General features: G+C 60.3%; 50 protein-coding genes and 1 pseudogene (1 of these 51 running past the window's edge). 14 read left to right on the top strand and 37 right to left on the bottom strand.

Translation table 11 applies throughout. The features are described from left to right. The 9 genes from HYZ49_10500 to HYZ49_10460 all read right to left on the bottom strand — a co-directional run. Positions 1-149: the 5' end (the start) of a DUF167 domain-containing protein gene (locus tag HYZ49_10500; protein MBI3242710.1), read on the bottom strand. It extends 184 nt beyond the left edge of the window; the window shows 149 of its 333 coding nt (coding positions 1-149); it begins with the start codon at positions 147-149; its stop codon lies off the left edge, out of view. A 29-nt stretch (positions 150-178) separates the two neighbouring features. Beyond that, positions 179-448 (bottom strand): YggT family protein, encoded by a 270-nt coding sequence (locus HYZ49_10495; GenBank protein MBI3242709.1) that lies wholly within the window; start codon positions 446-448, stop codon positions 179-181. Positions 449-456: 8 nt separating this feature from the next. Continuing rightward, the gene (locus HYZ49_10490) at positions 457-1176 is read right to left on the bottom strand and encodes a YggS family pyridoxal phosphate-dependent enzyme (protein ID MBI3242708.1); all 720 of its coding nucleotides are present in this window, start codon (positions 1174-1176) and stop codon (positions 457-459) included. Positions 1177-1256: 80 nt separating this feature from the next. Further along, positions 1257-2033 carry a peptidoglycan editing factor PgeF gene (gene pgeF / locus HYZ49_10485; protein MBI3242707.1) on the bottom strand — a complete coding sequence of 259 codons (777 nt, stop codon included), beginning with the start codon at positions 2031-2033 and terminating at the stop codon, positions 1257-1259. 163 nt (positions 2034-2196) lie between these two features. Next, on the bottom strand, positions 2197-2907 hold the full coding sequence (locus HYZ49_10480; protein ID MBI3242706.1) for a DUF2085 domain-containing protein: 711 nt from the start codon (positions 2905-2907) through the stop codon (positions 2197-2199). Positions 2908-2980: 73 nt separating this feature from the next. Further along, complete coding sequence (locus HYZ49_10475; protein MBI3242705.1) at positions 2981-3559, bottom strand: TlpA family protein disulfide reductase; 579 nt, start codon at positions 3557-3559, stop codon at positions 2981-2983. A 1-nt stretch (position 3560) separates the two neighbouring features. Continuing rightward, positions 3561-4340 carry a hypothetical protein gene (locus HYZ49_10470; GenBank protein ID MBI3242704.1) on the bottom strand — a complete coding sequence of 260 codons (780 nt, stop codon included), beginning with the start codon at positions 4338-4340 and terminating at the stop codon, positions 3561-3563. Between the two features lie 3 nt (positions 4341-4343). Then, on the bottom strand, positions 4344-5411 hold the full coding sequence (locus tag HYZ49_10465; protein ID MBI3242703.1) for a L,D-transpeptidase family protein: 1068 nt from the start codon (positions 5409-5411) through the stop codon (positions 4344-4346). A 286-nt stretch (positions 5412-5697) separates the two neighbouring features. Then, a complete protein-coding gene (locus tag HYZ49_10460; GenBank protein MBI3242702.1) occupies positions 5698-6144 on the bottom strand; it encodes an NUDIX domain-containing protein in 447 nt (148 codons plus the stop codon). 49 nt (positions 6145-6193) lie between these two features. Between HYZ49_10460 and HYZ49_10455 the strand changes: the two genes are divergently transcribed. The 3 genes from HYZ49_10455 to HYZ49_10445 are packed head-to-tail and all read left to right on the top strand — an operon-like array spanning position 6194 to position 9442. Further along, entirely contained in the window at positions 6194-6433 is a 240-nt protein-coding gene (locus HYZ49_10455) for a hypothetical protein (GenBank protein ID MBI3242701.1), read from the top strand. Further along, positions 6430-8955: a CBS domain-containing protein gene (locus HYZ49_10450; GenBank protein ID MBI3242700.1), complete on the top strand. Its 2526-nt coding sequence runs from the start codon at positions 6430-6432 to the stop codon at positions 8953-8955. Before HYZ49_10455 ends, HYZ49_10450 begins: the two co-directional genes overlap by 4 nt. Beyond that, positions 8939-9442, top strand: a complete 504-nt coding sequence (locus HYZ49_10445) for a DUF402 domain-containing protein (GenBank protein ID MBI3242699.1) — start codon at positions 8939-8941, stop codon at positions 9440-9442. The genes HYZ49_10450 and HYZ49_10445 overlap by 17 nt, the downstream gene beginning before the upstream one ends. 72 nt (positions 9443-9514) lie before the next feature. On the opposite strand, the gene HYZ49_10440 is transcribed toward HYZ49_10445, so the two are convergent. After that, a complete protein-coding gene (locus HYZ49_10440; GenBank protein ID MBI3242698.1) occupies positions 9515-10840 on the bottom strand; it encodes a hypothetical protein in 1326 nt (441 codons plus the stop codon). Between the two features lie 100 nt (positions 10841-10940). Between HYZ49_10440 and HYZ49_10435 the strand changes: the two genes are divergently transcribed. From HYZ49_10435 to HYZ49_10400, 8 genes and pseudogenes are all read left to right on the top strand, one after another. Beyond that, the gene (locus HYZ49_10435) at positions 10941-12920 is read left to right on the top strand and encodes an AMP-binding protein (GenBank protein MBI3242697.1); all 1980 of its coding nucleotides are present in this window, start codon (positions 10941-10943) and stop codon (positions 12918-12920) included. 9 nt (positions 12921-12929) lie between these two features. Next, complete coding sequence (locus HYZ49_10430; protein MBI3242696.1) at positions 12930-13694, top strand: DUF4058 family protein; 765 nt, start codon at positions 12930-12932, stop codon at positions 13692-13694. Positions 13695-13726: 32 nt separating this feature from the next. Continuing rightward, complete coding sequence (locus tag HYZ49_10425; GenBank protein MBI3242695.1) at positions 13727-14635, top strand: phosphotransferase; 909 nt, start codon at positions 13727-13729, stop codon at positions 14633-14635. A 35-nt stretch (positions 14636-14670) separates the two neighbouring features. Beyond that, positions 14671-14964 carry a hypothetical protein gene (locus HYZ49_10420; GenBank protein MBI3242694.1) on the top strand — a complete coding sequence of 98 codons (294 nt, stop codon included), beginning with the start codon at positions 14671-14673 and terminating at the stop codon, positions 14962-14964. An 89-nt stretch (positions 14965-15053) separates the two neighbouring features. Further along, positions 15054-16727 (top strand): annotated as a pseudogene (gene ettA / locus HYZ49_10415) (energy-dependent translational throttle protein EttA). Positions 16728-16768: 41 nt separating this feature from the next. Next, positions 16769-17527 (top strand): glycosyltransferase family 2 protein, encoded by a 759-nt coding sequence (locus HYZ49_10410; GenBank protein ID MBI3242693.1) that lies wholly within the window; start codon positions 16769-16771, stop codon positions 17525-17527. A gap of 10 nt (positions 17528-17537) precedes the next feature. Further along, entirely contained in the window at positions 17538-19793 is a 2256-nt protein-coding gene (locus HYZ49_10405; protein ID MBI3242692.1) for a glycosyltransferase family 39 protein, read from the top strand. 147 nt (positions 19794-19940) lie between these two features. Beyond that, entirely contained in the window at positions 19941-24770 is a 4830-nt protein-coding gene (locus HYZ49_10400; protein ID MBI3242691.1) for a protein kinase, read from the top strand. A 52-nt stretch (positions 24771-24822) separates the two neighbouring features. Here HYZ49_10400 and HYZ49_10395 read toward each other — a convergent pair whose 3' ends face one another. Further along, positions 24823-26346 carry a hypothetical protein gene (locus HYZ49_10395; protein ID MBI3242690.1) on the bottom strand — a complete coding sequence of 508 codons (1524 nt, stop codon included), beginning with the start codon at positions 26344-26346 and terminating at the stop codon, positions 24823-24825. Positions 26347-26387: 41 nt separating this feature from the next. Here HYZ49_10395 and HYZ49_10390 point away from each other — a divergent pair, with 41 nt between their 5' ends. Together HYZ49_10390 and HYZ49_10385 are read left to right on the top strand one after the other, a co-directional pair. After that, positions 26388-27533 (top strand): PQQ-dependent sugar dehydrogenase, encoded by a 1146-nt coding sequence (locus HYZ49_10390; GenBank protein MBI3242689.1) that lies wholly within the window; start codon positions 26388-26390, stop codon positions 27531-27533. A gap of 26 nt (positions 27534-27559) precedes the next feature. Next, positions 27560-28144, top strand: coding sequence for a leucyl/phenylalanyl-tRNA--protein transferase (locus HYZ49_10385; GenBank protein ID MBI3242688.1), 585 nt, complete (start codon positions 27560-27562; stop codon positions 28142-28144). A 54-nt stretch (positions 28145-28198) separates the two neighbouring features. Here HYZ49_10385 and HYZ49_10380 read toward each other — a convergent pair whose 3' ends face one another. From HYZ49_10380 to HYZ49_10260, 25 genes are all read right to left on the bottom strand, one after another. Next, positions 28199-31870 carry a ribonucleoside reductase class II gene (locus tag HYZ49_10380; GenBank protein ID MBI3242687.1) on the bottom strand — a complete coding sequence of 1224 codons (3672 nt, stop codon included), beginning with the start codon at positions 31868-31870 and terminating at the stop codon, positions 28199-28201. Positions 31871-31952: 82 nt separating this feature from the next. Beyond that, complete coding sequence (gene nrdR, locus HYZ49_10375) at positions 31953-32399, bottom strand: transcriptional repressor NrdR (GenBank protein ID MBI3242686.1); 447 nt, start codon at positions 32397-32399, stop codon at positions 31953-31955. Positions 32400-32683: 284 nt separating this feature from the next. After that, the gene (gene ftsZ, locus HYZ49_10370) at positions 32684-33832 is read right to left on the bottom strand and encodes a cell division protein FtsZ (protein MBI3242685.1); all 1149 of its coding nucleotides are present in this window, start codon (positions 33830-33832) and stop codon (positions 32684-32686) included. Between the two features lie 102 nt (positions 33833-33934). Further along, positions 33935-35176, bottom strand: coding sequence for a cell division protein FtsA (ftsA, locus tag HYZ49_10365; protein ID MBI3242684.1), 1242 nt, complete (start codon positions 35174-35176; stop codon positions 33935-33937). 59 nt (positions 35177-35235) lie between these two features. Beyond that, entirely contained in the window at positions 35236-36210 is a 975-nt protein-coding gene (locus tag HYZ49_10360) for an FtsQ-type POTRA domain-containing protein (protein MBI3242683.1), read from the bottom strand. A 2-nt stretch (positions 36211-36212) separates the two neighbouring features. Then, the gene (locus HYZ49_10355; protein ID MBI3242682.1) at positions 36213-37331 is read right to left on the bottom strand and encodes a D-alanine--D-alanine ligase; all 1119 of its coding nucleotides are present in this window, start codon (positions 37329-37331) and stop codon (positions 36213-36215) included. A 3-nt stretch (positions 37332-37334) separates the two neighbouring features. Further along, positions 37335-38270 (bottom strand): UDP-N-acetylmuramate dehydrogenase, encoded by a 936-nt coding sequence (gene murB, locus HYZ49_10350; GenBank protein MBI3242681.1) that lies wholly within the window; start codon positions 38268-38270, stop codon positions 37335-37337. Positions 38271-38290: 20 nt separating this feature from the next. After that, positions 38291-39616 carry a UDP-N-acetylmuramate--L-alanine ligase gene (gene murC, locus HYZ49_10345; protein ID MBI3242680.1) on the bottom strand — a complete coding sequence of 442 codons (1326 nt, stop codon included), beginning with the start codon at positions 39614-39616 and terminating at the stop codon, positions 38291-38293. A 35-nt stretch (positions 39617-39651) separates the two neighbouring features. Further along, entirely contained in the window at positions 39652-40173 is a 522-nt protein-coding gene (locus HYZ49_10340; protein ID MBI3242679.1) for a CvpA family protein, read from the bottom strand. Then, on the bottom strand, positions 40170-40598 hold the full coding sequence (locus HYZ49_10335) for a hypothetical protein (GenBank protein ID MBI3242678.1): 429 nt from the start codon (positions 40596-40598) through the stop codon (positions 40170-40172). The genes HYZ49_10340 and HYZ49_10335 overlap by 4 nt, the downstream gene beginning before the upstream one ends. After that, positions 40580-40969, bottom strand: a complete 390-nt coding sequence (locus HYZ49_10330) for a glycosyltransferase (GenBank protein MBI3242677.1) — start codon at positions 40967-40969, stop codon at positions 40580-40582. The genes HYZ49_10335 and HYZ49_10330 overlap by 19 nt, the downstream gene beginning before the upstream one ends. Further along, positions 40941-41990, bottom strand: a complete 1050-nt coding sequence (locus tag HYZ49_10325; protein MBI3242676.1) for an FtsW/RodA/SpoVE family cell cycle protein — start codon at positions 41988-41990, stop codon at positions 40941-40943. The genes HYZ49_10330 and HYZ49_10325 overlap by 29 nt, the downstream gene beginning before the upstream one ends. An 80-nt stretch (positions 41991-42070) precedes the next feature. Further along, entirely contained in the window at positions 42071-43468 is a 1398-nt protein-coding gene (murD, locus tag HYZ49_10320) for a UDP-N-acetylmuramoyl-L-alanine--D-glutamate ligase (protein MBI3242675.1), read from the bottom strand. 72 nt (positions 43469-43540) lie between these two features. Then, a complete protein-coding gene (locus HYZ49_10315) occupies positions 43541-44536 on the bottom strand; it encodes a phospho-N-acetylmuramoyl-pentapeptide-transferase (GenBank protein MBI3242674.1) in 996 nt (331 codons plus the stop codon). Then, a complete protein-coding gene (locus HYZ49_10310) occupies positions 44533-45969 on the bottom strand; it encodes a UDP-N-acetylmuramoyl-tripeptide--D-alanyl-D-alanine ligase (GenBank protein MBI3242673.1) in 1437 nt (478 codons plus the stop codon). The genes HYZ49_10315 and HYZ49_10310 overlap by 4 nt, the downstream gene beginning before the upstream one ends. Positions 45970-45973: 4 nt before the next feature. After that, the gene (locus HYZ49_10305) at positions 45974-47704 is read right to left on the bottom strand and encodes a penicillin-binding protein 2 (protein MBI3242672.1); all 1731 of its coding nucleotides are present in this window, start codon (positions 47702-47704) and stop codon (positions 45974-45976) included. A gap of 4 nt (positions 47705-47708) precedes the next feature. Then, positions 47709-48170 (bottom strand): hypothetical protein, encoded by a 462-nt coding sequence (locus tag HYZ49_10300; protein ID MBI3242671.1) that lies wholly within the window; start codon positions 48168-48170, stop codon positions 47709-47711. A 66-nt stretch (positions 48171-48236) separates the two neighbouring features. Beyond that, positions 48237-49148: a 16S rRNA (cytosine(1402)-N(4))-methyltransferase RsmH gene (gene rsmH / locus HYZ49_10295; GenBank protein MBI3242670.1), complete on the bottom strand. Its 912-nt coding sequence runs from the start codon at positions 49146-49148 to the stop codon at positions 48237-48239. Between the two features lies 1 nt (position 49149). Beyond that, positions 49150-49569 (bottom strand): division/cell wall cluster transcriptional repressor MraZ, encoded by a 420-nt coding sequence (mraZ, locus tag HYZ49_10290; GenBank protein ID MBI3242669.1) that lies wholly within the window; start codon positions 49567-49569, stop codon positions 49150-49152. A gap of 258 nt (positions 49570-49827) precedes the next feature. Next, positions 49828-50553: an SDR family oxidoreductase gene (locus HYZ49_10285; protein MBI3242668.1), complete on the bottom strand. Its 726-nt coding sequence runs from the start codon at positions 50551-50553 to the stop codon at positions 49828-49830. Beyond that, the gene (locus HYZ49_10280) at positions 50550-51017 is read right to left on the bottom strand and encodes a L,D-transpeptidase family protein (protein ID MBI3242667.1); all 468 of its coding nucleotides are present in this window, start codon (positions 51015-51017) and stop codon (positions 50550-50552) included. The genes HYZ49_10285 and HYZ49_10280 overlap by 4 nt, the downstream gene beginning before the upstream one ends. Before the next feature lies 1 nt (position 51018). After that, positions 51019-52134, bottom strand: a complete 1116-nt coding sequence (locus HYZ49_10275; protein ID MBI3242666.1) for a L,D-transpeptidase family protein — start codon at positions 52132-52134, stop codon at positions 51019-51021. Between the two features lie 52 nt (positions 52135-52186). After that, complete coding sequence (locus tag HYZ49_10270) at positions 52187-54232, bottom strand: M23 family metallopeptidase (protein ID MBI3242665.1); 2046 nt, start codon at positions 54230-54232, stop codon at positions 52187-52189. A 96-nt stretch (positions 54233-54328) separates the two neighbouring features. Further along, a complete protein-coding gene (locus HYZ49_10265; protein ID MBI3242664.1) occupies positions 54329-55090 on the bottom strand; it encodes an N-acetylmuramoyl-L-alanine amidase in 762 nt (253 codons plus the stop codon). 74 nt (positions 55091-55164) lie between these two features. Then, positions 55165-56085 carry a hypothetical protein gene (locus HYZ49_10260; protein ID MBI3242663.1) on the bottom strand — a complete coding sequence of 307 codons (921 nt, stop codon included), beginning with the start codon at positions 56083-56085 and terminating at the stop codon, positions 55165-55167. 120 nt (positions 56086-56205) lie between these two features. On the opposite strand from HYZ49_10260, the gene HYZ49_10255 reads away from it, so the two are divergent. Next, positions 56206-56538 (top strand): oxidative damage protection protein, encoded by a 333-nt coding sequence (locus HYZ49_10255; protein MBI3242662.1) that lies wholly within the window; start codon positions 56206-56208, stop codon positions 56536-56538. A 54-nt stretch (positions 56539-56592) separates the two neighbouring features. Here HYZ49_10255 and HYZ49_10250 read toward each other — a convergent pair. Beyond that, a partial coding sequence (locus tag HYZ49_10250; protein ID MBI3242661.1) for an ATP-grasp domain-containing protein occupies positions 56593-57671 on the bottom strand: 1079 nt, incomplete at its 5' end.

Raw genomic sequence — 57671 nt, 5'->3', positions numbered from 1 at the left:
TTGTCCACCGGCGGGGCCGTGACCCGCACCTTGAGCGTGCCATCCGCCATCACGCCCACAATCTCGTTCTTGCGCGCCCGAGGCGTCACCTTCACCGACAGGGCCGACCCGCCCGTGCCTTTGCCAAACTGAAATTTATGTGCCGACATATTGCCCTCCCTACCCTGGCATTTTACTATCAAAAGATGGAGCGTACTATAGTAGACAAGATTGGGACAATGACCCAATTGATCAACAACATGGCGATCATCGGGCTGAAGTCGAGCATCATCCCGGACGGCATAATATTACGAATGGGAGCCAGGATTGGCTCTGTCACTTGAATGACGAAGTTGACAACCGGGTTGTAACGATCCACCTGAACCCAGGAAAACACGATCCGGGCCAAAATGAGCAATGAGAACAATGCTGCCAGCAGGTTGATAAGACTGATCAGGGTTTGAGCCATAAATTCTCCTAAGTTTCAAATATTGCCCGCCCGATTCGCGCCATCGTCGTCCCTTCTTTGATGGCCGGTTCAAAATCGTCGGTCATGCCCATCGAAAGTTCGCGCCAATCGGCAGTCGGGAAACGACCGGCCAGGCGGTCACGCAACTCTCGCAACTTCTTAAACACCGGACGGGCCTGTTCCGGTTCGGGCAGAACGGGGGCCATCGTCATCAGCCCGCGCACTTGCAAGCCTGGCTGGGCCAGGATGGCGGCGACGGCGACGCACAAAACGTCCCACTGCTCCGAATCGGTTCCCACGCGGTCGGCGGCCAAACCGTATTTAGCCTCTTCGCCGGAGACGTTACACTCCAGCAGGATCGGCAGAGTCCGGTTAACCTCGCCTGCCGCCCGGCTCAGGCGCTCGGCCAGCGCGACGCCATCCACCGAATGCGCCCAATTGAAATCAGCCGTCACTGCCCGCGCCTTGCGGCTTTGAATGTGGCCGATCATGTGCCAGGTGATGCTCAAGCTGGCCTCGCGAGCCGCCATAATTTTATCACCAGCTTCTTCGATCCGGTTCTCGCCAAAGTCGCGCTGGCCGAGTTCATAAAGCTCGCGGATGGCCGAGAAGGGGCGGCCTTTGGAGACGGCCACCAGCCGCACGCTCGCCGGCTCGCGCCCGGCGCGGCGGGCGGCGGCGGCGAGGCGGTCACAAATTCTGGCGTAGTTCTCGGCAAGCGTAGTCATAGAAGGGAACCACAGATTTCACGGACGCGAAGCGCACAGATTTTGATTCCCATCCGTGAAATCGGTGTAATCAGTGGTTTTTACCTCAAAGCAATCACTGCCCCAAAGCGCCCGGTTTTGCCGGCCTCGGCGCGGTGCGAGAAAAACAGATCGTTGCGGCAGGCAGTGCAAAGCCCGGCCACTTCAATTTGCTCCACCCCGGCCTCGCGCAGAACGCGGGCGTTGGCGGCCCAAAGGTTGAAATGAGTTTTATTGTTATTGGTGATCAGTAATTCGTCGGCGTTGTCGAAACCCTGACGAACGGCCTCGATGACTTCGGGGCCGACTTCGTAATGTTCGGGGCCGATGGAGGGGCCGATGCCGGCGATGAGGTCAGCGGGGCGCGAGCCGTAAGCCTCGGCCATCGCCTTTACCGGAGAAGCCGCCGCTTTGTTTACCGTGCCGCGCCAGCCGGAGTGAACCATGCCCAGCGCCTGACGTTTGGGATCGTAAAGCAGAATGGGGACGCAGTCGGCAAAACGTTGAAAGAGGGCGACACCGGGGCGGTCGGTGATGAGGCCGTCGGCTTTGATCGGGGGGCCGTCGCCGCGTGGGTGATCAATCCGGATCGTCTCCGTGCCATGAATCTGCCACACATCGGCCATGCTTTCTGCTGAAAGCGCCAGTGTTTCAAAGGCTCGCAAGCGGTTGGCCCGCGCATTCTCCGCCGAGTCGCCGGTGCTGATGCTCATGTTGAGCGAGGCCCAGGGTTGCGGGCTGAGGCCGCCGGTGCGGGCAAAGATGGCGTGGGCAAGCGAGCCGTTGGGGAAAGAGTTGAAGGTGAAGTAGCTAAGGCCGCCTGAGGTATGTTCAAGCATGATCAGGATTGAACCGCGAAGGCGCGAAGGACGCAAAGATTTTGTTTTCTTCGTGCTCTTAGCTGTTTGAAAATTGCTCTTAGCCCGCGTCCTCGCGGGCGTTCCCAACCGCGAGGACGCGGTTGGGGAGCATTTATTAAACAGTCGCTTAGCGTCTTAGCGGTTAAGTCTTCAACTCTCCCGCCTGCGTCAGCTTGGCCGTCAGTTCGGCTTTGATCTCGGCGAATGAGTCTTCGACGTAAGGGTAAGCCAGCCAGACGTTCATGGCCCCGAACAGGAAGCCGGTGAGGGTGCGCAGGTAGGGCGTGCTCTCGCGCAACGGCAGGAAGTTGAACGGCGGCTGGGAGAACAACTGGCTGAAGCCGTCGAGGGCGATAGGGGCGATGCCAACCAGGCCGTAGACGAAGATGTTGAGCGGCTTGATTTTGACTCCCGAAGCGCGAACGATAGCGAAGATGAGGCCAGCAACTAAGATCGCGCCATAGATCGCCACGTCGCGTTCGCAGTAAGCCACCTTATAACCCATGATCTCGTTGCCGACAAAGGCTTTGGCGGCAAAACGATCCAGAAGGTTGTAAGGATCAATGCCGGTGAGGGCTTTGAAAGCCGGGGCTTCATAGAAGAAGTTTTTGCCGAAGAGGAACCAGGAGCGGAAGGCGAATTGGTGGCAGAGCGGCGAGTAGGCGGTGTAGATGAGGTTGGCCGGGCCGGTGAGGCCGGTCTTCATCAGCACCGGGGCGACGAACGGCAAGCCGACGTAGACCAGGACGAGCGTGTTGAATACGGCCAGCCAGTGCTTGCTAAGGCCATAGATTTGCTTGTCGAGCCAGATGACGAAGTCGCGTTCGCGACCAGTGACGGGTTTGGAGGTCATGGAGGTTGGAGGTTAGAGATTAGGGAATTGGAGATTAGAGAATTGGAAGTTGGGGTTTTGGGATTTGGGATTTTTACTTTAGAATTTTGGCGAGGTTGTCGGCGAGTTGGGATTCGGTCATCGAGCCGATTTGGAAAGCGGCGATGGTTCCGTCGCGGCCAACGAAGAAGCTGGACGGGTAGGCGCGGATGCGATAGAGATCGTTGACGACCAGGCCGGGGTCGAGCAGAAACTCAAAAGATAAATCGAGAGCGTTGGCGAAATCCACCACGTCAGCTTTCGATTCGTCGGCGTCTACGGCCAGCACGGTGAGGCCGTCACTTTTATTGGCGTCGTAGGCGGCCTGAATGGCGGGCATTTCGACGCGGCACGGGCCGCACCAGGTGGCCCAGAAGTTGATGAGGACGGGTTTGCCTTTGAGGTCGCTCAGGGTGACGGTTCCGCCGTTGATGTTGGTGAGGGTGAAGTCGGGCGCGGGCGAGCCGACGATGGGGGCCGGGGCCGGAGTCCCGCCGCCCCCGCCGTTGGCGGCCAAACCGTTGTTGGCCAGCGTCGGCATGCCAATAAACACAATCGCGCCGATCGCCAGCCCGATCAGCAATCCGCCGCCAAGAATCAATAGTGTCGCGCGCGCTGAGTTCCCGCTTTCCATGTCAAATCGAGTTCTTTGATACGCCGCCGAAGGCGTGGCCGCTCAAATAGCCGATGTAGGCCGGGACAAGCGGCAGGACGCACGGCGACAGGAACGAAAGCAGTCCGGCCAGAATCGCCACCGGGTAGCTGGGCACTGCCGACTGGCCGAAAGTCACGTCGAGGAACAAGCCGTTGCGTTGTGCCCAGATGGCGATCCAACTCAGGTTGTTAGTGAACATGATCAGGCCGATGAGGATGAGGAAGAGGCCGCTGATGATTTCGATGGTGCGCATGTGTTTGCGGAAGCGGCGGACAAATTGGGCGGCTCGATCCATGCCCAGGCCAATGGCCAGGAAAGGCAGGCCGAGGCCGAGGGCGTAACCGCTGGACAAGATCATGGCCTGGCCCACCGATTGCTGGCTGAGGCCCAGAGTGAGAATAGCGCCGAGGGTGGTGCCTACGCAGGGCGTCCAACCGGCGGCGAAGAAAATGCCCATGAGGGCCGAGGCCAGGAAGCCGTTGCGTTGATTCTGGAATTGCGGGCGGGTGTCGGCGTAATAGAGCCAGGGAAGTTTGATGACGCCGAGGGTGGCGAAGCCGAACAGGATAATGACAAAGCCGCCGATTTGGGCGATGACCGACTTAAATTGGCCGAACAGTTCGCCCAGCAAGGTGACAGCGCCGCCCCAGCCCACGACGAACACCAGCGAAAAGCCAAACACAAACAGCACGGCGTGCACAAACACCGTCAGCCGCTGGTTCAGAGTCGGCTTCTCGGTAGAGACAGCTACAGGATTCATAATCTATCCACCTTCGTTGTTGGTAAGCGGCGGCGGCGTGCCCTGAATCTCAACCCGCGTGCCGCCCGGCCACTCTACGGTGACGTTGCCCGGAATATAAGTCACCTCGGGCGTTGTCCAGCGAAAGAGCCACTTGGAGGCCGCCGGTGGGCAGTTGAGGCAACCGTGTGAACGGGGCCGCCCGTAATCGTTGTGCCAGTAAGTTGAATGAATGGCCGCGCCACTGCTGGCAAAGTACGACACCCAGCCGATGCCCGGCAGGTCGAAGCCGTTGGTGGCCGTGCCGCCCGTCATGTGGCGCGAGATGCGCTTGCTCCAAATGGGATGAACGCCGCCGGGAGTCAGCGCCGCGCGCTTGCTTCCATCCGGCTCAAAAAACGTTGCGCCGGAAGCGATCTTGGTGCGAAACACCTCGGTCTTGCCTTCGAAAGCCGAGAGCCAGTGCGTGCCGACATCGGCCACGATGCGCTTGTTGCTCGCGTTCGGCGAGATGGGCGCAATTTCATCGGCGGTAATGAGGCGGGTGTGCCGGCCCTGCGCCCAGAAACTCTTGCCCTGGTCGTCTTCCACGTGATACCACACAATGCCGTCCGGCCCGGTTTCGATCTTGTCAATCTTGAGCACAGTGCTGTAGTAGAGACGGTAGACGATGGGCGAGTTGGAATCCGCCGCCGCCCGCGACTCGGTGTAAGGAACAGTGATCTCGCCGTAGAAGCCGTCTTCTGGAAGAACGGTGATGGGTGTATGAGTCTCGTTCTTCACCGGCTGGACGCCCGACGAGTAGATGTAACCTTCGGGAATTTCAAACCAGACGTTATTGTGTGGGAACCAGCCTTCGCCGACTACCGCCCGGTAAATCTCCACGATGTCATCGCGGTATTTATAAGTCACCTGCTCGCCCTGAGGATTGGGCCGGGTGATCACCCGGGCCGAGGCGATCGTCACCCGACCCAACCGGGTGAGCGGCGCGGCCAGGCGCAAGTCATTAGGCGACAACGTGCCGAAGGCCATCGCGCCGAGGGTGATGGATGAGAGTTTGATGAATTCGCGTCGAGAAAGTTTTATTGCCATAGATATAGGGCCGGCAATTGGAAACCGCGCCTACAAAAGCCAAGTCCACCTGCGTGGACTAGTCGGCGCAAGCCGACTTCGCCTTATGTTGCCGCGATTTTAATCGCCGAACTCCAATTTCAAAATACCACGCAACTATAACACAACACGCGCCGTTCCTCTTAATAGACGGCGCGTGCGAGGGCAATCTTACCTGAGAAGTTGGGAGGGAACAAAGGGGTGAGTTAGAGTTTAGAGTGTGGCCCGTCTCTCCAATCTCTAATCTCCAATTCTCTACGCGAAGCGTCTAATCTCTCCTCTCCCTCCACCACCCCACCGCCTGCCGCACGAAACTCCGCGCTGGTTCAAAGCTCATCATCGCCTCGGCCTCCGCCGCCGGAACCCACAGCCGCTCGAACGTCTGGCGGTCGTGCTCGGCGTCGTCGTAATCCATTTCACCAGCATGATCGTGGTTGCGGAGCCGCATGACAAAATAGTGCTCGTTGCGGACGTACCATGCCCCATCCTTGCCCCGGAACTGCGCCTGAAGCACGCCCAGATCGGCCAGCACTTCCAGGTTTGAATAGCCCGTTTCCTCAACGGTCTCCCGCACCGCCGCCTGCTCCGCCGTCTCGCCATCTTCGACGTGGCCTTTCGGCAAAACAACCTCGTTCAGGCCATGCTTCCGCAGGAGAAGCACCTTGTCGCCGTCAAACAAAATCCCGCCCGCCGCTTCGTAGTGAATAATGTCCATTTTCCAACCTCTAACCTCCAACGTTCAACTTCCAAAGTATAATCTTCATATGCTTTTCTTCGGCACCAAGCAAGTCCAGCGGCCCCTGCCTAACCAGCAGAAAGTCTGCCCGGTCTGCCTCAGCGTCACCGAGCATACCGTGACCGAAAGCGGCACTTACTTCACGCTCTATTTTGTTTGGCCTCATCGCCCTGCTCACCATCATCCTGCTCACCGTCATCTTCTCCATCATGTCACGCTGACGGCCCAAGTCTGGCCCTGTTGGCTTGTTTCATTGTTCATTGAATGACGACCCTCATTCTCACCCACGAGCAGGCCGACTTTGACGCAGTGGCCTCGTTGTGGGCCGCGCATCGTCTCCATCCGTCTGCCATCCCCGTCCTCCCGCGCCGCGTCAACCGCAACGTCCGCGCCTTCCTCAACTTATACGGCGACCACTTCGGCTTTGCCGAAACCGAAGACCTGCCGCGCCAGCGAGTCGAGCGCGTCATTGTCGTGGACGCTCAATCGGCCTCGTCAGTGAAAGGGATGTCGGCCAAAACCGAGATCACGGTGATTGATCACCACGCCGGTCAACCCGACTCCGGCACCGGGGCCAACACCACCCTCCTGGCCGAGCAATTGGCCGAGTCGCTCACGCCGCTCTCGCCCGTCGAGGCCACCCTGCTCCTGCTCGGCATCTACGAAGACACCGGCTCGCTCACCTATCTCACCACCACCCCGCGCGACGCCCGCGCCGCCGCTCACCTGCTTGAGGCCGGGGCGCAACTCGAAGCCGCGCGCGAGTTTTTGCATCACCCGCTCACCGGCGGACAAAGGGCGCTCTACGATCAACTACTGGCCGCCGCTGAGACTCACCTTGTTAACGGCCAGGCAGTGACGATCAGCGCCATTGATGGCGGCGAAACCGACGAAGAACTTTCAACGCTGGCCCACAAACTGCGCGACACACTTGACCCCGCCGCCCTCTTCGTGCTGGTGAACCTGCGCGGCCACGAGCCGAGAGTTCAACTGATTGCCCGCTCCACGACGGCCAACGTGGATGTGGGGGCAATGGCAACCCACTTTGGCGGCGGCGGCCACGGTCGGGCCGCCGCCGCCCTCATCCGCGATCGTTCCCTCGACGACGTTCGCACCGCCTTGATCGCCGCCCTGCCCGATCACATTCGACCGGTCGCCACCGTCGCCCAGATCATGTCGCACGGCGTGCAAACCCTTTCGCCCGACACCACCGTGCGCGCCGCCGCCGAGCGATTCAAAAAACACAGCTACGAAGGGTATCCGGTGGTGGACGCGGGGCGCGTGGTGGGCTTGCTTACCCGCCGGGCAGTGGATCGCGCCATCCATCATCATCTCGACACCCAGCCCGTCAGCGCCATCATGGATTCGGGTGAAGTGACGGTGAAGCCAGGCGACTCGCTGGAACATTTGCAAAAGCTGATGACGACGCATGGCTGGGGGCAAGTGCCGGTGGTAGACGCTGACGCGGGAAATGTGATCGGCGTGGTGACTCGCACCGACCTGCTCAAGCGCCTGGCGACTCCGGTGAAGCCGCCTCGCCGGAATTTGGCCGATCAACTTGCCCGTGCCCTTCCGGCGGAACGGCTGGCGCTCTTGCATCTCGTGTCCGACGAAGCGACGGCCCTCAACGTCTCGCCCTTTATTGTCGGCGGCTTTGTGCGCGATCTCTTGCTCGGCCAGCCAGGTTTGGATTTCGACATCGTGGTGGAAGGTGAGGCCATTGCCCTGGCGAAACGGCTGGCGGCCAAACATGGCGGGCGAGTCACCGCGCACTCACAGTTCGGCACGGCCAAATGGAAACTGCCGCCCGCGCTCAGTCCGGCGATCCCGTCCGGCCACCTCGATCTGGTCTCGGCTCGCACCGAATTTTACGCCCATCCATCAGCCTTGCCAGAGGTTGAACGCGGGAGCATCAAGCTTGACCTGCACCGCCGCGATTTCACTCTCAACACGCTGGCGATTCGGCTCGCCCGTGAAGCCTTCGGCGACCTGCTCGACTTCTGGGGCGGCGAGCGCGACTTGCGCGACGGCCTGATCCGGGTCCTGCACTCGCTCAGCTTCGTGGACGACGCTACCCGGATTCTGCGGGCGGTGCGCTTTGAGCAACGCTTCGGCTTTCGCATCGAAGCCCGCACCGCCGAGTTGTTGGCCCACGCCTTGCATTTGCTCCACAAGGTCAGCGGCGACCGCATCCGCCACGAACTCGATTTGATTCTGCAAGAGGCCGAGCCGGAGCGCCACATTGCCCGCCTGGCCGGGCTTGGCATCCTCTCGCACATTCACCCCGAACTGCCCGCCGACTCCGACTTGCCACGCCGGATGAAAGCTGTGCGCGAGTGCGCCCTGCCCTTGAAGTGGTCGGCGTGGCTCCTGCCCCTCACTCCTTCTGTCTTGAACGATGTCGTCTCACATTTGCGGCTCTCTGCTCACAACGCCGAGATCGTTCAACAGGCCGCGCATGCTTATCTTGGCATCGGCGGCCTCCCCGGCGGAGTCCGCATGAGCGAACTGAACGCCTGGCTAGGGCAAATCGATCGCGAATCACTCCGGCTTGCCACATCACTTTGCGATCAAGAGTCGTTGCGTCGCCGGCTTGAAGACTACTTGCGCCGCCGCGAGTCGCTGAAGCTGGCGACCACCGGCGAGACGTTGCAGGCGCTTGGCCTGCCACCCGGTCCGCGCTACCGCGAGATTCTGGGCCGCCTGCAAAATGCGTATTTGGATGACGAGATTACGAACGCCGAAGAGGAGCGGGCACTGTTGGGGAAGATTCTTGAACGTCAAAATTAACTACGCCCGGATTGGCAAAGAGACTGCCATTTACACTGAAGGCCTCCTCGAAGACGACGGGAAGCGGCTGAGGACGTTCAATATTGTGCCGCCCGAATATCAGACACCGATGTCAGAAGGCTGGTGGCGGGAGGGTCTAATTTCGCAAGGGCAACTGATTTACTCGGTCGCCAAGTATCACTTCTACAACGAGCACTTCGACGTGCTTGAGCTTCGCGACGAAGCCGGAGACTTGCTGGGCTACTACTCGGACATTGCCACGCCTTTGCAAAAGATTGGCGACGAATACTTCCTCACCGACTTGATGCTCGACCTGTGGGTGTTCCCGGACTCGACGACGTTCAAAGAACTGGACTGGGACGAGTTTGAGGCCGCCGTTCAGAACGGCCTGCTCTCCGACGACCAGCAAGAAAAAGCCCTCAGCACGATGAACAGGCTGAGGGCCGAAATTGCTCAGGGCATCTTTCCGGCGGCTTACATTCGCTGAAAAGCAGGGACCGCACCCTTCGACTTCGGCCAGCGAAAAGCACGTTGGCCTCCGCTCAGGGTGCGGTTTCTCTTACCACCCGGCTCTCACCACCCCTCCCGGCACGTCAGCCTTCGTCAGCGCGCCGCTTTCGGTATCCATTCTCCAGGCGCTGCCGCTGGCGTCGTTCAACCAAACTGTGTCGGTCACCGGCCAGAGGATGGTTTGCAAGAGGCGGTCATCATCCTGAATCAAGACAGTCTGGGACATCGTCGCAACATCCACCTTCACCACCGAATACGCTTCTGAGTCGGGGTTGCCGACGGCCATCGTGTACATCAGCAAGCCGCCGTCAGGCGACCAGATGATGCCGCCGGCTTGATGATGGTCAACGTCAATCGGCACGCGCTGTTCAGCCCCGCTTGCCACGTCATGCAAAACCAACTCCAATTGTTCAACGCCGGGGATGTAGGCGACGGTTGAACCGTCGGGCGAGAGCGACATGGCGCACAGGCAATCCATGTTCGGCAGAATCTCCTTGACCAACCCGGTCTTCAAATCGGCCTGTTGCAAGTCCGACCCGCCAAAAAACAAGATGTAGCCGCCGATGCCATAAAGCGGATTGGTGAAATACAAATACCGCCCCTCGGGCGACCAGCCGATGGGTTGCGGCAAAATCGCTTCGTCCGGCAACCTTTTATCCAGAATGAATTGCTCGTCCGAGCCGTCCGCGTTCGCCGCCTTCAACTGAATGTGCGTGTCGCCCTCCGGGTGCGGCTCAAAGACGGAAGTGCCCCATGCTATTCGCTCGCCATTCGGCGACGGCAGGAACTGGCCTTCAAATAACTCGCCACCAGAGTTGACAAACGGCAACTCGGTGAGCGTGTTATCAAACGCCACTCGCTTCACCACCTGAGTCTCATCGTCAATATAAAACAAGTAGCCATCGGCCACCCACTGTGAAAAGCTTTCCCTCAATCCCGGCGCAGAAAAGATGGCCTCGGCCTCGCCGGTTGCCGGATCAACTGCCGTCAATTGCGGCGGGTCAATAGAAAAGTTCGCCAGCACCACGATTGAGCCGTCAATACCCTGCGCGCCGCCGCCGCCACCCACTCCCTCGGCGGGCGTGGGCGACGAGGCGGCTGTGGTTGAAACGGCGTTTGTCGCCGCAACGACCGTCGCCGCAGATGGTTGGCCTGATGAAGATTGTGTCGCCGTCCCCTGGCCAGCCGGCGCGCGAGTCGTGGCAGTCGCCGCCTCTGTTGTGGCCGTCGGCGGCGCGTTCGTCGCCGCCGACCCGGAGGACGACGTGGGAATCTCCACCACCAGAGTCGGCGGAACCTGAGCGCCCCCGCCGCAGGCCGCCAGCGTCACCGCCACCAGCAGGCTCAACACCCTCATTGTCGTTTGTCGTTTCATCGTGCTAACCCTCATTGGGATTTGGAATTTGGGATTTTGGAAATTGGGGGTTTTCATTTCTTCATTGTCTCATTGTTCATTGTTCATTACAATATATCGCATGACCGACACAGGCACCTTCACCTTCGGCGGCGACATCGTCTGGCGACCGTCGCCCGAAATCATCGCTCGCTCCAACCTGCAAAAATTTATGAGTCAGCACAACATCACCTCCTTTGACGAATTGCTGGCGCGCTCGACCACCGACGTGGCCTGGTTCACCGATGCCGTGCTCAAGTTTCTGGACATCAGTTTCCAGCGCCCCTATTCGTCCGTCATCGATCTGTCCAAAGGCATTCAGTGGCCGCAGTGGTGTGTGGGCGGCATGACCAACATCGCCTTCAACTGCGTAGACAAACATTTCGAAACCGGGACGCGAGAACGAGTCGCCATCATCTACGAAAGCGAAGAAGGAGATGTCCGCTTGCTCACTTACGGCGACCTCTTCTTTGAAGTCAACCGTTGCGCCAACATGCTCCGGGCGCACGGCTTGAAGAAGGGCGATGCCGTCGGCCTCTTCATGCCCATGACGCCGGAAATCGTCGTCGCCCTGCTCGCCATCGTCAAGATCGGCGGCATTGTTCTGCCGCTCTTCTCCGGCTACGGCGTCTCGGCCATCGTCTCGCGCCTCAACGACGCGGGCGCGAAGGCGCTCTTCACCGCCGACGGATTCTTCCGGCGCGGCCAGCTTGTCCCCCTCAAACCCACCGCCGACGAGGCGGCCAAACAGATTCCGACTCTGCAAAAAATGTTCGTCTTCAAGCGCGTCGGCAACGAAGTGAACATGCAGGCCGGGCGCGATCACTGGTGGCACGACGAAATGCCAAAGCAAATGGAGCTGGCCCCCAGCGAGCCGACCTCTGCCGAAGACCCGCTGATGATCATCTACACCAGCGGCACGACCGGCAAACCCAAAGGCGCGGTTCATACGCACTGCGGCTTCCCGGTCAAAGCGGCGCAAGACATGGCCTTCGGCACTGATATTCAACCCGGCGACATTTTGTATTGGATGACCGACATGGGTTGGATGATGGGCCCCTGGCAAGTGTTCGGCGTGACTCTGTTGGGCGCGACGATGTTTCTTTACGACGGGTCACCCGACTACGCCCCGGCGAAGCTAGGAGGCGGCCCCGACCGACTCTGGTCAATGGTCGCCCGCCACAAGGTCACGACCCTCGGCGTGTCCCCAACCTTCATTCGCGCCATTCTCAAGTTTGGCGACGAGCCGGTGAAGAAGCACGACCTTTCTTCGCTTCGCGCCTTCGCCTCAACGGGCGAGCCGTGGAATCCTGATCCCTGGCTGTGGCTGTTCAACACCGTGGGCGGCGGCAAACTGCCCATCATCAACTATTCCGGCGGCACCGAAATTTCGGGCGGCATCGTCATGGGCAATCCGCTCCTGCCCCTCAAGCCCTGCGCCTTCTCTGCGCCCTGCCCCGGCATCGCCGCCGACGTGTTCGACGAGAACGGCCAGCCGGTTCGCAATGCCGTCGGCGAACTCGTCATCAAAGCGCCCTGGATTGGCATGACGCACGGCTTCTGGAAAGACCCGCAACGTTACGAAGACATCTATTGGTCGCGTTGGCCGAATGTTTGGGTTCACGGCGACTGGGCCGCCATTGACGACGACGGCCTGTGGTACATCCTGGGCCGGTCGGACGACACGATCAAAGTGGCGGGCAAGCGTCTCGGTCCGGCTGAAGTCGAGTCGATTCTCGTCGCCCACCCCGCCGTGGCCGAGGCCGCCGCCATCGCCGTCCCCGACGAAGTGAAGGGCAACGAAGTGGTGTGCTTCTGCGTACTCAAGCCAAGCCACCAACCATCGGATGAGTTGCGTGAAGCCCTCAAAGAAAAAGTGGCCGCCGAACTCGGCAAGCCCCTCAAGCCGCGCGAGATCAAATTCGTGCGCGACCTGCCGAAAACCCGCAACGCCAAAGTCATGCGCCGCATCATCCGCTCGGCGTATTTGGGCCAAGACCCGGGCGACACAAGCTCGTTGGAGAATCCGGTGGCGGTGGAAGAAATCCGCAAAGCGGCATAAAATAGAGATATGCGCTCACCATTTCCTGGCATGGATCCGTGGCTCGAACACCCGGCGCTGTGGCCCGACTTGCATAACAGCTTAATCGCGGCTATTCGAGACGAATTATCGCCTCTTCTTGCGCCCAACTACTACATCCGCCTTGAACGGCGCGCCTACGTGTTCACACCCAATGACTTGGAATTTATTGGCCGCCCCGATTTAAGTGTAATGCCGTTGCATGTTCCAACGCCGCGCGCTAACTTGCCGCTGGCTGAAATGGACGTAATCGAAGTTGAAGCTCTCATCCAGGATGAGGTCGGCGAAAGCTATCTTGAAGTCCACGACACCAAAACACGCAACGTCGTCACCGTCGTCGAGGTTCTATCGCCCGCTAATAAACTGCACGCCGAAGGCCGGCGCGACTACGAAAAGAAACGCAAACATATTTTGCATAGCCTCACCCACCTGGTCGAGATTGACTTGCTCCGCGCCGGCGACCCGATGCCGGTTAGCAAACAAGTGCGAAGCGATTACCGGATTCTAGTGATGCGCGGCGACACGCGGCCTCAGGGCAAGCTTTATGCGTTCAGCGTTCGCAAGCCCATTCCGCCCTTTCTCCTCCCCCTCTTACCCGGTGACGACGAACCGACCGTTGACCTCAACACCATCTTGCACGCCCTCTACGACCGCGCTCGATTCGATTTAGGCCTGGACTACGACCAGCCGCCCGTGCCGCAGTTGAGCAACGAAGACTCCGCCTGGGCGCGTGAACTGATCAAGAAGGCTCAGTAGCGCAACTTGTCAGTTTGCGCTACATGCTTTGAATGCCCTTCCTCCCCGACAATTTCATCCGCACCATCACCGATCTCTTCAACGAGCGCGGCGTTGCATGGCTAGAGAACTTGCCGGGCCTCATCGCCGACTGCGAACGCCGCTGGTCGCTCCAAGTTCTGCCCCCGTTTGATCTTTCCTACAACTACGTCGCCCCGGCTATCTGCGCCGACGGAACCGAAGTCGTCCTCAAACTCGGCGTGCCTGACGGCGCGCTCACCGACGAGATGACGGCGCTTCGTTTGTGGGATGGTCGCGGTATTGTGCAATTGCTCGACTGCGATCCTGATCAGGGTATCATGCTCCTCGAACGCCTCCAGCCCGGCACACCGCTCGTCACCGTCGAAGACGATGAAGAAGCCACCCGCATCTTCGCCCAGGTTGCCCGCCAACTTCGGATACCCGCCCCCGCCGTTCACAACTTCGACACCCCGCAGACCTGGGCCGAGGGCCTGAGGCGGCTTCGTAAACGATTCGACGGCGACACCGGCCCTCTGCCCGCAAAAATCGTCGAGACCGCCGAGTCGCTTTTTGCCGAATTGCTCGGTTCACAAGCCGATCCGGTCTTGCTTCACGGCGACTTGCATCACTGGAATATCCTCTCTGCCACACGCTTACCCTGGCTCGCCCTCGATCCCAAAGGCATCGTCGGCGAGCCGTGCTATGAAGTGGGCGCGTGGCTCCGCAACCCGGTCGGCCACCTCTTCAACCAACCCAACCCGAGTCGCCTCTTCGCCCGCCGGGTCGCCATCCTCGCCGAGGAACTCGGCTTCGACCGCCAGCGCATCCTCGGCTGGGGCGTGGCTCAGGCTGTGCTCTCGGCGTGGTGGAGTATTGAGGATCATGGACATGGCTGGGAAGAAGCAATGGTATGCGCCGAGTTGTTGACCGAATTGCTATAGGGCAAATTTCCAATTTGCCCCACGAGCCTTTGACCGTGACCGAGATCGAAATCCCCGTTCCTCTTTCTGCGAAACCAACCCTAGCTCCTCGCACCGTCGAGCGTGCCTGTACGACTCTTGATCTCACGCTCACGCTGAAAGGCACTCTCGCCAAATATCCAGGCTGTATCCATTGGCACTATAAGAAAGGCAAAGAACGCGCCACGCTTGAGATCACATGGTGGCCTCGTGAGCGGCGATTGTGGCTTAAGGTCGCACGCAACCGGCGAAGTGATTGGATCGAAGATGCCATTCCGCGCCTCAAACGCTATCTTGAGTCAAAGTTGTGAGATAATTGCCCCAACCCCAGCCGTCAGCGCAACTACTGACGGCTGATTGCTGAACACCAATAACCAATAACTGATTACCAATAACCATCATGGCAGACGGACAAGTCATCTTTTCGATGGTGCGCGTCGGGCGCATCCACCCACCCAACAAGCAAGTCCTGCGCGACATCTCGCTCGGTTTCTACTACGGCGCAAAGATCGGCGTGCTCGGCCTCAACGGCGCCGGCAAAAGCACTTTGCTTCGCATCATGGCCGGAGTCGATCAGGACTACGTCGGCGAAATCGTCAGAAGCCCCGGTTACACCGTCGGCCTGCTTGAGCAGGAACCGCAACTTGATTCAAACAAAACGGTGAAGCAAGTTGTCGAAGAGGCCGTCCAACCCATCAAAGACATGCTGGCGAAGTTCGACGAAGTCAACGCCAGGTTCGCCGAACCCGACGCCGACTTCGACGCGCTGATCGCGCAACAGGCGCGACTGCAAGATGAGTTGGACAAGCACGACGCCTGGAACCTGGACGCCCGGCTGGAACTGGCGATGGACGCGCTTCGTTGTCCGCCCGGCGACACGCCCGTCACCGTTCTCTCCGGTGGCGAGCGCCGCCGCGCCGCCCTCTGCCGTCTCCTGCTCACCGAACCGGACATTTTGCTCCTCGACGAGCCGACGAATCATCTCGACGCCGAGTCGGTGGCCTGGCTGGAAAAGCATTTGCAACAATACAAAGGCACGGTCATCGCCGTCACCCACGACCGTTACTTTCTCGACAACGCGGCCGGTTGGATCCTGGAACTGGATCGCGGCTACGGCATTCCGTGGAAGGGCAACTACTCGTCGTGGCTGGAGCAAAAGCAGACGCGGCTGACGCAGGAAGAGCAGGCCGAGAGCAAACGCCAGAAGACGCTGGAGCGCGAGCTGGAATGGATTCGCATGTCGCCCAAAGCGCGGCAGGCCAAAGGCAAAGCGCGCGTCACCGCCTACGAAAAACTCCTCAGCCAGGAACAAGAGGAGCGCCGCGAGAATCTGGAAATTTATATCCCGCCCGGCCCGCGATTGGGCGACGTGGTGATCGAGTGCAAGGGCGTGAGCAAATAGTTTGGCGACCGCCTCTTGATTGATAACGCCACCTTCACCGTGCCGCCGGGAAGCATCGTCGGCGTCATCGGCCCCAACGGCGCCGGCAAAACGACTCTGCTCAAAATGATCACCGGCCACGAGTCGCCCGACACCGGCACGTTCAAACTTGGCGAGACGGTCAAACTGGCCTACGTGGAACAAAGCCGGGAGACGCTCGACGGCGAGAAGAACGTATGGGAGGAAATTTCGGGCGGGGAGGAGAGTCTGGTGTTAGGCACACGGCGGATGAACTCGCGGGCTTACGTCGCCAGCTTCAACTTCCTCGGAACCGATCAACAAAAGAAAGTGAAGTCACTCTCCGGCGGCGAGCGCAATCGCGTTTTGCTGGCCAAGACGCTGAAGGAAGGCGCGAACGTCATCATGCTCGACGAGCCGACCAACGACCTGGACGTGAACACCCTGCGCGCACTCGAAGAGGCGCTCGACAATTTTGGCGGGAGCGCCGTCGTCGTCAGCCACGACCGTTGGTTCCTCGACCGCATCGCCACTCATATTCTGGCCTTCGAAGGCGACAGCCAGGCGCGCTTCTTCGACGGCAACTTCTCCGACTACGAAGAAGATCGCCACAAGCGCCTGGGCCTGGCCGCCGACACGCCGCATCGCATTCACTACAAGCCGTTGACGAGATAGAGATCAATCTCCAATCTCTAATTCTCTAATCTCCAACCTCAATGCCCCATCCTTCTATCATCCTTGTCCTCCCCGCCTACAACGAGCAGGAAGCCCTCCCGCCCCTGCTCGCCGCCGTCGCCGAGACCCGCGCCACCCTCCTCCCCAACCTGAGCGTCATCGTCGTGAACGACGGAAGCAAGGACAATACTGCCCAGGTCGTCCGCGATTTTAACACTGGCTGGGTGAAGCTCGTGCCGCACCCGCGCAACATGGGCCTGGCCCAGGCCATGCGCACCGGCCTCGCCGCCGCGTTGGCCGCCGCCCCTGAAGATGGCCTCATCGCCAGCATGGACGCTGACAACTCACATCAGCCGCGCGAACTCAAACTCATGCTCGACAAACTGAACACCGGCCTTGACGTGGTGATCGCTTCCCGTTTTCAACCCGGCGCAAAAATGGAAGGCATCCCGCCGCACCGCCAACTGTTCAGTTGGGGCGTGAGCGTGCTATTTCAAACCTTCACCCCCATTCCCGGCGTGCGCGACTTCTCGTGCGGCTTCCGCCTTTACCGCGCCAGCGCCCTGCGGCGCACTGTGAATCGTTGGGGCGATCAACTGATCACCGAGCAAGGCTTCGCCTGCATGACCGAAATTTTGCTCAAGCTCTCGCTCCTGCCCGGCCTCAAGTTCGGCGAAACGCCCATGGACTTGCGCTACGACCGCAAACCCGGCGCAACCAAAATGAAAGTGTGGCAGAACATCAAAGACATGTGGCGGCTCATGTGGCGGCACCGATTGTCAGTGAACAGCCAACAGTGAGTAGTGAACAGTGAACGGCGCGCAATCTTCGATACACAATACGCACTACGGAATACGCACTGTTTACTGTTTACTGCTTACTATTTTCTTCGCCCTCGCCCTCGCCCAACTCACCACCACCTCGCCCACCTTCGACGAAGGCTACACCCTCCTGCGCGGCTACGCCGCCCTCCGCACCGGCCACCTCGTCCCCATCGGCCACCCGCCACTCGCCCACTGGCTCTCGGCCCTCGGCGTCATCCTCGAGCCGAACCTGCCCGACCCGCGCACCCTCGACGGCTGGGCCGGCGACCAGTACGACGACTCCAGCAGTGACTTGATGTGGAAGCGCGGCCTCAATGCCGGCCGCCTCACATTTCTCGGACGCTACCCGATTCTGCTCCTCGGTCTGATACTCGGAGCCGTGACTGCCCGCTGGGCCAAAGAATTGTTCGGCTGGGAAGCCGCCATGGCGGCATTGGCCTTGCACGCCCTCAGCCCCAACCTTCTCGCCAACGCCGCCCTCGCCACCACCGACCTCCCCGTAGCCGCCTTCTACGTCTTCACCCTCTACGCCTGGTATCGCTTCACCAAAAAGCCAAACACCCGCAACGCCATCCTCACCGGCATCTTCTTAGGTTGCGCCCTCACCAGCAAATTCTCCGCCCTCCTCCTCGGCCCCACCCTCGGTTTGCTTTTTCTACTCAACTTGTTCAACACTAGGGCACAAAAGCACAAAGGCACAAAGAATTATTTTCTTAGTGCCCTTGTGCCCTTGTGCCTTCGTGGTTTATTGATTCTTGTAACCGCCTTCCTCACCGCCTGGGCCACCTACGGCTTCGCCCTCAACCCCTACCCGCTCGCCCAATACCTCCGCGAGCTTACCGACCTGACCAACTTAGCCACCGGCGGCCACACCGCTTACCTCCTCGGCCAACTCTCACTCAAAGGCTGGTGGTATTACCATCTGGTTGTTTTCGCAGTCAAAACACCCCTGCCGCTCCTCATTCTGCTCTTCATGACCACCGCTCTTATTGTGTATTCCGTATTTCGTAAACAATACGCAATACGCAACACGCAATACGCGCTCGCCAACGTCTTTCTTCCGGCTTCACTCTACCTTCTTGCTACCATCACCATCTTCTCCCTCAACGTCGGCTACCGCTACCTCCTCCCGGCGCTTCCACTCCTCCACATCCTCGCCGCCTCCGTTACGCAACACGCAATACGCAATACGCGATACGCAATACTCCTCACTCTTCTCTTCATCGCCCACGCCGCCTCCACCCTCGCCATCGCCCCTCACTTCCTCGCCTACTTCAACGAATTCGTCGGCCCGGAGAACGGCTACCAAGTGTTGGCCGACTCCAACTTAGACTGGGGACAAGACTTGCCGGCGCTTGCCCGCGCCCTCGACGGCCGCCCCGTTTATCTTTCTTACTTTGGACAAGCCGATCCGGCTTATTACGGCATCAACGCGACTCGCCTGCCGGGGTGGCCGCCGCCCGATGATGTTGCCGACTTCTCCCCCGCCGACCCGGCCCCCGGCCTCTACGCCATCTCGGCCAGCAACTTCGTCGGCGCCCAACTCGATCAGCCCAACACCTTCGCCTACTTCCGCAACCTGACTCCGCTCGCCGTCATTAACTACTCCATCTTCGTCTATGAAGTTCCGGAGCGGGAACCTGTTACTTCTTTCGCTCAATGCGCCCCACCCATTTTGGCAACGACAACTCACCTGCTCAACCGCCAAGCCCGCCAACTCACCTTCGACTGCGCCAATAGCATCCTCCTACCCGCCCACCCCGGCCTCATCCTTTACCCCGAAGACCAAACACCAATCATTGACCTCGGCCAACCTGCTTACGAATGGAAACGCAGTGACGGCACAACCTACTATCGCCTCTACCGCTCCTCAATAACCACGCGGAGCGGCCAATTACTAATAACCAATAACCAATTACCAATAACCAACTCCAAATACCTCTCCCTCCTCAACTACGACCTCTCCCCTGAAGCCCTCACCCTCACCTGGCTCGTCACCGAACCCGCCCCGCCGCCCGTCTCCATCTTCGTCCACTTCAACTGGCCCGACGGCGCTTTAGCCGAAGCCTACGACGCCCTTGGCGTTCCTGCTGAATATTGGCAAGCTGGCGACATCATCGTCCAACGCCACCCCATCTCGCCCGACCTGCCGCCGGGTGAATACGGCATTCGAGTCGGTTTGTATTCCCTGGCCGACGGCAAACGCTACTCTGACATCCCCCTCACCTCCTACCAGAAATAGTTCACACCGGCACAAGCGATAGAAATAGCGATACAAAGGCGAAAATCTATTGCCTTGCCTCAAGCAATTGTGCTAGAGTGATTTTAGACATCGGAAAGTGGTCAATCTCTGATCTCCCGTCTCTAACCTGAATCGCCGGAGAAACACATGAGCAACGAAGAGTCCTTTAGCCGCTTTGTCCGCGAGCGCCGCCGCGCCCTTGACCTGACGCAAGAGGAATTGGCCCGGCGGGTGGGATGCGCCGCCATCACCATCCGCAAAATCGAGGCAGACGACCTGCGACCTTCCGTCCAGATCGCGGAAAGGTTGGCAATGGCGCTGGCGATCCCGCTGGACGACCGGGCCGAGTTTGTCCGCCGAGCCAGAACCGCCCACCCTGAACCCGCCGAAATCCCTACCCCGGCTCCGGCGCTTGAAGAGATTGGCCAGGAAGATTTAACCGGGCGGGCTATTCGCGGCTACGCGCTGGCTGATCGAATTGGCAGTGGCGGCATGGGGGCAGTCTATCGCGCCATTCAGCCCAACGTCGAGCGCGAAGTTGCAATCAAAATCATCCTCCCCGCTTACGCCAATCATCCCGACTTCATCCGCCGCTTCGAAGCCGAGGCCCAACTCGTCGCCCGCCTCGAACACCCGCACATCGTTCCCCTCTACGACTACTGGCGCGAGCCGGGCGTGGCCTATCTGGTGATGCGCCTTTTGCGTGGGGGCAACATACAGGCGCTCATACAGAACGGGCCGCTTCCGTTGGAGACCGCCTACCACCTGTTGGAACAAATTTGCTCGGCCCTGAACGCCGCTCATCGCATCGGCGTCATTCATCGCGACCTCAAACCGGCGAATGTGTTGCTGGACGAAGACAGCAACGTCTATCTTGCCGATTTCGGCATCGCTAAAAATCTCGGCAACCCTAATCTCGAAGCGCATACGCAGGTGGACGTAGTGATGGGGTCGCCTCAGTACATGTCGCCCGAACAGATCCGGTCGCTCTCGGTCAGACCGCAGACGGACATCTATTGCCTCGGCGTCATGCTCTATGAGATGCTGACCGGCTCATTGCCATTCACCGGGCCGACCCCGTTTGACCTGATCCAACAACACATTAATGCTCCCATGCCGCCGTTAGCCGCCCGCCGCGCAGGATTGCCGGCCGCGCTGGACGAGGTGATTGGCCGGGCCACGGCCAAAAATCCACAAGACCGCTACCAAGATGTGTCGAGCCTGCTTGACGATTTCCGTCGCGCCCTGGAAGGCAGTCCAACAGCGCGGCCCGTCTTCATTCCAGCGCCGGACGAAGAGGCTGAGACTGAACTCGTCAATCCCTACAAAGGCTTGCGCGCGTTCAATGAGGCTGATTCAGAAGATTTCTTCGGGCGCGAGAGTCTGATTCAACAACTGCTGGCGCGATTGGGCGAAGGTGGCGACCTGTCGCGCTTCCTGGCCGTCGTCGGGCCAAGTGGCAGTGGCAAGTCATCGGTTGTGAAGGCGGGGCTGCTCCCGATCCTCCGGCGTGGCGGCCTGCCCGGATCCGAAAATTGGTTCATCGTGGATTTCATGCCGGGGCCGCACCCCTTTGAGGAACTGGAAGCCGCTTTACTGCGGGTGGCCGTCAACCCGCCGCCGAGTCTGCTGGCGCAATTGCGGGACGGCAATCGTGGCCTTCTGCGCGCGGTCAACCGCATTCTGCCCGCCGACGAGTCGGTCGAACTTGTGTTAGTGCTCGATCAGTTTGAGGAAGTGTTCACGTTGATCACAGATGAAAAAGAAAGGGCTTTGCTATTGACCAATCTGGTAACAGCCGTTCTCGACGAGCGCAGTCGAATGCGTCTAGTGATCACCCTGCGCGCCGACTTCACCGACCGGCCATTGCGCTACGTGGACTTCGGCGAACTCGTCCAGCGGCGATCCGAATTCGTCATGGCCCTCACCCCCGATGAATTGGAGCGCGCTATCCTCGGCCCGGCCAAACGAGTCGGCTTGCGCTTGGAAGCCGGGTTAACCTCGGCTATGATCCGTGAAGTCGGCGATCAACCCGGCGCACTGCCGTTGTTGCAATACGCCCTCACCGAACTGTTCGAGAAACGCGAAGGCCGCGCCCTCACCAAGAAAGCCTACGCCGATCTCGGCGGCGTGACCGGGGCGTTGGGCAAACGCACCGAGGCCGTGTATGCGGGATTGAACGAAGCCGAACAATCTATCGCGCGCCAGTTATTCTTGCGTTTGGTCACAGTGGGCGAAGGGGTGGAAGACACGCGAAGGCGAGTGTTGAAGGCAGAATTGGAACAACTTCAAAGTTCAAATTTCAAGCTCCCAATCGGCAATGTCCTCGATTCCTTCGGCGCACATCGCCTCCTCTCCTTCGACCGCGACCCGATCACGCGTGGCCCCACCGTCGAAGTGGCGCATGAGGCGTTGTTGCGCGAGTGGCCGCGTCTGCGCGAGTGGCTGAACGAGTCGCGCGCCGACGTGCGTCTGCAACGCCAACTCGCCGCCGCCGCCACTGAATGGCAGGCCGCGAACCGCGACTCGAGTTTCCTGTTGACCGGCGCGAAGTTGGAGCAGTTCGAGGGCTGGGCGGCAAATACCTCGATTGCACTGACGCACGACGAGCGTGCATTTCTCGATGCCAGCATTGCAGAGCGTGGCCAGCGCGAAGCCGTAGAGGGCGAGCGACAACGGCGTGAACTGGAGGCCGCCCGAAAATTGGCCGAGACCGAGAGGCGAGCCGCTCAACGATTGCGGCAGAGGGCTGTGTTCCTGACCGTTGCCTTGATCGTCGCTGGCGTCTTGGCAGTCGCCGCCGTGGTGTTCGGTCAGCAGGCGACTCAAAACGCACAGCGTGCCGAACAGCAGGCCCGCCTCGCCTCCTCGCGCGAATGGGCCGCCGCCGCTGTCAGCAACGTAGGTGTGGACCCGGACCGAAGCATTTTGCTGGCCCTGCAAGCCGTGTCGGTGACCTACTCGGTGGATAAAACGTGGACAGGGGAAGCCGAAGAAGCGCTCCACCGGGCCGTCTCGGCGGCGCAACCCCACCTCGCCCTGCGCGGCCACAGCAGTGGGGTGAGCGACGTCGCCTTCAGCCCCGACGGGACACGCCTGGCGACGGCCAGTCTGGACGGGACGGCGAAAATATGGGATGCGACGACGGGCCAGGAGTTGTTCACCCTCCCCCAAGGAGGCCACGCAGGCGCGTCCGGCGGCCATGGCGATCACGGCGGCGAGGCGGCTGGCGCGCCCGGCGGCGAACTTTACAGCGTCGCCTTCAACCCCGCAGAGCGTGGGACGCGCCTGGCCACGGCCGGCCAGGATGGAACGGTGACCGTGTGGGACATTTCGACTGCGCCCGGCGAAGCGTTGCTCACCCTGGGCGAAGCGGCGCAGGCCCCGCCTATTTCGGCGATTGCCTTTAGCCCGGACGGGACCCGCCTGGCCGCCGCTAGCACCGATGGGACGGTGCGAGTTTGGGATCTGGCGACGGAGAGGGTCTTGCTCACCCTCTCCATCCAGCTCGCTCAACCGCCTGATTACACTATTGTTCCGCACGATGTCGCCTTCAGTCCCGATGGGACACGCCTGGCGACAGTTGGCCCTGACAACACGGCCAGGGTATGGGATGCCGTGACGGGGGAGGAATTGCTTACCCTGGCCGGTCACAATAGCGTGATCCTTGACCTCGCTTTCAGCCCGGATGGGCAACGCCTGGCCACGGCCAGTTTCGATGCGACGGCGAAAGTGTGGGATGCCGGGACGGGTGATGAGGTGTTGACTTTATCCGGCCATACCGCTCGACTCGAAGGCGTGGTCTTCAGCCCGGACGGGATGCGCCTGGCCACCGTCAGCGAAGATGGAACGGCGAAAGTTTGGGATGCCTCTGTGGGCCAGGAATTGTTCACCCTTGCCGGCCACGCTAGTGCAGTCAAGGCCGTCGCCTTCAGCCCGGATGGGGCACGCATTGCCACGGCTAGCACCGACGAAACCGCAAGGGTGTGGGAGGCCGCGCCCAGCCGGGAGTTGTTCACCCTGGTCGGCCACACCAATGAGGTCTATGGGGTGGCCTTCAATCCTGATGGGACGCGCCTGGCCACCTCCAGTGCGGATAGGACGGCGAAAGTGTGGGACGCGGCTTCCGGCCAGTTGTTGTTCACCCTGTACGCCGACTTGGTCGAGGGAATTGCCTTCAATCGGGATGGCACGCGCATCGCCACGGGCGGTTGGGATGGAACGGCGAAGATATGGGATGCAACTTCTGGCCAGTTGTTGCTCACCCTGAGCGGCCATAGTGCGGCCGTCGGTCAGGTCGAGTTCAGCCCGGACGGGACGCGCCTGGCTACCACCAGCGCGGATAAGACGGCCAGGCTGTGGGATGTAACGACGGGTCAGGAGTTGCTCACTTTATCCGGGCACGCGGGTGGGCTGCATTGCCTCGCCTTCAGCCCGGATGGGACGCGCCTGCTCACGGGCGGGGATGACGATGTGGCCATCGTCTGGGACCTCACCACCGGCCAGGAGCTGTTCAGGCTGCCCATCCAGACCAGTTTCCTCACCGACGCCGCCTACAGCCCGGATGGCACGCGTCTGCTCACGGCTGATACGGGCGAGACCGCAAAAGTGTGGGATGCTGCGACCGGCCAGCTGCTCATGGAGCTGTCCGGCCACGCCGGAGGAGTTTGGGGCGTGGCCTTCAACCCGGATGGGACGCGGCTGGCTACCACCAGCGCAGATAAGACCGCGAAAGTCTGGGACGCCGTGAGCGGGCAGGAGTTGCTCACCTTATACGGTCACGCCGGTACAGTTTATCTACCCGCCTTTAGCCCGGATGGGATGCGCCTGGTCACCACCAGTGCGGATAGGACGGCGCGCGTCTACGTGCTACCCATAGAAGACTTAATCGCGCTCGCTCAATCGCGCGTCACGCGGTCGCTCACGGCGGAGGAGTGCCAGCAGTATTTGCATGTAGAGGTGTGTCCGGCCCCGTGAACCACTGAATCACTGAGGTGCACTGAGTCACAGATCAGCGCACCTCAATTTTTCAGTGCTTCAGTGATTCAAGCTCTGCGGCCCGTCCCCTCCTCCGCCGCAACCGCCACGCCAACCACCCCACCGCCACCACCCCCCACCACAGCGGCACGTTCAACGCGTTGGGAAACACCGCCTGCCACAACGCGGCAATGTTTTCCGGGGCTGCCGCCCACGGCCTCAACGTCGCCAGATTCAAATCGTGCCCCCACGAAAAGGCGATGTGCAGGATTTGGTTGCGGATAGAAAGAAAGAGCAAGCCGTAAACGATTGCCCAACGTAGGGGCAATTCATGAATTGCCCCTACGAAACGCACAACCCCAAACCCCACCGCCACAAACCACAACCCCAAAAACGGCGTGATATATCGCCCATCATTGGTGAATGGGTTGAACGTGGTGCTGGTGCTGAAGAGCAACAGCATCGCCAGAAATACACCGATAATTAATACACATTCACGCCGCGAGAATTTCCACAATCCCCTCACGCCCACCAACCCCAGCAACGAAATTGGCGCCAGCCAGAACAATCCCTGATTGTCACTGCCGTAGAACAACATGGCTGGCAGGCCAACCCAAATTGGCGTGGCAAAGTCGGTGAGGAAGGAGAGGTTTTGCGGCCAGCGAGTGGTATCGGCGTTGAAGGTGGACAGTTTGAACGGCCCGCCGAAGTTGACGGCGTTGTACCACATGAGGAAGAGCGCGGGCAGGAGGCCGCCAAACAGGAAGAAAAAAAGCCTGACGATTTTCTCTTTTGCTTGGGAGCGGGGGAGAAGGGGGGAAGGGGAGAAGGTCTGCCAAAGCCAGTAAAGCCCGGCAAAGGCGACGAAGATGATGTTTGTGTATTCCATCAACACGCTCAGGCCGAGGAGGAGGCCGAGAAAGAAGTTTATCGAAATGTCTCTGTCAACGAATATCCATCGAATAAACGAATGAGGCCCGCTCGAAAGGATTATTCGTTTATTCGTTTCCTTATTCGTTGACATTCCTGTGCGCCGCAGTATCAACGCTGTCGCCGCCATCACCGCCAGTTCGCTGGTAGCGTGCGAATACAGCAGACTTCCATATTTCCACGTCATCGTGCCAAAGGCAAACGCCAGCGTTGTCAAGGCGCTCGACCAAAGCGGCAGAGCAAAATGCGCCCTCAACATCCAAAACAAAATAACGGCAGTGGCGCTGGCCGCAATTACCGGCACGAGCAAAGCGTAAACCAGGCGCGGGTTGCCGGGGTCGTGCTTAGAACGAAGTTCAACAAGCGGTGGCGGCAACACCTGAGAGAGGGCGTAAACGGGCGCGGCCAGAATCGCCGTCCCTGGCGGCCGGTCGCTGAATCGCAGGTCGCCTCTCAGCGCATAATCCTGATTCTCGGTGAATTCCAAATACTCTGAAATCTCAAAGCTTCGCTTGTCGGCCAGCGCCCGCACCAGCGCGTAGTGGCTGCCATCGTTCGACGAGGTGATTCCGGCTACGGTCGCAAAATACACCGACGAGATGACGGTGAACAACGTGGCGGCGACTCGCCAATCCGTTTTATTCATGCTGGCAATTGTACCCCGCAACGAATTGATATAATGTCCGCATGAAATCTCTAATCTCTAATCTCCTGATCTCCATTCTCTTCCTCACCGCCTGCTCCGGGGCAACCGCCACCCCAACCCAACCATCAGACCCCACTACCACCCTCTCTCTCACCACTGCCCCTGTCGAGGAAGTCGGCGAGGCCATTTACAAAGTTGAGACATTTGCCAATTTCGTCGCCTTCCCGGTAGCTATGGAGTTCGCACCCGATGGCCGCCTGTTCATCGCCGAGAAGAACGGCACAGTGCGCGTCATCACAGCCGACGGCAAAGTGTCCGACCCGATCTTAACTCTCACCAACATTGACGCCAGCGGCGAGCGCGGCCTGTTGGGTTTGGCCCTCGACCCGAACTTTGCCGAGAATGGCTACCTGTGGGTGTTCTACACGCGCGGCGACGCGCTCGTCAATCGCGTTTCGCGCTTCACCGTGAAAGACGACAAGGCGGCTGACGAGCAAGTGTCGTTTGAGTTCAAGATTGCATTTGAAACGTCCACCATCCTCAACGGCGGCGGCCTGCACTTCGGGCCGGATGGCATGTTGTACATCTCCGCCGGTTCGACCAACAACGTGTTCGCTTCCAACGAACCGGACTCGCCGCAGGGCAAACTGCATCGGGTTGACCCGACGACGTTCCCCGCCGCCCCTGCCCCCGGCAACCCTGAGCCGGACAGCACCATCTTCGCCCGCGGCCTGCGCAACATGTTCGACTTCACCTTCAACCCGGCCAACGGCTGGCTGTACGGAACCGAGAATGGCGGCGACTGCGACGACGAGATCAACCTGATCGCGCCGGGCGGCGACTACGGCTGGCACACTGACGGCCTCTGCGAAGACAACGCCCTGCCTGCCGACTATCCGTATCAAAAGCCCCTGCTCTACTTCACCCCCACCATCGGCCCGACCGGCATTATGTTTTACGACGGCGAGACCTTCCCGGAGTGGAAGGGCAACATGATCTTCTGCTCATGGCACGTGGGTAAAATGATCCGCCTTGAATTGGCCGAAGACGGCTATCACCTGCACAAGTCGGAGCGCATCGAGACCGGCTTTGACAAACAATGCCTGATCGATCTCGTGCAGGGGCCGGATGGAAATATCTACTACTCCGACATCACGACGATTTATCGGGTGGTGCGGGCCAGGTAAGGACGGGGCGACCCCGCCCTACACGAATGAACCTCTCGCCCACCCTGCTCGTTATCGCCTACAGCCAGGGCCTCTTTCCAATGTCCAACCGGGCGGGCGGCGTTGACTGGTTTGATCCTGATCCGCGCGCAATTTTGCCTCTCGATGACTCATTTCGTATCTCGCGTTCGCTGGCGCGGACGCTCAGACGCAACCCATTTGAGATCAAGGTGGATACCGCCTTTCGCGAAGTGATGTCCGCCTGCGCCCAACCCGCCCCGAGCCGCGAAGCGACCTGGATCAGCGATGAGTTCGTCGAAGCCTATTCACAACTGAATCGAGCCGGCCTGGCTCACAGTGTTGAGGCCTGGTTGGGTGGCGAACTGGTTGGCGGGTTGTACGGCGTGAGTTTGGGCGGGCTGTTTGCCGGCGAGAGCATGTTCAGCCGAGTGAGGGACGCCAGCAAGGTGGCGCTTGTTCATCTCACGTGGCGTTTGCGAGCCGGGGGCTTTGTCCTGCACGACACCCAGTTTGCCACGCCGCATCTGCAAACTTTTGGCGTGACCTTGATTCCGCGCGAAGAGTACAAGGCGCGGCTGGCGGAGGCGTTGAAGGTGAGAGCGACGTTTTAAAACAAAAAAGTGCGAGCCGTTTCCGGCCCGCACTTTGACTCTAACTCCCAACGCTCAACACTCGCTATGTCCGCAAGCGTAACACTTGCGGCAACCCTCTTCGTTTACCATCGCCGCCTCGCCGCACGAGGGGCACAGGTCGCCAATCTTCAGCGCCATTTGTCCGGGTGCGGGCGCTTCGGCATGCTCGCTATGTCCGTTGCCGTTTGAGTCAGGCATCGGCTCCAGTGACTCGGTTTCCAGACTGAGGTAATCGCTCAAGGCTCGGCCTACCGCGTCGGGCAGTGACAGCACGCGGTTGGGGCCAAAGCCCATCGCCCTGCTCCCGCCAATGCCGCCCAACTGACGAGAGATTTCGGCCAGCCGCTCGCGCGGCGGCACGGACGAGGCCAGCCGCAGGTTGTACGAAATCAAACGGCCAATCGCTTCCGAGACGGCGAAAATCTCGCTCCCGGCCTTGCCGGTGTTGATAAAGACCTCAAACGGTTCCTGGCCGCCGTTGCGGTTGATGGTCACATACGATTTGCCCATCGGCGACGTGATCTTGAACGTCTCGCCATGCAGGACTTGCGGACGCGGCTTCTTGCTCTCGTGGAAGATGGGCAGAGGTTGGGCGACCGGTGTGGCCGTCACTGTCGCCGGGGTTGCCGCCTCTTCCTTGGCCTTAGCCGTCGCATGCGTCTCCAGCACCACTTTTTGCCGCGAGCCGGTGACGTAAACGGTGAGGCCTTTGCAACCCGTCTCCCAGGCCAGCAAGTAAGCTTCGGCCACGTCGTCTTCGGTCGCGCCTTCGGGGAAGTTGCAGGTCTTGGAGATCGAGTTGTCAACGAAGCGTTGCAGGGCCGCTTGCATGCGCACGTGCTCTTCGGCGGTGATGTCTTGCGAGACGACGAAGGTATGCCGAATGCGATCAGGCACTTCGGGAATATTCTGGCACGAGCCGCTTGCCAGAACCTGCTCCACGATCTTCAAGCGAGTCGCGTCGTCAACCCCGGCTTCGATCAAAGCCTTCTCGAACATCGGGCTGGTGTAAGTGAGCTTCAGGTCACGCCCTTTGTCGTTAACATGTCGGATGTAAGCCAGGGCAAACGCCGGTTCACAGCCGTAAGATTCGCATCCAGCCACGGTGGCAATGGTTCCGGTCGGGGCAATCGTCGTCTGACAGGCGTTGCGCAGACCGTGCTTCTTGATCCCGGTCACAATGGCGTTCCAGTCAACAACGGGGCGGCCATAATTGTGTTGATACGGGGCGAGCGGTAAAGGCGGCGACCACTTGAGGTTCTTCGGATCATAGAGACTGCCTTCAATCGCCTCAAACGGGCCGCGCGCCTCGGCCAGTTCGACGCTGGTGAGCATGCAGTGATAACGGACGAACTCCATCACCTGGGCCGCAAACTCCTGCGCCTCCTCGGAGCCGTAGCGGATGCCGCAGTGATACATCAGGTCGCCCAGGCCCATGATGCCCAGGCCGATGCGGCGCGCTTTGTAAGCCGCCACTTTTAGTTGCGGCACGGCGGGCACGTAGGCGTTGGCCGACACCACGTCGTCGAGGAAGCGGGTAGACAGCACCGTGCTCTGGCGCAGTTTCTCCCAGTCCACAGTTCCGTCGGGGCCGAAGTGCTGGGCGAGGTTGATCGAGCCGAGACAGCAGTTTTCGAAGGGACCTAAAAACTGCTCACCACAATTATGAACGACCAGGCCGTTCGCTATGAATGAATGCGTGTCGGGTTGTTGCAGATCGTAAACGGTTTCCCGGCCATCCGGCTCAACGGCTTTCACCGTCGCCAAAAACGTTTCCCTGTATGGCCCGCGCATCATGCGGCTCAAGTAATCGGCCAGTTTGCCCTGTTTCGCTTCGGTCAGGAAACCCAGCTCATCGGCAAAGCGGATCAAGTTGGTCTTGCTGATTGCCAGATCATGTTGCGGCTGATGGAAGTATTCTTTTGTGCCGCCGCGTCCGTCAGGCATGGGGCGGTAGCCGCCGGGCCGCCGATTTTCGTAAATGTGGCTGGCAATACCAAAGTTCAATAGCAGTCGCTGAACATCTTTCAGCAAAGGCAGATGACTGGAACTCAACCGCACCGAACACCCCTTCTCGCCGCCGTCGTTCACCTGTCCATCGGCAGTGAATAGAGCCTGTAAGAAGCCGCGTTGCATTTCTTCACTACCGGCCAACACGCCTGCCGGAACGATCAATTTATCTTCCAATAGACCATATTCAGCCGCCCATGCCTGCAAGCGTTCGGATGAAACGCGAGCCTCGGCGCGTCCCTTCACTTCGATGACGCCCACAGGATAAGCGCGAGCGCGCAGGCCGCGATCTTCTACAAGCGAGTTGACCGCCTCTGCAAACATCGGCGCCAGTTCGCGTTTCTCGTCGCCGAAGAAGGACAGCACAGCGCGAATGGCGTTGACAGTGCCATCGCCGACCAGCCAGCCCAACACCCGCCCGGTTTCCAGAGAACCTTCGTTGCCGAAGCCGCCGCGACGATTAAGGATGTGAACACGGTCGCCGGGTTGGAGTTCAGAGGCGGCTTCCCAGCCGCGCGATGTCATCACCTGATGCTCGGCGGTAAGGCGCAGTTCGTATCCCTCACGCGTGATCAGGCGATACACGTCTTTGACGCCTGTTGGAAACACAGGTGAAGCCGCCAACAACGTCTCCCTCCCAAAACGGCCATCGGCGACGACGCGAACGGGTTTCCCCGCCACCGCCAGTTCGTCGGCGCGTCTCAAGCCGCCGTCGGTGTAGATCAACGTCTCGCCAGTGACGCACGGATTCGTTGCCTCCAACTCGTACAAATGCGGCACAGGATTTTCGCGGTTGGCGGCATCCAAAAACAGCACGCCGGGTTCGCCGTTGTGGTGCGCGTGCTCAAGGATTTTCGCAAACAAATCGCGGGCGCGCATGCGCCTGTAAGTTTTGATCGGGACGCCGGCTTTCTCGGCCTGAGGCAACGTACCCTGAAAGCCGTGATATTCGGGCGAGTGAACGTCCGGGAAACGCAGTTCCCAGTCGGCGTCGCGCTTTACCGCCTCCATAAAAGCGTCGGTAATGCCGACCGAGATGTTGAAGTTGGTGATGGCGTTCTCGTCAATCTTGCAAGTGATGAACTCTTCGATATCGGGGTGATCGACCCGCAACACACTCATATTGGCGCCCCTTCTTGTGCCACCTTGAGCGATCTCCGCAAAGGCATTGTCGTACACGCGCAGAAAACCCACCGGCCCGGTAGCCTCGCCCGCCGAGGACTTGACCAGCGATTTCTTCGGGCGCAGGCGAGAGAAGGAGAAGCCGTTGCCGCCGCCAGTCTGCTGAATCAGCGCCGCGTCGCGCAAGGTCTGGAAGATGCCGGACTCGGAGCGGCCCATGTCGTCTTCGATTTTGAGCACAAAGCAGGCGGCCAGTTGGCCCAGCGGCGTGCCCGCGCCAGTAAACGTGGGCGAGTTAGGAAAGAAGCGCAGTGAGGTCAGCAGATCGTAAAACTCATTCTCAACATCCGTCTCCGAGCCGCCCGACTCGCGCTCGGCCAAAGCAATGTTGTGCGCCACTCGCCAGAACATCCCTTCAATCGTTTCGGCAGGTTTGCCGTCCGGGCCGCGCCGGAGATAACGCTTCTCCAGCACCACCCGCGCATTGTCGGCCAGCTTCACTTCCCCCAATGGCGGCTTGCCATTGCCATTGCCGTTGTTATTCCCCTTTTGTTTCGCTTTCTGTTGTTGCATGATTTCCCCTCCAGCAAGAGTTTTTAGGCCACACAAACAAAACGGCCCAATCGTTCCTCACCCACGAACGAATCAGGCCGAGTTATTCAAGCAAGCGGTTGATTTCGTCGCGCACCGAGCGCAAATCATCCAGCTTCAAATATACAATCGCGTAACGAATGTAAGCAATGTGATCCAGTTCCTTGAGGGCGCTGATCACCATGTCGCCCACCACCCGGCTCGACACTTCCGGCTTGCCCATCGTCTGCAATGTGGCTTCAATCTCGCCCACCAGCCGGTCAATGTCGGCGGTGGCCACCGGGCGCTTGGCGCAAGCCACGCGAATGCCCCGGATCAACTTCTCGCGGTCGAACTCCTCGCGCGAGCCGTCGCCCTTCACCAGCAGGGGCGTTGCCAGAATGGCGCGCTCGTAAGTGGTGAAGCGTTGGCCGCAAGCCTGGCACTCGCGGCGGCGGCGCACACCACCCCGCGCATCGTGGGTGGTGTCAATAACTTTGGAGTCAGCGTTGGAACAGTAGGGACAGCGCATATGAGCTAAGAACGGACGTTTTACACCATATATAGGGCGTTGCGAAAATTTCAGCCAATATATGGCGCTTGAGAGAGCAGGATTATAGCATGGGTAAAATTTTTTTAGCAATACCCTTGAGTACCGTTTCGCTTAAAACTCCGAAGGGCTTTAAGAGAGGCGCTCTGCCCTGAGAATACAAGGCCGAAACCGTTCACTTAAAAATCAAAGGCAGTCCAAACATCGCGGACTGCCTGGCCGGAGCACCGGTCGGTGGAGCAACCAACCGTCGAGAGGGTGTGGGGTTATTTTCGCCGCAGGAAGGCCGGGATGTCCAAGTCTTCGGTATTATACACACGCGGCGTGAACTCGGCTTCGTTCTTTTCAGTTGCGCCTGTGGCCGGAGCCGCCGGTTGTTGTGGCTGGCCGTGTTGCGAAGACTTGGCCGCAGGTGCGTGCGTCCCAGACGCGCCGCGTGGTTGCGACACCCGGCGCGGCATGCCCTGGCGCTCGAAACCGGTGGCAATCACCGTAATTCGCATCTCGTCGCCCAGGTTCGGATCGATCACCGCGCCGAAGATCAGGTTCACATCCGGGTGGGCTGTCTCTTTGATAATGGCCGCCGCCTGGTTGACCTCAAATAGACTCATGTTCGGGCCGCCGGTGATGTTGAACAGGATGCCACGCGCGCCGTCAATCGTAATATCAAGCAAGCTCGACGAGATCGCCGCTTCAGCCGCCATGCGCGCCCGATCCTCGCCGCCGGCCCGGCCCACGGCCATCAGCGCCGCGCCGCCTTCAGCCATGATCGCTCGCACGTCGGCAAAGTCCAAATTAATCAAACCGGGCACGGTGATCAATTCTGAAATGCCCTGAATGCCCTGCCGCAGAACATCGTCGGCGGTTCGCAACGCATCGTTCAACGACGCCCGCTTGTCCACGATCTGCAGAAGGCGGTCGTTCGGGATGACGATCAACGTATCCACCTGCTCTTTGAGCTTGGTGATACCGGCCTCGGCGGTGCCGGTGCGCTTGGCGCCCTCAAACGTGAAGGGCCGGGTGACAACGCCGATAGTCAACGCGCCGAGTTCGCGGGCAATCTGGGCTACCACCGGGGCGGCCCCGGTGCCGGTTCCCCCGCCCATGCCGGCGGTGATGAAGACCATGTCCGAGCCGCGCAAAACTTCGTACAATTCTTCCTGCGACTCTTCGGCGGCCTTCGCGCCCTTCTCCGGGTTGCCGCCCGCGCCCAAGCCGCGCGTCAGCTTGTCGCCGATGCGCACCCGGCGCGGCGCGTTGGCCAGCAACAGCGCCTGGGCGTCGGTGTTGACGGCAATAAACTCAATGCCCGTCAGCCCTTCTTCGATCATGCGGTTGACGGCGTTCGAGCCGCCGCCGCCGACGCCGATAACCTTTATTCGGGCAAAAGACTCAAGTTGTGGGTTGACCTGCATAGAATCCCTCCTCTGATCGGTTGGCACGGGCGCTCCGTTCCCATGCGGTGTTCTGGATGACATTGGCTGAGAGTAACTGTTCAACATTCGATGCTCCTTGTTTTACGGCAATAACCGGCGAAACCAGTCCGACATTTTATTCATGCCGTCGTCCATCGTTTTTTTGTTTTTGCGGCTCTTGGCCGGCGAGCGGGCGGCGGCCACCGTTTCGCGAGCCGCCCATTTAAGCAAGCCGACACTGGTGGCAAACTGCGGGCCTTTGATCGAGTCCACCAGCCCGCGCAAATCTTCCGGCGCGGCCACGCGCGCCGGCAAGTTCAACACGTTGCTGGCCGCCAACCGCAGATTCTTCAACTGGGCCGTGCCGCCCGTCAGGATGATGCCTGCCGGGAGCAGGCCATCGTAGCCTGAGCGTTTGACTTCTTGCAGAACCAGGCTGAAGACTTCCTCGATGCGGGCCTCAATGATCATCGCCAGATCGGCCTTGCCCACCTGCACCGGCTTTTCTTCGCCGAACGGCTTCACCGAAAAAGTGTCGGCGGCGTCCACGTCTTTGGCGCGGGCCGAGCCGTGATCGATCTTGATCTTCTCGGCCACGTCGGCAGGCAGGCGCAGGCCGTGAGCAATATCACTCGTGAGATGACTGCCGCCCACCGACAGCACCATCGTGTGCCAGACGTTGCCTTCAATGTAAATCGCCAGATCGGTCGTGCCGCCGCCGATGTCGCAGACGATACAACCCATCTCGCGCTCGGTGTCGGTCAGCGCAACCTCGGCAGAGGCCAGCGGGTTGAGCACGTAGGACTCGACCTGCACCCCCGCGCTTTCCACGCACTTGGTGAGATTCTGGACGGAGGTGGAAGCCGCCGTGACGATGTGGGCCTCCACTTCCAGACGAAAGCCGTGCATGCCGAGCGGCGAGCGGATGCCCTCCTGCCCGTCCACGATGAAGCCGCGCGGGATGACGTGCAACACTTCGCGGTTGTGCGGAATGGCAATGGCCTGGGCCGCATCAAGGGCGCGATCAATGTCCTCCTGATCGATCCCGCGCTGGCTGGACACGCCCACCACACCCCGGCTGTTGACCGAAGCGATGTGCGACCCGGCCAGACTCACCAGCGCCTGCCCGATCTCCAGGCCCGACGAGCGTTCGGCCTTGGCCACCGACTCGCGAATGGCCGCCCCGGCCTCGTCCACGTTGACGACCACGCCCTTCCGCATCCCGCGAGACGGCTCAAGGCCGACGCCGAGAATCTCGAAGTCGGTCTCGTTGATCATCTCCGCGACCAGAGTGCAAATTTTGGTGGTGCCAACGTCAATGGCAGTTAGTAAGGGTGCTTCCATTAACTACAATCTCTAATTCTCCAATTCTCTAATTCTCAAATGAGAATTGGAGAATTATTTTATTTTCTATAGTATGGCGCATCTTTGTCCACAACGCTAATCGTCGCCGGGTGAATGTCGCGCGCCAGCAAGTCGCTAATCAAGGTTTCGTAAACGGCCAGCTTCACTTCCATGTCGGCGCCGGCGCCAAAGTAGCCGCGCCAGTTCCGGCCATCCTGATACGACAAGCCGTTAGCCGAGTCATAGTGTAGCAGTTCTATGTTTGAGCGCAACTGCTTCAACTGCAACGCGCCTTCGACCACCGAGACAGGGATGCGCGACCCTTCGGCCAGCGGCACGGTGGCGTCGTCAACGGCAATGGGGAGCAGGCCCGAAAGTTCATCCCGGGCCGGGAAGACCACGCCTTCTTTGTCCACCCACATCGTCTGCCCGCCCTGCGACCAGGCCAGCACCGGCTCGTTCTCGACCACTTCAATGGTAACGCTGTTCGGCCAGGCCACTTCCACCACCGCTGATTTAATTCCCGGCACGGCTTCCACACCGGCCTTGATCTGAGCCGGATCGATCCACAGGATGTTGATGTTGTTCACGCCCGAGGCGCTGTAAATGTCCTCGCCGGGCACGTAATGCGAACCGGCCAGGCTGATCGCCGTCACAAAATAATCCGACGACGACAGAAGGTGTAGTAACAGCGAACTCAACAACATCACGATCGCCAAACTTGCCGCCCGCCAACTCACTTGAATTTGCGGCAGGGCCATGCTCGCGCCGGTCGAGCGCACCCGGCCCGTCCGGGCCGCCGCCGCGTTCCAGTTTGAGGTGCGACGGGTGGGCCGGGTGGCGGTGGTGTTGCGCTTGGGTGTCCGAATCCGGGTGGCGGTGGCGTCCTCCACTGCCGAACGAATCTGGCTCATAGTGCGAGACGGCGTCCACGTCCGCTGAGGCGTCTCGCGTGAACGGCGGCGGGCGCGGGCGGCGTCAGCCCGCGTCACGGTGTCCGAGTCCGGGCGGTCACTGGTTGGGCGTCGTGGCATCGTCATCCCTTCACCTCAAAAGTCCGTTCGGTTCGATCCTTGTCGGCCTGTCGCTCCAAAGCCAATTCAATCAACCGATCTATCAACGCGCTGTAACTAAGTCCACTGGCCTCCCACAGCTTTGGGTACATGCTGATCTGGGTGAAGCCGGGGATGGTATTGATTTCGTTCACGTATAACTCGCCGCTCTCGTGGTCGAGCAAAAAATCCACTCGGGCCATGCCGGCGGCGTCAATCGCCTTGAACGTGGCGACGGCGATCTCCTGCGCCCGCTTCGTCGTCGCTTCGTCGAGCGGGGCCGGAATGATCAACTCCGAGTCGCTGTCAAGGTACTTGGCCGCGTAATCGTAAAACTCGCGGTCGGGTATCACTTCGCCGGGCAGGGAGGCAATCGGCTCGTCGTTGCCCAGCACGCTCACTTCGATCTCGCGGGCGTTGATGCCTTCTTCGACCAGCACTCGCCGGTCCCAGCGCGCCGACTCGCGCAAAGCGTACGGCAGTTCGCTCCGGTTGTGCGCTTTCACCACGCCCACCGATGATCCCAGGTTGGCCGGCTTGGTGAAAATCGGGTAGCCAAACTGGGCCTCGGCTCGCGCAACCACGTTGTCAACGTTCCCTTCGATCTCGCTCCGCAAGGCCAACACGAATTTTGGCGTTGGAATATGGGCCGCCGCCATCACCGCTTTGAACAGGGCTTTGTCCATGCCCACCGCCGACCCGGCCACGCCTGCGCCCACGTAGGGCAGGTTCGCCAGTTCGAGCAGACCCTGCACCGTGCCGTCTTCGCCGAACGTGCCGTGCAGAAGCGGAAAGACCACGTCGAGTTCGGCGATGGACGACAGGGCAACCGCCTTGCCGCCCGACTCGCTGACTTGTAAAAGCGCCCGGCTCTGGGGTTCACCCAAAAGCGTTGCGTGGGGCGCGTCGGCGGCCCCGGCCTCCAACGCCTTCATCGGGTCGTCGCCCGCGATCCATTTGCCGCTCCGGGTGATGCCGATCAAGGTCACGTCGTATTTGTCTTTGTTAATCGCCTTCATCACCGACCGGGCCGACATGAGTGACACTTCATGCTCGCCGCTCCGCCCGCCGAAGATCAGGCCGACTCGTATTTTGCGTGCCACTTGTCAGCACTTCCCTCCCCAGTCTCCCACCAGCTCAATTTCCAACTCCAGTTCAACACCGAACATTTCACGCACCTTGCTTTGAGCCAGAGCGATCAGGGTATAAACGTCACGCGCTTTAGCCCCGCCCCGGTTGACGAAGAAGTTGGAATGAACGGCCGAGATTTCGGCCCGGCCAACCAGCATTCCTTTGAGGCCGGTTGCTTCGATGAGCCGCCCGGCAAAGTCGTTCGGCGGGTTCTTGAACATGGAGCCAATGCTGGCCCCCGGCGGCTGGGTGCGCTTGCGATGCGCCTGGAACTTGTCGAGTTTGACTTGCAGGTCGTTCGGGTTGCTGCGCTCCAGTTCAAACTCGGCGGCCAGCACCACGCTCCCGCGCTGGCCGTTCTTGAGAACAGATTTGCGGTAGGCCAGCTTCAACTCGGCGGCCGACCAATCGCGTATCTCACCATTGCCCTGCAAGATCGTTGCCAGTCGCAGAGTGGCAGCCACGTCCGAGCCGTGCGCCCCGGCGTTGCCGGCCACCGCCCCACCCACCGTGCCGGGCACGGTGGCGGCCCACTCCAGCCCGGCTGCCCCGCGCAAAATACATTGCCGGGCCAGAGTCGGCAAGCCCATGCCCGACTCGACGCGCACGATAAACCTGTCACCCTTTTCGTGAAAAGTCATCGCCCGCGCCCGGTTCTGGATCACCAGCCCACGGAAGCCACGATCGGAGACGAGAATGTTTGACCCGGCGCCCAGCACGAAGTATTTGAGGCCGTGCCGTTTGGCTTCCATCACGGCATCGGCCAGTTCATTGGCCGATTCCACCGTCACAAAAAAGTCGGCCGGCCCGCCAATTCGGGCCGAGGTGTGACGGTTGAGCGGCTCGCCTTCGCGCAGACGATCCCCAAACGCTAACCGCAGGGCGGTTGCCGTTGTGGGTCGCGCCGACATGACCATGACTGTCACCTTTGCTATCCCTTCATGCTTGTCAGCACTTTTTCGCCGACGGTGTTGCCGTCGCCGGCGCCGAGCGTGATCAGCACATCGCCCGGTTTCATTTCCGCCAACAGAGTCGCGGTGGCCTCGTCGAGCGAAGGCAAATACCGCGCGTCGGCGTGGCGCATTTGCGCCACAATGTCTTTGGCGCTCACGGAGCTGTCGAAAGCTTCGCGTGAGCGGAAAATGTCCGTCACCAGCACATGGTCGGCATCGCCGAAGCTGGCGGCGAAGTCGGCCAGGAGCGCTCGCGTGCGGCTGAAGGTGTGCGGCTGGAACATGGCCCAGATTTGGCGGCCAGCATATCGTCGCCGGGCCGCCGCCAGCGTCGCTCGAATCTCGGTCGGGTGGTGGGCGTAATCGTCAATCACGGTAATGCCGCCAATTTCGCCCTTCACTTCAAACCTGCGCCCCACCCCCTGAAACTCGGCCAGCGCGTTGCGCGCGGTGTTGAAATCCACGCCGAGGGCGTCCACGGCGGCCAGGGCGGCCAGGGTGTTGCTCACGTTCTGCAGGCCGGGGAGCCGGGTGCGGGCCAGCCCGACAGTGTTCCCGTCCCGCGTCACCACAAAATCACTGCCACCCGCGCCGTTGGCCTGAATGTTTTCCGCTTTCCAACTCACCCCATTCTTCAACCCGTACCAGATCACACGTTTGCCATTTTTCGCGGCTACTTCGCCCAACTGCTTTGCGCCTGCGTCGTCACGGCAGGCAATGAGCCAGCCATCGCCGAGAATGAGTGAAACGAACTGCTCAAAGGCTTTCGTGTAACCGGCCAGCGTCGGGTAGTAGTCGGGGTGATCGTGTTCGACGTTTGTTACCACCGCCACTTTCGGATGCAGGCCCAGGAACATGCCGTCGTATTCGTCGGCTTCGACCACGAATGGATCGCCGTTGCCGTGTTTGGCGTTTGTTCCCAGATCGGCCAGCACGCCGCCAACGATGAATGAGGGATCGCGCCCGGCTCTTAGCAGAATGTAACTGATCAAGGCCGTGGTCGTCGTCTTGCCATGCGTGCCGGCCACTGCTACCCCAACCCGATCCTGCATCAGGCCGCCGATGAAGTCGGCCCGTTTGAGAACCGGGGTGCCATTGGCGTTGGCGGCGACCACTTCCGGGTTGTCGGGCTGAACCGCCGACGAGACGACCACCTGATCGGCGCCGGCCACGTTCTCGGCCTTGTGTCCGATTGAAATAGTTGCGCCGAGCGCGGCCAGCCTGGTCGTCGTCTCCGAGGCCAGCGCGTCCGAGCCGGAAACGGCACAACCGCTCTCCAACAAGAGCGTCGCGATTGCCGACATGCCCGAACCACCGATTCCAACCAAGTGCACTCGCCTCACAAGAACACCACAATCACAAAGACAAACGCCACCGCCACCGCAAAGTAAATGTAGGGCGGGCCGATCACTTTGGGCGGCATGAAGTTGATGTAATTCAGCACCGCCGGGTCGGTGGGCGGGGTGATGCCCGGCACCTGATACCCGGCTTGATGCATGTAGAACCAGATCGTCCCGATCAATAGATAGCCGTTCAACATCCCGATCACCACGCCCAGCAAAATATCCTGCAACCGTTCTCGCTTGCCTTTGCCGGAGAGCGCGCTCGACACCGCCGGAGTCTCGTAGCCGAAGAACGCGAGCAGGAGAAAAAAGGTGGTTCGCACGTAGAACAACATCATGGGGCCTTGCGCCTGAAGCGCGCCTTCGATATTCGGCACGAAAGTTTTGATCAGCGTGTCAATGAACAAGGCCAGCACCATGCTGAACAGCACCAGAATCTCTTTGGCCCAGCCGCGCATGCCGCCAATCGTGCCGAAGATGATCAGCAGGAGCCAGAAGACGGTGGACAGAGACATCATGGCCGAGCGCCTGCCAGGGCCACAAGTTCTGCCGCAATGCGCTCTGCCGCGTCTGGCACAGCGGAAGCCCGCGCCGCAACGCCCATCGCCGAAAGGCGGGCCGGGTCATGCAGGAGTTCGCGGAGGGTGGGCAATAATTTCATCTTCAAGTCTTCGTCGTTCAACCGCACTGCCGCGCCCCGCCCTGCCAGAAAGTCGGCGTTCACTTTCTGGTAGCGCCAGGCGTGCGGGTACGGCACGAGAATTGCACCTAAGCCGAATATGGAAAACTCACCGAGCGTGCTTGCCCCTGCCCGCGATACCACCAGGTCGGCGGCGGCCAGGGCCAGCCCCATTTCGTCGTGCAAGTATGGAAACGCATGGTAATGAACTTGCTGATCTGCCGGCAAGCCTTCGCGCCGCGCTTTCACCGCTGGCCAGTCCAACTCGCCGCTGAGGTGGATGATCTGAATCTCTTTGGCTCAATATCCGGCAGGTAGACCAGAATTGGCAGGCCCGATGCCCACGCCGCCAGAGCCGTCGGAATGGCGGGGTAGCCGCCGGTTGTTAAAACTGCCCCTGGCCGGAACCGGCGGATGAGGCCGAGGGCCTGTATTGTTCCCCACGCGAGTCTTACCAGCCCAACTGCGCCTCGCCACGCGCCCACTCCAACCACCGCGCCTGCTTGAATTTCCTTGAACTCGATCCGCTTCTCATGCCGGGTCACGAGTTCACGTTCCATGCCGCCGACTGAACCGGCCCAGAGCACTTGCGCGGTTGCGGGCAATTTACTCGTCACTGCGAGGGCGGGATACACGTGGCCGCCGGTCCCGCCGGCTGTAATCAAAAGACGCACGCGTCTTCCTCTGTAAAGTTTCATTCGGGTTGTGGCGTGAAACGCTCAACAACACGCCAATCCCGGCTAACGTCACCACTAATGACGACCCGCCGTAACTGATAAGCGGCAAAGCGTTGCCGGCGAACGGCAGGGCGGCCACCATCACGCCAATGTTGATGATCACGCTGTCGGTGTGTGGCGTAGGCAGGGCCTCAAATTTCTGGTAGCTCTGGCCCAGGCCGCGCCCAAACACGCCGCCGTTGATGAAGGCGATGATGGCTTGCTGGACGTGCCAGGAGGTTTGTTCGATGTTCGTCAGCCCGGCCAGATATTCGGCTATACGGTCGCGAGCGGTGGTAGACGACATGACAACGGCATAGCCGGCCGCGCCGCTGACGATGGAGGCCAGGGCAATTTGCAACAAGTCGGCGCCGGCCAGGAAGAACATGGTTGCGCCGACGAGGACGATGGTGAGGGTGGCGCTCACGTCCGGTTCTTGCAGAACCAGGCCGGCCAGCACGCCGACGACGACCCCGTAAGGCGCAAGGCCGTAGCCAAAGTCTTTGATCATCTCGCCTTTCGACGTCAACCACACGCTGAGGTAAATCACCGTAGCCAGTTTCGCCAACTCCGAGGGTTGATAGGAGCCGTTGAGCAAGCCGCGTTGCGCGCCGAAGGCGAACGTGCCAAAGACCAACACCACTATCAACGCCAGAATCGTGATTCCTAACAGCGGCACTGCCGCCCGCCGCAAGTGGTGGTAGTCGAGCCGGGCCAGCGCCGCCATGACCACCAGGCCGATTGCCAACGAACGCACCTGCCGGAAGAACACGGTGGTCGGCGACTTGAAGTCGGTGTACGACCAATCGAACGTGGTCGAATACACCATCATCAGCCCAAAGGCCAGCAGAACGCCCACGATGAGCAGGAGGCCCCAATCCAGGTTGAGGGGGCCGGCTTTCTTGCGAGTTGGAGTTGCAGGAGTTGTTGTTGCAGTCATAATTGTCGTAGTGCCTATTGCGTATTCCGTATCACGTCGCGAAATACGCAATACGAAATGCGTAACAGGCGACACATTTCTCAAAGCCGATTCACCATCTCTCTAAACACCTCGCCGCGTTCCACAAAATCCTTGAACGCGTCGTAACTTGTGCAACCGGGCGAGAGCAGAACCGCGTCGCCCGCCTCGGCGGCTTCGGCGGCTTTCTGCACAGCTTCGGCCATCGTGCCGCACTTCACCACCTTCAACAACCGTGGCGCCATTTTGTAGCGTCGGCCTTCAACCCTGGCGTTTTCTTCCTCGGCCGCCCCGGCGATCAAATCGGCGGCTTCCCCGAAGACGATCAGCGCCTTCACCCTCTGCCGGGCCAGGGCCATCAATTCGCCCCAGGGCAGTTTCTTGTCACGCCCGCCGGTCAGCAACACGATCGGCTCATCGAACGACTTGAGGGCGGCTACCACTCGTTCCGGCGCAGTCGCAATCGAGTCGTTGTACCACTTCACGCCGTTGCGCTCGCGCACCAGTTCGAGGCGGTGAGCCACGCCATTAAAATTGTTAATCGCTTCGCCCATCGCCGCCGGTTCAATTCCGGCGGCCCCGGCCAGGGCGCAAGCCGCCAGCACGTTCAAAACATTGTGCGCCCCGCGTAATCTGATCTCGCTCACCGGGCAGACCGGGCGTTCACGCTCGCCATCGCGCAAATAAATCACGTCGTCGTGAATGAACGTTCCAGCCGCCTCGTCGGCAGGAGCGGACACGGCAAACCACCACACCCGCCCCGGTGTGGCCGACTCCAGCCCCCGGGCATTTTCGTCCTCCCGGCCCAGCACGGCGATGTCACTCGCGTTTTGGTGGCGCAGGATGTGGCTCTTGGCTTCAATGTAAACGTTCATCGTGCCGTGCCGATCCAGGTGGTTCGGCGTAATGTTCAACACGCCTGCGATCTGCGGCGACCGGGTCATAATCTCCAACTGGAAGCTGGAAAGTTCCATCACAGCCAGGTCGTCGGCCTGTATCCGATCCAGGTCGGCGAGCAACGGATTGCCGATGTTGCCGCCGACCCAGACCTGCCGACCCCCGGCTTGACTCATCAATCCTGTGAGCGTCGTCGTCGTGGTCTTGCCTGCCGAGCCGGTGATGCCAATCACCTGGCACGGGGCCGCGTCCAAAAAGATTTGCGAATCGTTGAATAGGGCCAGGCCACGACGGCGCGCTTCCTGCGCCAGCGGCTCATCCGCCGGAACGCCGCCCGAAAGGCACAACAGGTCTGCGCCGTCGAGCAACGTGAGCGGGTGGCCGCCGAGGGCATATTCAATTGTTAAGTCGCGCAGGCTCTCCAGCGCCCCGGCCAGTTGTTCCACCGGTTTAGAGTCGCTCACGGTTACCCGAGCGCCCTGCCCGGCCAGGTATCTTGCAAGAGCCGTGCCTTGCCGGGCCAGGCCCAAAATCACGACTCGCTTGTTATGCCACTCCACCATCTCATGTTCCGTATTGCGTATTCCGTATCACGTATCGCAACGGGATACGCAATACGAAATACGGGTTGCCCCTCACAACAATGCCAGTCCTATTCCCACCATCGCCCCCAGCAAACTCACCAGCCAGAAGCGTTGAACCACCTGGGTCTCGCTCCAGCCCAGCAACTCGAAGTGGTGGTGAAGCGGGGCCATTTTGAAGAGCCGCTTGCCGCCCGTCCAGCGAAAGTAGGCCACCTGCAAAATCACCGACAGCGTGGTGGACACGGGAATGACGATGATGATAGGCAAGAGAAGCCACTGCCCGGTCATCAGGGCCACCACGCCCAGCACTGCGCCTAAAGAAAGAGCGCCGGTGTCGCCCATGATCAACTGCGCCGGATGGACGTTGTACCAGAGGAAGGCGAACAACGCGCCGACCAGGGTGTAACAGAAGCGGGCCAGAAAAAACTGTCCCTGCAAAACGGCGATGATGCCGTAGGCGGCAAAGGCCGTGGCCGAAATCAACCCGGCCATTCCATCCAAACCGTCGGCGATGTTGATGGCATTCGACGAGGCGACGATGATGAACACGGCAATCGGAATGTAAATCAGGCCAATGTCAATCTTGCGCGGGTTGCCGGGCAGGGCCACGCTGTGAATGTCCAGAGCAAAATACAGCACGAATGCAATGCCAAGCGCCAGCACCACTTGAAGCAAAAACTTGTATCTGGCTCTCATGCCTTCGCCGCGTTTGGCGTTCACGCCGCGCAGGCCTTCCCAGTCGTCGCGCATGCCCAGCAGGGCAAAAATAACCAGCGCCGCCAGCGGGACTAAAATCGAGCGGCCAATCACCGGCACGGCCAGGCTTACGACGTTAAGAATGGCGGTGATGATCAGCACTGGCACGATCACCATCAGCCCGCCCATCGTCGGCGTGCCCATCTTGACAAAATGCGTCTGCGGCCCGTCCACTCGAATTTGCTTGCCAATCTTGAAGCGCTTGAGCAGTTCGATGAACGGCCCGCCCCAGATCACGGCCAGCAGGAAGGTCACACTGCCGAGTGTCAACGCGAACGTGACGTCTTTCATGTCGAGGTGATCTCCAGCGCGTTCACCAGCCGGTCGAGCCTCATGCCATGCGAGCCTTTTACCAACACTAAATCTCCTTCACGCAACTGCTCTCTCAGATATTGCAGGGCCGAAGCCCGATCCGGCACTTTGATGATCCGGCTGGCCGGGAGGCCAACATCCATGGCCTCGGCGGCGATTGTTTCGGCCCGGATGCCAATCGTAATCAGCAAGTCGGCCACGTCACCGGCGCGCCGGCCCACCAGGCGGTGGCCTTCGTCTTCGTACTCGCCCAGCTCCAGCATGTCACCCAGCACCGCCACTTTCCGCCGCGCTTCCATGTCATCGAGCAAGTTCAGCGCCGCAATCATGGACTCAGGTGAGGCATTGTAAGTGTCGTCCAATATCAAGCTACGGCCCGGCCCGCTGACGGCGTACAAACGCAATTGAGATTGCGCCTCAATGCCCTGCAAGCCTTCGATGATCTCCTGCCAAGTCAGGCCTTCTGTCAAACCAACGGCCACCGCCCGCAGGGCGGTGTGAACCGAGTGGCGGCCTAACATAGGAAAACGCACGTGCAAAGTCTCGCGCGCCCTGGTGTAATGAAGCTGAAAGTGGATGCCATCCAACCCCAACCCGGTCACTTCCGAAGCCCAGATGTCGGCTTGCGGGTCGAGGCCATAGGTGAACACCCGGGCCTGGGTGCGGCGGGCCATGCTCATCACCAGCGGCTCGTCGTAGTTGAGGACGGCCACCCCGTCCGGCGCAGGCGGCAGGGCCTCCACCAACTCGCCCTTGCCCTGAACAATGTTCTCAATGCTCCCTGCTCGCTGAAGGTGAACGGGATACACGTTGTTCACCACGCCAACATGTGGCCGGGCCAACGAACAGAGCAAGGCGATTTCGCCGATCTCGTAAAAACCCATCTCCAGCACGGCGTGCTCGTGCGCCTCGCTCAACCGCAGGAGAGTGAGCGGCAAGCCAATCTCGTTATTGAAGTTGCCTTCGCTTTTTAAGGTGCGGAACCGCGTGCCAAGCACGGCGGCGATGATCTCTTTGGTTGTGGTCTTGCCCACACTGCCGGTGACGCCGACCACGCGCGGATTCAACCGGCTTCGCCAGAATTGAGCCGCCGTTTGCAGGGCGGCCAGGGTGCTCGTCACCCGCAGGCATACCGGTATTTTGAAACCGGCGGCCATGTCGAACGTCACCGGCTCGCGCAAATCCAATGTGTAAAAGTCCGGCGTCTCTTTTTCAACCAGGGCCGCCGCGGCCCCTTTGGCAAAGGCGGCGCTCAAATACGAATGGCCGTCAGTCCGCTCGCCGGACAGGGCCACGAACAATGCGCCGGGAATTGCCAGCCGCGAGTCGACAACCACGTCGGCAATCACCTGCTGGCCGCCCGCCAGCGGAATGCCGGTGAGCGCTTCGAGAATGTGCGAAAGAGTCAGCACACGTTCACTGCCCTGCCGCCGTTATCTTCTGCCTCACCTCATCCGGCGGAATTTCCATGAGCACTACCAGCCGTTTCGCCAATTCACCAAAGGCCGGCGCGGCGGTCTCCGAACCCCAAATGGACGCGCTGGGCTTGTCCAGCTTCACCAGCACAATGAATCGGGGATCATCAATCGGCCCCCACCCCACAAACGTGGTGATGGTCTTGGTCTTGTCGTAACCGCCCGGAATCGGAATTTGGGCCGTGCCGGTTTTACCGGCGATCCGGTAGCCTGGCACCAGCGCGGCAGAAGCTTCGCGCTCCACGCTCGTGGCCAACATCACCGAAAGCATGTTGGCGACGTCAGCCGAGATGGGCCGCCCCAGCACTTGCGGCTGGGTGGTGTGGGCGGTGTCTTTGTCCACCACCTGTTCCAGCAAGTGCGGTTGCATCATCGCCCCGCCGTTTGCCACTGCCGAGGTCGCCGTCAACAATTGAATCGGCGTGGTCGCCACACCCTGCCCAAATGCGTTCGTGCCCAGATCAGATTCGTACCAGTCCGAGTCGCCGGGGCGCTTGAGGCGGCCAGAGGCCTCGCCGCTCAAGTCAACATTGGTGCCCTGCCCAATGCCGAAAGCGGTCATGTAGCTGTAAAACGTCTGCGGCCCCATGTTGGTGGAGAGCCAGGCCGCGCCGACGTTGAGCGAATGTTGGAGCAGGCCGGTCATGTCCTGCGGCCCCCAGGCCGCCTGGTTCCAGTTGGTAACGCCCACGCCGCCCACTTCGATGTAGCCGGTGTCGAGGTAGGTGCTTTCGGGAGTCACAACACCGGCCTGCAAAGCGGCGGCCATGGTGAGCACTTTGAAGCCCGACCCCGGCTCAAACTGGGAACTGATGGCGGCGTTGGTGCGAGCGGCGTCCGGTTCGTTGAGGAAGTTGTTCGGGTCAAAAGACGGCGTTACCGCCATAGCCAGAATGCGCCCCGTCTTCGGCTCCATCACGATGATCGTGCCGCCTTCAGCGCCGTAGCGTTGCGTTGCGCCGGCCAGCGTTTGCTCGGCCAGAAATTGAATGTCGCGGTCGAGAGTCAAATACAGGTCGGCGCCCTGATCCGGAGTCGGGTTGAGGGCCACGTCGAATGGCACCACTTGTTTGATGCCCACCACCGAGTGCCCGGCCAAAATGTCGTTGTAAAACTCTTCGACGCCGTAATAGCCCTTGTTGTCGTAGCCTACAAAACCCAGCACGTTCGCCGCCAGCCGGCCGGCCGGGTACACCCGCGTCTGCACTGGCTCCACGATCAGGCCGCTCAAGTTCGGGCCTTTCGGGTCGTCGCGCATGGCGATCAGTTTGTCACCCAGTTCGGCAGACACAGGCCGCTTGATGGAGACGTATGGGAGCAACTCGCCCTTCTCGTCGCGTTGCGCCAGCAGAGTGTGAACCTCGGCCAGGTCAACGCCCAGCACTGTTTGCAATGTTTGAGCCAACTCGTCGGCGTTTGTCACCACGTCGGGCGAAGCGCCAACCGCGTACTGCACGCCATTCGTCGCCAGTAGTTCGCCATGTTGGTCGAAGATACGGCCACGCGGCGACTGAATTTCCACCCGGTAGCTGGTGGCTTGCTCATATTTGTGCTCAAAATAAGCAACCGCGCTTCCGAACTGCAAACTGACCAGCCTGATGAGAATCAGGCCGGTCAGCACGCCAAAAACGCCAAGAATGAAACGCAACCGCCCGCGAACAGCATCTGCCATAGCGTTACCCTCCGGGCCGGATGACGGTGGACAGCCAGTGCGCCACCGCCGTCCCCAGGGACTCGTTGTAATCTGGTAGCGCGACTTCAGCCGCCGGGGTCGCCGCCACTGTTTGCGCGCCGGGGTAACCGTTCACCACCAAAAATTCCATCTGCTCCGACAGGGCCGGCACATAACCCAACTCGCGAGCGCGCGCCTCCAGCCGGGTGAGGGCTTTGGCCTCGGCCAACGTAGCCTCCTGGCGGTCAATGGCAAAGTTCAGAGCGGCCTTTTGTTCTTGCAAAGATTGCACGTCGCGCCCGGCGGTGGCGGCGCGCGAGGCCTCGGCCAGGTACATGCCGCCCAGGGCCACAACCACCACCGCCACCACGGCCAGGGTGGCGATCATTTGCGTCTGCACCCGCCAAGGCGCTTGCTTGAAAGCGCGGGAGATTTCTGTGTAGCGGAATTGAGCAAAAGTCTGCATCGTCTTTTTCCTCTGTGTGAGGCCGAAATCAGCCTCCTCAACAGGAAATGCAAGGTCTATGCCAAGTTAGAGCTTCTCAACAATTCTCAATTTGGCGCTCCGGCTTCGGGGGTTTCGGGCAATCTCCTCCAAAGGCGGCGCGACAGGTTTTCGCGTTATTTCTTTCAGGCCCGCCCGGTGGCCGCAAGTGCAAACCGGCTGGTCGGGCGGGCAAAGGCAATCGCGGGCCTCGCGATGAAAAAACGTCTTCACGATCCGGTCTTCGAGCGAATGAAAGCTGATGACAGCCAGCCGCCCGCCCGGCTTCAGGATTTTCAGGGCAATGGGCAGAACCTGCTCGACCGTGTCCAGTTCTTCATTCACTGCAATTCTCAAGGCTTGAAAGGTTCGGGTGGCTGGATGCGTTTCCTCCCGCCTCCCTTTCACAGCGGCGGCTACCACCCCGGCCAACTGGCCGGTGCTGTGAATGGGCCGGGCGGCCACGATGGCTCGCACTATCTTCCGGGCGTTTCGCTCTTCGCCAAATTTGAAAAGAATGTCGGCCAGCTCGTCGGGCGAAGCGCCGTTGACAAGATCGCCGGCGGTGAGGCCGCCCGCCGGGTTGAAACGCATGTCGAGCGGCCCGTCGTGCTTGAAGGCAAAACCGCGATTCGCATCTTCCAACTGCAAAGACGACAGGCCCAGGTCAAGCACGATTCCGTCCACCGACTTCCAGCCCAGCTTGTGAGCTTCTTGGGCAAGGGCGAGATAGCTGGCCTGAGCCAGGTGGGCGCGAGAGCCAAACTCCCGGAGACGGTTGGCGGCGACACCGAGGGCGGCCGGGTCCAGGTCCAGCCCCAGCACTTCGCCGGTTGGGGCCGACTCTGTCAAAATCCCGAAGGCGTGTCCACCCGCTCCAACAGTGCCGTCAATGTAGCGCCCGCCGGCGCGCGGTTGAAGGCCGGTTATGATTTCGTTGTAAAGGACCGAGACGTGCACGTTAACTTGTCGCCAGGTTCAACGCGGCGAAGCGACGGGAGTTGGCTTCGGGATCGTTCATGGCTTGAAGCTGTTCATCCCAACCGGCCTTGCTCCAGAGTTCAATATACTGGCCCACGCCAATCACGTAGACTTCGCCCTCGAGGTCAGCGTAGGCTCGCAGGAATGGCGGAATGAGGATGCGGCCACTTTTGTCGGGCACTGATTCGCTCGCGCCAGAGAAGATCAGGCGTTGCAGGGCGCGGGTTTCAGGGTCAGTAGGACTCATGGTCTGGGCTTTCTTAATGAGGTCGCCAAAGGCTTCGGAGGTGTAGATGATGATGTGTTTCTCGAAGCCGCGCGTGACGACACAGCCTTTAGCCAACTCATCCCGAAACTTGGCCGGGATGGTCAGACGGCTCTTGTCATCAAACGCATGCAAATACTCGCCTAGAAACATATGTTCTAACAGTCACTTAAGCGGCAACGCCGGAACTATCGTTCCGGCGTTTACCACTTTGCCCCACTTTAACCCACAAACTTCCACATTTATAACACAGTTTCCCACTTGAACGCAAGCAAGAAGTGATTATTTAAGGGTGCAAAGTCCATATTTCCTACCTACGCTTGCTCCGCTCAGGAATCAGAAGAGCCGACAGTTGTCGGCTCTCGTATGAGAACTAAAGGCAAAACAGCAGGTTTAGGCCTTATTCGGGCCGAACCACTCTACTTCCACCACCTGCCCGTTCACCCATTTGGCTTCATCGGAGGCCAGGAACAGGCAAATGCCGTTGCAGTCGTCGGCGGTGAGCATTTGGGTCTTGTCTTCCTTGATTTGGGCGCGGAAGGCGGTGTCGGCTTTGCCGGGGGCCACGACGTTGACGCGGATGTTGTCGGCCTTACCCTCCTCGGCGGCGGCCAGGGAGAAGCCAATCTGTCCCCACTTGCTGGCGCAATAAGCCGAGAGCAGTGGGTAGCCTTTGCGCCCGCCAATCGAGGAGATATTGATGATGACTCCCCCGCCCTGATTCTTCATGGGCTTCCAGACGTGCTTGGTGAAGAGGAAAGTGCCAGTCAGGTTGATGGCCAGGGTTCGCTCCCAGCCGGAGTGAGTGAGGCCGTAGACCGGGCGAATGTTGGTGATGGCGGCGTTGTTGATCAACACATCAACCCGGCCTAGCTCACTTACAGCGGTTTCAACGGCGTGCTTCACCTGTGCTTCGTCCGACACGTCGCAAACAATGGGCAGGGCACGGACGCGGTGTTCACGTTCAATTTGATGAGCGGCGGCCTCCAGTTCCGACTGGGTGCGGGCGGTGAGAACGACGCGCGAGCCTTCGCCGGCAAACGCGCCAGCCAGCGAGCGGCCAATGCCCCGGCTGGCGCCGGTGATGAGAGTGACTTTGTCTTGAAATCGGCGGGTCATTTGTGGATATATACGAGGTCGCCAACGCTGAGAAACTCGTACACCCACTTGGCGTCTTCAGGTTTCATGTTGACGCAACCATGCGAGACGGGCGTGCCAAAGTCGTCGTGCCAGGTGGCGGCGTGGATGGCGAAGCTTCCGTAGTATTTGATGAAATGCGGCACGTCGTGAAAGTAATAGTCTTTGCCGATGACGTCAATCTTTTCCCACATGGCCTTTACGTGATAGCGCCCTCTGAGCGTCGGGTGATCAGCGTCGCCGGTGGAAACGACAAACGTCTTGATCGCCACTTCATCTTCGTAAGCGGTGAGCGTTTGTTCGGAGAGGTCAACGCTGACCCAGTGCCGGGGAGCCGGATCGAGGCCGGTCGAAACATGGGAGGCCGGGGTAGCCGCCACGGGCGGGGCAACGGCCAATGTCACAGTGGCGGCTAGCCCGATGAAAAAGGCGATGAGATAACGCATGTCAGTAGTGAATCCTAACCTGAGTGCCTACCGAGGCAAAGTCGAATAGCCAGGCGGCGTCTTCGGTGCGCAGGTTGACACAGCCGTGACTCATGGGCGTGCCAAAGTTGTTGTGCCAGTACGTGCCGTGAAAGCCATAGCCTTGATAAAAATACATCACGTAAGGCACGTCAGGCAAGAAGTAGTCGGGGCCGCGCATGTCGGCAAAGGTGTGTTTGACGTAGATATTGTACTTGCCGGTGACGGTCGGGTGTTGCCAGGTTCCGGTGGAGACAATGAAGGTGACAAGAGGCGAGTCGCCTTCGTAAGCAGTGATGCTTTGCTCGGAAAGGTTGACGTCAATCCAGCGCGCGCCGTCGCTCACCGGAGGTTGTGCGGTGGCGGTGGGCGGCCTGGCGGTCGGCAGAAGCGTGTTTGTTGGCAGGGGTGTGTCCGTGGGCAGAGGCGTGTTCGTCGGAAGCGGTGTGTTGGTGGGGGTTGAGGTAGGAGTATTGGTAGGCGTCAAGGTAGCGGTCGGAGTGAACGTCGGCGTATTCGTTGGTGTGTTTGTGGGCGTCGCGGTAGCGGTCGGTGTGTTCGTCGGCGTATTTGAGGGGGTGAAAGTGAACGTTGCTTTCGCAAGCGTGCCCACCTGGGCCACGGCGCGAGGGATGGGCGGGTAGAACAGTCCGCCGCCAAGAAGTAGCGCGGCGCTGACAACGAGGGCGACCAGGATGGTGAGGGCCGTCAGGCCGAAGGGAAAAGACGATTGACGACGGACGATGGACGATGGAGGTTGCGGCGCGGGCTTTTTACGCCTGACGGCAACTGGTTGATAGCGAGGCTGAGAGGCGGCATATGCCTGAGGAACGGCGGGAAGTTCGAGCGCGGGTTTTTCCGGCGGGAGTCGCCCGCGCGCCCAGGCCAGAGCGGCTTGCGCTGTTGTGTTGTTCGGGTCAAGCGCCAGCGCCTTTTCAGCATACATCACGCTGGCTTCAGGCGTGGCAATGGCCGCCAACAGCAACCAGGCCTCAACGCTGTTCGAGTCAAGCGCCACTGCCTGCTGAAGCAAACGATGAGCTTCGGCTCTTTGGCCTTGATTGATCAGAGTCCTGGCTTGAGAAAGAAGCGATGACATGACGATGGACGACGGACGAAGGACGAATGACGGCCAAACTCCTTCGTCGTCTCTATGGATATAACTGCGATAAGGCCCGCATCAATTGGTTGGGGTCGCCGATGGCCGAGATGGGAATGTATTCGACGCCCGGGTAGTTTTGGGCGTACCAGGCCTGCAAGTCGCCGCCCCACTCGTTGGGGTTGATGGCGATGACCCGCCGCCGGGCCAGCGCCCCAATGCCGCCGTCGTCCGCCGAGCCGCCGATGGTGATTCGATATTTCGGCCAGGTCACGCGGGCGGCGGCGATGGCAAAGTCCACGCCGCGCGGCGGCGGGATGAGAATGTAGGCGCGGGCGTACTGCTCGCGCGGCTGGCCGCGATTGACGAAGGAGGACGGGTTCGGCGAGCCAAGGTTGAAGCTTTGCAAAATGGCTTGCAGGGCCGAGGGCGTGGCGGCGTTGATCGGCACGTAATCCACGCCGGGATAATGTTGGTTGTACCAGGCCTGCAAGTCACCGTTCCACTGTTGCGGATTGATGGCGATCACCCGGCGGCGTTCGAGGTCGCCGATGCCGCCGTCGTCGGCGGAACCCCCGACGGTGTAACGATGCGCGTTCCAACTGGCCCGCAAGACGGCTTCCACAAAATCCAACCCGGCAGGCGGTGGCAACAGCACCACCGTTCTTTCATACTGAACACGCGGCGCGCCTGGTGAGGGTGTGGACGGCGGCGCGGGCGCGGTGTCGTAATCAAGGTACAGGCCGGGGTTGAGGTAGTCGAGTTGGGCGTAGAGGGGGATACCGGAGATTCGCATCGAGAGATGCAAATGCGCCCCTTGCGCGTTGCCGGTCGCCCCGGCGAGTCCGATCCGTTCTCCTCGGTTCACCACTGCCCCTCTCGGAACCAGCCGCCGGCTGAGGTGAGCGTAGGTCAACGACACCCGCCCCACCCCCGGCACGTCGCTGTCTACAGTAATCAGTTCGCCGTAAGCGCCGTAGCCGTTGCTGAAGTTGCCGCGTGAGGCTTCACTGCGCACAACCGTGCCGGACAGTGACGCATAAATGTCGGAGCCGGTCGGCGCGGCCAGGTCTATGCCTTCGTGGCCGCCGTGCAGGGAGCCGCCGCTGAAGCGCGAGTAATCAATCTGGCGCAGGCCGTAAGGCTGGGTGACGCGCTGATATTGAGTGGGCCACTTGAGGTTAAGTTGGCCCGGCTCGGGAATGGGCGGGCGGGCTTTGACGCCTTCGATGATGCGGCGCTCGACGAAGTCGTCCGTAACCCAGCTCTGGTCGGGCAGGTCGGGGTCGCGCAGAGTGTGAGCAAAAGCGGCTTCGATCCATTCGTACTGAGCGCAGAGGGTGTAGAACTCGGCGTACTCGTCGCCGATGACGCGCCACTGGGCGTCTGCCGGGTGGAGACCGCCGGTGCCGGGACGGTTGTTGGCAAACTCGGAGATGACGAGAGTCATGGCCGGGAAGCGTTCATGATAATAACGCACGAAGCGCAAACCGCCGAAGCCCGTGTTGTTCGGGTCAATGTCGCGCATCATGTTGACGTTCTGCCAGTAAGTGTGGACGCACAAGAAGTCGGAGGCTTGAACGGCCTCGGCGCAATTGTTGATAAAGTCCACGTCGCCGACAGGCCGGGTTGGGCGGCCAGCCAGCGGGTCAATGTTGAAATCGGCGGGGCCGGGGGAGAGGCCGGGGAAGCCGAGCCGGATGTTGGGGAAGAGGTTACGCAACCGATCCACCGCTTCGAGATACCAGGCGTTGAAGCTTTGAGGCGATGTCCACGAGCGGCCAAAGCCTTCGCGGCTCAAGTTGGGCTGAGTGAGAATCTCAAACTCGCCCAGCCCGGCATCCATGAAAGCCGCGATCTGATTCCGGCGGTCGTTCACGAACTGGGCCGGCCCCTGGCCTTCGGCGATTTCGGGGTAGACAATACGGGCCTGCAACATAAACGCGCCCGCGTCGCGGTAGGCCGGAACGACGGCCGGGTTGTGGACGCCGCACAGCAGTTTGACCGCGCCAAAGCCGAGCGCGCGAAAGGTGTTGACGTCGTTGAGGGTGGTGGCGTAAGGGCCGATGGTGATGCCGTATTTGGTGGTGATTGCCATATCAATTCACAATTCTCAGTGCACAATTCTCAAATGCGTATTGCGTGTTCCGTAGTCCTACTTCTAACTTCCAACCTCCAACTTCCAATCTCTAACTTACGGCACCGGCTCACTTCGCGCAAAGCACAAAATGCCCTCGGCCACGCCCTGGGCCACCAGGTCGGGGTGGTTGGTGAGCATGTCGCGGTCGAGGTTGAGGAAGCCCACCTCGATGATGGCGGCGGGCGTCTCGACGGCCAGCTCGTCGAAGCCGTGATAGCTGGTCATATCAACCGTGATCGAGCCGGAGTGAAAGTTCATCTCAGTGCGTTTTTGATAGCGGTCGGTGAGGCAGGCCACGAGGCGGTCGGACTGCTCGGGCGATTTGTCGTAAAGGGCGCGGGCCACTTTGAAGCCGGTGGCTTGCTCGTTGACGAAGGCGCATGAGTCCGAATGGATGGACACCATGGCCGCCGAGCGATAACCCACCAGCCGGTCGTCGAACTCGGTGAGCAGGTCAACGCGAAAACCGGCCTGCTCCAGAATAGCTTTGGCGCGATTGGCAACATCAAGGTTGATGGAGGCTTCGGTGAGGCCGTCGGGGCAGACCGCGCCGGGGTCGTTTTGCGGGCCGGAGTGCCCGGCCACGAGACCGATGAGGGGCAAGGGCGCGGGCGTGGCCGTAGGCGGCACGGGCGTCGAGTCGGAGGCAATGCGAGTGGCGTTGGCAATAGAGATCGCCCTTGACACACCCGACGGCAGGAGCGAGGACGGAGTCCAATTGGCAAAAACAGTGGCCGAAGCCACGGCGGCCAACAGCACCACGCCGATGTGACGCAAGGCGCGAGAAATGGAAGAGGGGGCTTCGGAAGCGGACATGCGCTAAATGTACTCGGATAGTGGATTCTGAGCAAGAGTCGTGCCACGCCCCGGCCCCATCCCTGAAACGGAAATCACGTTTTAGGAGAGGGGGACTTCAGGCAAAGCACGCCTGGCGAGAACTGGATTTGAAGTTCGTCGCCTTCAAGATGATAGGGTTCACCCAAAATCGCGTCGGGCAAGAAAGAAATCGTTTCGCGAACTTGAAAGGCGTGGTCGCCAACATGGATTTCAAACGGCCAGGGCCAGCCGTTTGCGCCGCGCATGAAGTTGAATGCTCGGCGTGCAGGCTGATCCGTTGAGATGACGAAGTCGGCGCGGGTTGGATTGGGAAAGTAGGTGGCGTCGGCTTCGTTCTGCTTTTGGCGCGGGGGGTTGCCGCCTCTCAACAGTTTCACCCCTTCACCCATCAACCTTGACCCGGCGATGGCACACAGCCTTTCGGCTTCTGCGCCGGTGATGCCATCGGCAAAAGGCACTTCGGTTTGAAGCAGGATGTCACCGGCGTCAGGGCGCTCGTTCATGAAGTGGAGGGTGACGCCTGCCCGAGTCTCGCCGTTCCGAAATTGCCAGAAGAGCGGTTCGGGGCCGCGATACTTTGGGAGCAGTGAGGGGTGCAAGTTGATCGCGCCAAGTTTGGGCAAGGCCAGAAGTGAGGGTGGAAGAATTTTGGGGAAGCAAGAGACGGCGATGAGGTCGGGGTGAAGAGAGAGGAGGGAAGAGAGAACTGAGGGGTGAGAGAGTGAGTTGACTTCGTAAACGGGAATGTAGTTTTCCCAGGCCAGGGTGACGATGTTGCGAGTTGGATAGCCGGAGATGACGGACAGGCTGTCGTCAGCCGGGGCGGGCGGAGTTAAACGTTGAGGCGCAGTGGCGGTTGCCCCTGAGGCGGGGACAAGGACGGCGCACACCGACGCCCCGGAGTCGATCAGGCCGGCGAGAGGTCGAAACGACAACTCGCCGAACATTCCCATGAAAAGAATCGCGCTTGACATCCTGCTTTTAGACTGTATAGTTTTACCGCGAAGGCGCGAAGGACGCTAAGAAAACTTTTGAAAAGACTTCGCGCTCTCGCGGAGCGGTCTTAGCGGTTCAATCTTCCGAAAGGAACTTCGATGGCTGAAAGAATAGTGAAGTGCGTCAAACTTGGACAAGAATTGCCCGGCCTGGCCCGCCGCCCGTTTCCCGGCGAGTTGGGCCAGCGCGTTTATGATAACGTTTCTCAGCAAGCCTGGGAACTGTGGACGCAACAATCCACTCTGCTCATCAATCACTACGGCCTGCGGCTGGCTGACCCGAACGCCACCAAGTTTTTGATGGAGCAGATGGAAGACTTCTTCTTCGGCGAAGATGCGGCCATGCCCGAAGGCTGGGTTCCTGAGGGCGAAGGCGGGCAACAGACGAAGGGCGGACAGCAAACCAAAGGCGGCGCGCCGCAGAGCAAATGATCCACGAAGAGCACGAAGAAAAATCTTGGTGAAACTTCGTGTGACTTCGTGGATTCACACCGTCGCTAAAGCGATCTCTGGCTCGATTCTAAAGTTGAGCCGCCGGTGCGCTTCTCTCAGCGTCCACTCGACCTCAGCCGGACTCTCGCCACGCGCGAAGATGAAGCCAAGATAACTCTCGCCTTCTGGCAAGGGCGTGATCATGTAATTCAACTTGGCCGTGATCTCGATTGACTCGATCCCCGGCACAGCATCTGCTTCGGCAACTCCCTCTACTTCCCTCAGTATCCCCGCCGCCGGGATGGGGATCATCATCACACCCCCCGCCCGCTTCTCCCGTTCCATTGTAGGAATTTCCAAGCCGCACGCTTGCCGCAAAATTAATTCTTCCAGCGACACGTCCGTGCCGAAGCGCAAGGTTTGCGAGCACAGCCCGCCGATGGAGCGCCCGGCGACTTCGACCATCCATGCGGCTTGCTCGTTGATGCGCAGTTCGGCGTGAATGGGGCCTTCGCGCAGGCCGAGCGCGATGGCGGCGCGCGAGGCGCAGTCGGCAATGGCCTGTTGAGTCGCGCCAGATAAACGAGACGGCGTCACATAGATCGTCTCTTCAAAGTAGGGGCCATCGAGCGGGTCAGGTTTATCGAACAAGGCCAGCACCGTGAGTTCGCCGTTGTTCATCAACCCTTCCAGCGCCACTTCAAAGCCGGGAATGAAATCTTCAACCAGAAACTCGCCACTGCCGGTGGCGTTCAGAATGGATTTGAGGCGGTGATGGGCGGCGATGAAGTCCAGCGGCGAGTCGGCGCGAATCACGCCGCGACTGCCGGAGAGGGTGAGCGGCTTGATGACACAAGGATAGTTGATTTCGTCGGCGATCTCTTCCACGTCGTCGTCGAGCGAATACAGCTTGAAGCGCGGCGAGGGCACTCCTGCTTCGGCAAACAGTTGGCGCATGAGGTGCTTGTCGCGGGCGGCTTCGGCGGCCTCGGGCGAGTTGTGGCGCAGGCCGAGGGTGTGGCCGGCTCTAGCGGCCAGCACCGTCGCGCTATCGTCGGCAGAGAGAACAGCCTGCACTGGATTGTCTCGCACAAACTCGGCGATGGCGCGTGTTGATTTATCCAGGTCGTGAT

This window comes from Chloroflexota bacterium, assembly GCA_016197225.1.
GTDB lineage: Bacteria > Chloroflexota > Anaerolineae > Anaerolineales > VGOW01 > VGOW01.
Note: the sequence above shows the minus strand (reverse complement) of the source record. Positions and strands in the feature narration are given on the sequence as shown.

Coding starts and splice junctions, on each gene's coding strand:
- HYZ49_10495 (MBI3242709.1), bottom strand. CDS start 448: ATGGCTCAAACCCTGATCAGTCTTATCAACCTGCTGGCAGCATTGTTC.
- HYZ49_10490 (MBI3242708.1), bottom strand. CDS start 1,176: ATGACTACGCTTGCCGAGAACTACGCCAGAATTTGTGACCGCCTCGCC.
- pgeF (MBI3242707.1), bottom strand. CDS start 2,033: ATGCTTGAACATACCTCAGGCGGCCTTAGCTACTTCACCTTCAACTCT.
- HYZ49_10480 (MBI3242706.1), bottom strand. CDS start 2,907: ATGACCTCCAAACCCGTCACTGGTCGCGAACGCGACTTCGTCATCTGG.
- HYZ49_10475 (MBI3242705.1), bottom strand. CDS start 3,559: ATGGAAAGCGGGAACTCAGCGCGCGCGACACTATTGATTCTTGGCGGC.
- HYZ49_10470 (MBI3242704.1), bottom strand. CDS start 4,340: ATGAATCCTGTAGCTGTCTCTACCGAGAAGCCGACTCTGAACCAGCGG.
- HYZ49_10465 (MBI3242703.1), bottom strand. CDS start 5,411: ATGGCAATAAAACTTTCTCGACGCGAATTCATCAAACTCTCATCCATC.
- HYZ49_10460 (MBI3242702.1), bottom strand. CDS start 6,144: ATGGACATTATTCACTACGAAGCGGCGGGCGGGATTTTGTTTGACGGC.
- HYZ49_10455 (MBI3242701.1), top strand. CDS start 6,194: ATGCTTTTCTTCGGCACCAAGCAAGTCCAGCGGCCCCTGCCTAACCAG.
- HYZ49_10450 (MBI3242700.1), top strand. CDS start 6,430: ATGACGACCCTCATTCTCACCCACGAGCAGGCCGACTTTGACGCAGTG.
- HYZ49_10440 (MBI3242698.1), bottom strand. CDS start 10,840: ATGAAACGACAAACGACAATGAGGGTGTTGAGCCTGCTGGTGGCGGTG.
- HYZ49_10435 (MBI3242697.1), top strand. CDS start 10,941: ATGACCGACACAGGCACCTTCACCTTCGGCGGCGACATCGTCTGGCGA.
- HYZ49_10430 (MBI3242696.1), top strand. CDS start 12,930: ATGCGCTCACCATTTCCTGGCATGGATCCGTGGCTCGAACACCCGGCG.
- HYZ49_10425 (MBI3242695.1), top strand. CDS start 13,727: ATGCCCTTCCTCCCCGACAATTTCATCCGCACCATCACCGATCTCTTC.
- HYZ49_10410 (MBI3242693.1), top strand. CDS start 16,769: ATGCCCCATCCTTCTATCATCCTTGTCCTCCCCGCCTACAACGAGCAG.
- HYZ49_10400 (MBI3242691.1), top strand. CDS start 19,941: ATGAGCAACGAAGAGTCCTTTAGCCGCTTTGTCCGCGAGCGCCGCCGC.
- HYZ49_10395 (MBI3242690.1), bottom strand. CDS start 26,346: ATGAATAAAACGGATTGGCGAGTCGCCGCCACGTTGTTCACCGTCATC.
- HYZ49_10390 (MBI3242689.1), top strand. CDS start 26,388: ATGAAATCTCTAATCTCTAATCTCCTGATCTCCATTCTCTTCCTCACC.
- HYZ49_10385 (MBI3242688.1), top strand. CDS start 27,560: ATGAACCTCTCGCCCACCCTGCTCGTTATCGCCTACAGCCAGGGCCTC.
- HYZ49_10380 (MBI3242687.1), bottom strand. CDS start 31,870: ATGCAACAACAGAAAGCGAAACAAAAGGGGAATAACAACGGCAATGGC.
- nrdR (MBI3242686.1), bottom strand. CDS start 32,399: ATGCGCTGTCCCTACTGTTCCAACGCTGACTCCAAAGTTATTGACACC.
- ftsZ (MBI3242685.1), bottom strand. CDS start 33,832: ATGCAGGTCAACCCACAACTTGAGTCTTTTGCCCGAATAAAGGTTATC.
- ftsA (MBI3242684.1), bottom strand. CDS start 35,176: ATGGAAGCACCCTTACTAACTGCCATTGACGTTGGCACCACCAAAATT.
- HYZ49_10360 (MBI3242683.1), bottom strand. CDS start 36,210: ATGCCACGACGCCCAACCAGTGACCGCCCGGACTCGGACACCGTGACG.
- murB (MBI3242681.1), bottom strand. CDS start 38,270: ATGTCGGCGCGACCCACAACGGCAACCGCCCTGCGGTTAGCGTTTGGG.
- murC (MBI3242680.1), bottom strand. CDS start 39,616: ATGTCGGCAATCGCGACGCTCTTGTTGGAGAGCGGTTGTGCCGTTTCC.
- HYZ49_10340 (MBI3242679.1), bottom strand. CDS start 40,173: ATGATGTCTCTGTCCACCGTCTTCTGGCTCCTGCTGATCATCTTCGGC.
- HYZ49_10325 (MBI3242676.1), bottom strand. CDS start 41,990: ATGACTGCAACAACAACTCCTGCAACTCCAACTCGCAAGAAAGCCGGC.
- murD (MBI3242675.1), bottom strand. CDS start 43,468: ATGGTGGAGTGGCATAACAAGCGAGTCGTGATTTTGGGCCTGGCCCGG.
- HYZ49_10315 (MBI3242674.1), bottom strand. CDS start 44,536: ATGAAAGACGTCACGTTCGCGTTGACACTCGGCAGTGTGACCTTCCTG.
- HYZ49_10305 (MBI3242672.1), bottom strand. CDS start 47,704: ATGGCAGATGCTGTTCGCGGGCGGTTGCGTTTCATTCTTGGCGTTTTT.
- HYZ49_10300 (MBI3242671.1), bottom strand. CDS start 48,170: ATGCAGACTTTTGCTCAATTCCGCTACACAGAAATCTCCCGCGCTTTC.
- HYZ49_10285 (MBI3242668.1), bottom strand. CDS start 50,553: ATGACCCGCCGATTTCAAGACAAAGTCACTCTCATCACCGGCGCCAGC.
- HYZ49_10280 (MBI3242667.1), bottom strand. CDS start 51,017: ATGCGTTATCTCATCGCCTTTTTCATCGGGCTAGCCGCCACTGTGACA.
- HYZ49_10275 (MBI3242666.1), bottom strand. CDS start 52,134: ATGTCATCGCTTCTTTCTCAAGCCAGGACTCTGATCAATCAAGGCCAA.
- HYZ49_10270 (MBI3242665.1), bottom strand. CDS start 54,232: ATGGCAATCACCACCAAATACGGCATCACCATCGGCCCTTACGCCACC.
- HYZ49_10265 (MBI3242664.1), bottom strand. CDS start 55,090: ATGTCCGCTTCCGAAGCCCCCTCTTCCATTTCTCGCGCCTTGCGTCAC.
- HYZ49_10260 (MBI3242663.1), bottom strand. CDS start 56,085: ATGTCAAGCGCGATTCTTTTCATGGGAATGTTCGGCGAGTTGTCGTTT.
- HYZ49_10255 (MBI3242662.1), top strand. CDS start 56,206: ATGGCTGAAAGAATAGTGAAGTGCGTCAAACTTGGACAAGAATTGCCC.